Origin of the sequence: Marinicrinis lubricantis, from assembly GCF_042658665.1 — a bacterium.
Lineage (GTDB): Bacteria > Bacillota > Bacilli > Paenibacillales > KCTC-33676 > Marinicrinis > Marinicrinis lubricantis.
This window is the reverse complement of the sequence record NZ_JBHSQV010000177.1, coordinates 1-57,671: the sequence shown is the minus strand read 5'-3', so window position 1 is coordinate 57,671 and position 57,671 is coordinate 1. Positions and strand designations below refer to the sequence as shown.

43 protein-coding genes and 1 pseudogene (1 of these 44 running past the window's edge) are annotated in these 57,671 nt (G+C 47.0%); 12 read left to right on the top strand and 32 right to left on the bottom strand.

The window, feature by feature from the left end; translation table 11 throughout:
• A protein-coding gene (locus tag ACFPXP_RS17435; protein WP_379895643.1) for a hypothetical protein crosses the window boundary here: on the top strand, nt 1-1,877 show its 3' portion. 370 nt of this gene lie to the left of the window's left edge; only the last 1,877 of its 2,247 coding nucleotides appear in the window; its start codon lies beyond the left edge, outside the window; it ends in the stop codon at nt 1,875-1,877.
• A 58-nt stretch (nt 1,878-1,935) separates the two neighbouring features.
• Here the strand turns inward: ACFPXP_RS17435 and ACFPXP_RS17430 are convergent, their stop codons facing one another.
• Entirely contained in the window at nt 1,936-2,115 is a 180-nt protein-coding gene (locus ACFPXP_RS17430; protein WP_379895641.1) for a hypothetical protein, read from the bottom strand.
• Between the two features lie 205 nt (nt 2,116-2,320).
• On the opposite strand from ACFPXP_RS17430, the gene ACFPXP_RS17425 reads away from it, so the two are divergent.
• A complete protein-coding gene (locus ACFPXP_RS17425; RefSeq protein ID WP_379895639.1) occupies nt 2,321-3,232 on the top strand; it encodes a LysR family transcriptional regulator in 912 nt (303 codons plus the stop codon).
• A gap of 132 nt (nt 3,233-3,364) precedes the next feature.
• Here ACFPXP_RS17425 and ACFPXP_RS17420 read toward each other — a convergent pair whose 3' ends face one another.
• The 7 genes from ACFPXP_RS17420 to ACFPXP_RS17390 all read right to left on the bottom strand — a co-directional run bounded on the left by ACFPXP_RS17420 (nt 3,365) and on the right by ACFPXP_RS17390 (nt 10,443).
• Nucleotides 3,365-4,051 (bottom strand): methyl-accepting chemotaxis protein, encoded by a 687-nt coding sequence (locus tag ACFPXP_RS17420; RefSeq protein ID WP_379895638.1) that lies wholly within the window; start codon nt 4,049-4,051, stop codon nt 3,365-3,367.
• Complete coding sequence (locus tag ACFPXP_RS17415; RefSeq protein ID WP_379895636.1) at nt 4,048-4,677, bottom strand: HAMP domain-containing protein; 630 nt, start codon at nt 4,675-4,677, stop codon at nt 4,048-4,050. The genes ACFPXP_RS17420 and ACFPXP_RS17415 overlap by 4 nt, the downstream gene beginning before the upstream one ends.
• Nucleotides 4,622-4,954, bottom strand: a complete 333-nt coding sequence (locus ACFPXP_RS17410) for an MCP four helix bundle domain-containing protein (protein WP_379895635.1) — start codon at nt 4,952-4,954, stop codon at nt 4,622-4,624. Before ACFPXP_RS17410 ends, ACFPXP_RS17415 begins: the two co-directional genes overlap by 56 nt.
• 219 nt (nt 4,955-5,173) lie before the next feature.
• Nucleotides 5,174-6,802: a diguanylate cyclase gene (locus tag ACFPXP_RS17405; RefSeq protein WP_379895634.1), complete on the bottom strand. Its 1,629-nt coding sequence runs from the start codon at nt 6,800-6,802 to the stop codon at nt 5,174-5,176.
• Nucleotides 6,803-7,006: 204 nt separating this feature from the next.
• Nucleotides 7,007-8,995 (bottom strand): carbohydrate-binding domain-containing protein, encoded by a 1,989-nt coding sequence (locus ACFPXP_RS17400; RefSeq protein ID WP_379895632.1) that lies wholly within the window; start codon nt 8,993-8,995, stop codon nt 7,007-7,009.
• Between the two features lie 28 nt (nt 8,996-9,023).
• Nucleotides 9,024-9,707 (bottom strand): DUF4956 domain-containing protein, encoded by a 684-nt coding sequence (locus tag ACFPXP_RS17395; protein ID WP_379895631.1) that lies wholly within the window; start codon nt 9,705-9,707, stop codon nt 9,024-9,026.
• Nucleotides 9,700-10,443, bottom strand: a complete 744-nt coding sequence (locus ACFPXP_RS17390) for a polyphosphate polymerase domain-containing protein (RefSeq protein WP_379895630.1) — start codon at nt 10,441-10,443, stop codon at nt 9,700-9,702. The genes ACFPXP_RS17395 and ACFPXP_RS17390 overlap by 8 nt, the downstream gene beginning before the upstream one ends.
• A gap of 214 nt (nt 10,444-10,657) precedes the next feature.
• Between ACFPXP_RS17390 and ACFPXP_RS17385 the strand changes: the two genes are divergently transcribed.
• Nucleotides 10,658-11,338, top strand: coding sequence for a response regulator transcription factor (locus tag ACFPXP_RS17385; RefSeq protein WP_379895629.1), 681 nt, complete (start codon nt 10,658-10,660; stop codon nt 11,336-11,338).
• On the top strand, nt 11,338-12,636 hold the full coding sequence (locus ACFPXP_RS17380) for a sensor histidine kinase (protein ID WP_379895628.1): 1,299 nt from the start codon (nt 11,338-11,340) through the stop codon (nt 12,634-12,636). The genes ACFPXP_RS17385 and ACFPXP_RS17380 overlap by 1 nt, the downstream gene beginning before the upstream one ends.
• 243 nt (nt 12,637-12,879) lie before the next feature.
• On the opposite strand, the gene ACFPXP_RS17375 is transcribed toward ACFPXP_RS17380, so the two are convergent.
• The 5 genes from ACFPXP_RS17375 to ACFPXP_RS17355 form a co-directional block, all read right to left on the bottom strand.
• Complete coding sequence (locus ACFPXP_RS17375; RefSeq protein ID WP_379895627.1) at nt 12,880-13,248, bottom strand: YidH family protein; 369 nt, start codon at nt 13,246-13,248, stop codon at nt 12,880-12,882.
• Nucleotides 13,249-13,432: 184 nt separating this feature from the next.
• Nucleotides 13,433-14,131, bottom strand: coding sequence for a metallophosphoesterase family protein (locus tag ACFPXP_RS17370; RefSeq protein ID WP_379895625.1), 699 nt, complete (start codon nt 14,129-14,131; stop codon nt 13,433-13,435).
• The gene (locus ACFPXP_RS17365; protein ID WP_379895623.1) at nt 14,115-15,275 is read right to left on the bottom strand and encodes an ABC transporter ATP-binding protein; all 1,161 of its coding nucleotides are present in this window, start codon (nt 15,273-15,275) and stop codon (nt 14,115-14,117) included. The genes ACFPXP_RS17370 and ACFPXP_RS17365 overlap by 17 nt, the downstream gene beginning before the upstream one ends.
• Nucleotides 15,272-16,960 (bottom strand): ABC transporter permease, encoded by a 1,689-nt coding sequence (locus ACFPXP_RS17360; RefSeq protein ID WP_379895621.1) that lies wholly within the window; start codon nt 16,958-16,960, stop codon nt 15,272-15,274. Before ACFPXP_RS17360 ends, ACFPXP_RS17365 begins: the two co-directional genes overlap by 4 nt.
• Nucleotides 16,961-16,964: 4 nt before the next feature.
• Entirely contained in the window at nt 16,965-18,083 is a 1,119-nt protein-coding gene (locus tag ACFPXP_RS17355; RefSeq protein ID WP_379895619.1) for an extracellular solute-binding protein, read from the bottom strand.
• Between the two features lie 160 nt (nt 18,084-18,243).
• Here ACFPXP_RS17355 and ACFPXP_RS17350 point away from each other — a divergent pair, with 160 nt between their 5' ends.
• The gene (locus tag ACFPXP_RS17350) at nt 18,244-19,140 is read left to right on the top strand and encodes a LysR family transcriptional regulator (protein ID WP_379895618.1); all 897 of its coding nucleotides are present in this window, start codon (nt 18,244-18,246) and stop codon (nt 19,138-19,140) included.
• A 110-nt stretch (nt 19,141-19,250) separates the two neighbouring features.
• On the opposite strand, the gene ACFPXP_RS17345 is transcribed toward ACFPXP_RS17350, so the two are convergent.
• The 8 genes from ACFPXP_RS17345 to ACFPXP_RS17310 form a co-directional block, all read right to left on the bottom strand.
• Nucleotides 19,251-20,018, bottom strand: a complete 768-nt coding sequence (locus tag ACFPXP_RS17345) for a sporulation protein (protein WP_379895617.1) — start codon at nt 20,016-20,018, stop codon at nt 19,251-19,253.
• 148 nt (nt 20,019-20,166) lie between these two features.
• Nucleotides 20,167-21,060: a sugar phosphate isomerase/epimerase family protein gene (locus tag ACFPXP_RS17340; protein WP_379895616.1), complete on the bottom strand. Its 894-nt coding sequence runs from the start codon at nt 21,058-21,060 to the stop codon at nt 20,167-20,169.
• 29 nt (nt 21,061-21,089) lie between these two features.
• Nucleotides 21,090-21,962 (bottom strand): sugar phosphate isomerase/epimerase family protein, encoded by an 873-nt coding sequence (locus tag ACFPXP_RS17335; RefSeq protein WP_379895615.1) that lies wholly within the window; start codon nt 21,960-21,962, stop codon nt 21,090-21,092.
• Complete coding sequence (locus tag ACFPXP_RS17330; RefSeq protein ID WP_379895614.1) at nt 21,959-23,026, bottom strand: LacI family DNA-binding transcriptional regulator; 1,068 nt, start codon at nt 23,024-23,026, stop codon at nt 21,959-21,961. Before ACFPXP_RS17330 ends, ACFPXP_RS17335 begins: the two co-directional genes overlap by 4 nt.
• 25 nt (nt 23,027-23,051) lie before the next feature.
• The gene (locus ACFPXP_RS17325; protein ID WP_379895613.1) at nt 23,052-24,626 is read right to left on the bottom strand and encodes a hypothetical protein; all 1,575 of its coding nucleotides are present in this window, start codon (nt 24,624-24,626) and stop codon (nt 23,052-23,054) included.
• A gap of 48 nt (nt 24,627-24,674) precedes the next feature.
• On the bottom strand, nt 24,675-25,553 hold the full coding sequence (locus ACFPXP_RS17320; RefSeq protein ID WP_379895612.1) for a carbohydrate ABC transporter permease: 879 nt from the start codon (nt 25,551-25,553) through the stop codon (nt 24,675-24,677).
• A gap of 24 nt (nt 25,554-25,577) precedes the next feature.
• Nucleotides 25,578-26,513: an ABC transporter permease gene (locus tag ACFPXP_RS17315; RefSeq protein ID WP_379895611.1), complete on the bottom strand. Its 936-nt coding sequence runs from the start codon at nt 26,511-26,513 to the stop codon at nt 25,578-25,580.
• 130 nt (nt 26,514-26,643) lie between these two features.
• Nucleotides 26,644-27,864, bottom strand: coding sequence for an MFS transporter (locus ACFPXP_RS17310; RefSeq protein ID WP_379895610.1), 1,221 nt, complete (start codon nt 27,862-27,864; stop codon nt 26,644-26,646).
• 314 nt (nt 27,865-28,178) lie between these two features.
• On the opposite strand from ACFPXP_RS17310, the gene ACFPXP_RS17305 reads away from it, so the two are divergent.
• Together ACFPXP_RS17305 and ACFPXP_RS17300 are read left to right on the top strand one after the other, a co-directional pair.
• Nucleotides 28,179-30,728, top strand: coding sequence for a hypothetical protein (locus ACFPXP_RS17305; RefSeq protein WP_379895609.1), 2,550 nt, complete (start codon nt 28,179-28,181; stop codon nt 30,726-30,728).
• 170 nt (nt 30,729-30,898) lie between these two features.
• Nucleotides 30,899-31,783, top strand: a complete 885-nt coding sequence (locus ACFPXP_RS17300; protein WP_379895608.1) for an AraC family transcriptional regulator — start codon at nt 30,899-30,901, stop codon at nt 31,781-31,783.
• Between the two features lie 121 nt (nt 31,784-31,904).
• Here ACFPXP_RS17300 and ACFPXP_RS17295 read toward each other — a convergent pair whose 3' ends face one another.
• The 3 genes from ACFPXP_RS17295 to ACFPXP_RS17285 form a co-directional block, all read right to left on the bottom strand.
• Nucleotides 31,905-32,120 carry a DUF378 domain-containing protein gene (locus ACFPXP_RS17295; RefSeq protein WP_379895607.1) on the bottom strand — a complete coding sequence of 72 codons (216 nt, stop codon included), beginning with the start codon at nt 32,118-32,120 and terminating at the stop codon, nt 31,905-31,907.
• Between the two features lie 165 nt (nt 32,121-32,285).
• On the bottom strand, nt 32,286-33,074 hold the full coding sequence (locus ACFPXP_RS17290) for an SDR family oxidoreductase (RefSeq protein ID WP_379895606.1): 789 nt from the start codon (nt 33,072-33,074) through the stop codon (nt 32,286-32,288).
• A 54-nt stretch (nt 33,075-33,128) separates the two neighbouring features.
• Nucleotides 33,129-34,214: a GGDEF domain-containing protein gene (locus ACFPXP_RS17285; protein WP_379895605.1), complete on the bottom strand. Its 1,086-nt coding sequence runs from the start codon at nt 34,212-34,214 to the stop codon at nt 33,129-33,131.
• Nucleotides 34,215-34,507: 293 nt separating this feature from the next.
• On the opposite strand from ACFPXP_RS17285, the gene ACFPXP_RS17280 reads away from it, so the two are divergent.
• Nucleotides 34,508-37,858, top strand: a complete 3,351-nt coding sequence (locus ACFPXP_RS17280; protein WP_379895604.1) for an Ig-like domain-containing protein — start codon at nt 34,508-34,510, stop codon at nt 37,856-37,858.
• A gap of 253 nt (nt 37,859-38,111) precedes the next feature.
• Nucleotides 38,112-38,519: a hypothetical protein gene (locus tag ACFPXP_RS17275; protein ID WP_379895603.1), complete on the top strand. Its 408-nt coding sequence runs from the start codon at nt 38,112-38,114 to the stop codon at nt 38,517-38,519.
• A gap of 92 nt (nt 38,520-38,611) precedes the next feature.
• Here ACFPXP_RS17275 and ACFPXP_RS17270 read toward each other — a convergent pair whose 3' ends face one another.
• Nucleotides 38,612-39,067: a GNAT family N-acetyltransferase gene (locus ACFPXP_RS17270; protein ID WP_379895602.1), complete on the bottom strand. Its 456-nt coding sequence runs from the start codon at nt 39,065-39,067 to the stop codon at nt 38,612-38,614.
• Nucleotides 39,068-39,266: 199 nt separating this feature from the next.
• The gene (locus tag ACFPXP_RS17265; RefSeq protein ID WP_379895601.1) at nt 39,267-40,100 is read right to left on the bottom strand and encodes a hypothetical protein; all 834 of its coding nucleotides are present in this window, start codon (nt 40,098-40,100) and stop codon (nt 39,267-39,269) included.
• A gap of 293 nt (nt 40,101-40,393) precedes the next feature.
• Here ACFPXP_RS17265 and ACFPXP_RS17260 point away from each other — a divergent pair, with 293 nt between their 5' ends.
• Entirely contained in the window at nt 40,394-43,039 is a 2,646-nt protein-coding gene (locus tag ACFPXP_RS17260; RefSeq protein WP_379895600.1) for a LysM peptidoglycan-binding domain-containing protein, read from the top strand.
• A 237-nt stretch (nt 43,040-43,276) separates the two neighbouring features.
• Nucleotides 43,277-44,893 (top strand): alkaline phosphatase, encoded by a 1,617-nt coding sequence (locus ACFPXP_RS17255; protein ID WP_379895656.1) that lies wholly within the window; start codon nt 43,277-43,279, stop codon nt 44,891-44,893.
• Nucleotides 44,894-44,979: 86 nt separating this feature from the next.
• On the opposite strand, the pseudogene ACFPXP_RS17250 reads toward ACFPXP_RS17255, so the two are convergent.
• Both ACFPXP_RS17250 and ACFPXP_RS17245 read right to left on the bottom strand, forming a co-directional pair.
• Nucleotides 44,980-45,156, bottom strand: a pseudogene (locus ACFPXP_RS17250) (glycosyltransferase); the annotation flags it as partial.
• A 240-nt stretch (nt 45,157-45,396) separates the two neighbouring features.
• Complete coding sequence (locus tag ACFPXP_RS17245; protein ID WP_379895655.1) at nt 45,397-45,633, bottom strand: HNH endonuclease; 237 nt, start codon at nt 45,631-45,633, stop codon at nt 45,397-45,399.
• 830 nt (nt 45,634-46,463) lie between these two features.
• Here ACFPXP_RS17245 and ACFPXP_RS17240 point away from each other — a divergent pair.
• Nucleotides 46,464-53,780, top strand: a complete 7,317-nt coding sequence (locus tag ACFPXP_RS17240) for a DUF2341 domain-containing protein (protein WP_379895599.1) — start codon at nt 46,464-46,466, stop codon at nt 53,778-53,780.
• A 185-nt stretch (nt 53,781-53,965) separates the two neighbouring features.
• On the opposite strand, the gene ACFPXP_RS17235 is transcribed toward ACFPXP_RS17240, so the two are convergent.
• From ACFPXP_RS17235 to ACFPXP_RS17220, 4 genes are all read right to left on the bottom strand, one after another.
• A complete protein-coding gene (locus ACFPXP_RS17235) occupies nt 53,966-54,940 on the bottom strand; it encodes a 2-hydroxyacid dehydrogenase (protein WP_379895598.1) in 975 nt (324 codons plus the stop codon).
• A 366-nt stretch (nt 54,941-55,306) separates the two neighbouring features.
• Entirely contained in the window at nt 55,307-55,543 is a 237-nt protein-coding gene (locus ACFPXP_RS17230; RefSeq protein WP_379895597.1) for a cold-shock protein, read from the bottom strand.
• Between the two features lie 656 nt (nt 55,544-56,199).
• Complete coding sequence (locus tag ACFPXP_RS17225) at nt 56,200-56,877, bottom strand: restriction endonuclease (RefSeq protein ID WP_379895596.1); 678 nt, start codon at nt 56,875-56,877, stop codon at nt 56,200-56,202.
• Nucleotides 56,878-56,887: 10 nt separating this feature from the next.
• Nucleotides 56,888-57,538: a 3'-5' exonuclease gene (locus tag ACFPXP_RS17220; protein ID WP_379895654.1), complete on the bottom strand. Its 651-nt coding sequence runs from the start codon at nt 57,536-57,538 to the stop codon at nt 56,888-56,890.
• Nucleotides 57,539-57,671: the final 133 nt, after the last annotated feature.

Below are 57,671 nucleotides of genomic sequence, written 5' to 3'. Positions count from 1 at the left end.
GGGCAGGCGCCATCCAGGATGCTGTGCATCAATCGAATGCCATTCAATTCACATTATCGGATTCCATCCAAGCCGGAGCGAGTGTCGATATGGAGCTGTCTCAGTTTTTGAAAAACCCTGATTATCATCATGAAACAGCCGGTCCAAGACCATTCGCGCTTCATACCAGCAAGGATACCGTCCCATATACTGCAAGTTTTGACTTTTTCAGCCGCAGAGTCACCGACTATTATCCGGATGCAGACAGCTACACTGTTTCAGCGGTGTCCGGTTACCAGTTCAAATTCACGGTCATGCAGCCGATCGAAACAAACACACCGATCACGATCACGTTCCCTGATGGGATTCAGCTGCCGGATGCTATTGACCCCCAGCACGTACAAATTAACTCCATGCCTGCAGCATCTGTCCAGCGCAGTGACAATCAACTGAACGTGATGTCTCCTGTGCGCTTAAACAGCTTCCAATCCGTCATCATTGCAATCTCACCGGAAGCGCAAATCACAAATCCGGCGGAAACGGGTTATTACGAGTTTCGGATACAGCCGGCAACCGATTCGTTAGCGGCGGTACGCACCATAGGCTTCATTCCTGTAGAAGGATCATCCTTGAACAGCAATGATGGGTTCATTTCATTAGAGCAGGATGGTTCTCTGCGCTTCAGATCCTATGTCCATACCATCTTGAAGGGGGGAGATACGGTTACGGTAGCCAGTCCTGAAGGCATGATGATAACCGAAGGCGATATCGTCCCCGAGGACATTGTCATCGAATCATCTGGAATGGACGAGTTGCTGCCGCCTTTTACACCATCCAGCGTCGAACGGTTGTCCGATAATCAGCTGCGTTTCACGCTGCCGGAAGGATTCCATCTCGATCCGGATTATGGTTTTGCCTTTCGCATTCCTAATCCTTTTGGACAGTCCTTTGGGATCTACGCGTTCGAAGTGTCTACTTCGGTAGAGACGATTCCTGCTCCGTTCACATTCGAATATGGGCCGGAACGGATTGAACATTTCACCGTCGTTCCAGAGAGCAGGCTGCCTGGAGAGGGACCGACCGCCTATACGTTCGAATTGACCGCACATCATTCTTTGAGAACCGATTACGGTCAATACATCAGCTTGCAATTGCCTGATGAGATGGCACTGCCTGAATCGATCGAGCACGGTACGGTAACTGTGAATGGTATCGCAGCAGAGATCTATATAAGCCATGATGAACACGCCATCCAAGTGTATGTTCCCGTAGATATTCCACTTCTCGGTCAGGTCACGATACAGGTGAATGAAAATGCCGGTCTCTATAATCCTGCTTCAGAAGGAACTTACAGTTTTGCGGTATGGATGGATTACCTGCAGTCAGAAAATATGGCAACAACCACGCAGGTCCAGTATGGAACGAATCTTCCGGAGCCTGTGGAGGAATGGGTAGAGCTTTACTTTGAGCTGGAACACCTGGAACTGAATCTGGCACAGAAGCACATGCTCGTGCTTTACGGAGAACAATCAGACGGGAGTGTGCATCGGATTGGATTGGAAGAAGTCACATTTACGACTTCCACACCACACGTCGCGAATATGAGCGGGGACGGTACGATCACTGCAGGGAAACCTGGAACAACAATCGTTACGGCAGCATACGGTAACCTACAGGCGGAACTGCAAATTTACGTCAGCCCTTACCTGAACATAGAAACGCTGCTGTTGATCGATATGCAGCAGGACGGATTGCATATTGAGGATGTCATTCGTTATTTGCGCACCGAAGACGACTTCGACCTGAACGGGGATGGACTGTTCGGAGAAGACGATGTGAAGCTGCTTCTCTTTACATTAGATCCTGTCTACTTTCCCCCATACAATCATACACTCTAGTAGGCAGACAGCCCTTCTGTTTCCAGAAGGGCTGTCTAGCTTCTTATGCATCGGATGATTAATATGCGTATAGTCTTAAGAGTTCTTCCGTCGTCGGTCCTTCCTCTGCTCCATCCTCGTGCCGCTTTACTGCATCCATACAATTTCGACAGTCCTCCTCGGTTTCACATTTGCAGCCTCTTGGGCATGTATAACAAAATTTCATCATAAACACTGTCAGCTGATCTTCCGTTCTCATTTTTCATTCCTCCTTATCTTTGATAAACCAATTCTAGCATCACGATGCGAATTTATATGTGAATATTTTCACAAAATTTTTCTGCAAATTGTACCCTTTTCGTACTCCTCTGGTTTAGTCAATAAACTGCTCTTTATACTCTACTATTGATGAACCGCATCCAAAACCGTAAAATGAGGATCAAATAGAGGGAGGCTTGGATGATATGACTCTGCAGCAATTAAAATATGTGATTGAAGTTGCAAACCGCGGATCGATGAATGAAGCAGCGAAACGGCTGTTTATTTCTCAGCCCAGTCTTTCCAATGCCATTCGCGATGTAGAAGAAAAATATCGGATTACGATCTTTGAACGTACTAATAAAGGCATCTCTCTGACCGTGGAAGGCGTAGAATTCCTCAGCTATGCGAGACAAGTCGTCGAACAGGCAGAGCTGCTGGAGAACCGGTATTTGAACGCGAAGCCCTCACCGCAGCATTTTTCCGTATCGACACAGCATTACGCTTTTGCCGTGAATGCCTTCGTCAAGCTGGTACAGGAGCATGGACAAGATGAATATGAACTCGCACTGCGGGAAACGAAAACATATGAAATTATCGAAGATGTAAAATCGCAGCGCAGTGAAATCGGTATTTTATATGTGAATGAATTCAACAGCAAAGTCATCAACAAACTGCTGAAGGATGCAGGCCTGCAATTCCACAGTCTATTTACGGCTAGGCCCCATATCTTTATCAGCATTCATAATCCACTGGCGAAACAGTCTGTGGTGACGATCGATCAGCTGAACGAATACCCTTATCTTTCCTTTGAGCAGGGAGAGTATAATTCATTTCATTTTTCAGAAGAAATCCTTAGCACGCTCTCCCATTCGAAAAGCATTCGAGTGAACGACCGGGCGACGCTGTTTAATTTACTGATTGGCTTGAACGGGTACACCATTTCGACCGGCGTATTAACCTCTGATTTGAACGGGAATGAAATTATTCCGGTTCCACTCGATTGTGATGAAACGATTGAAGTCGGCTGGATAAGCCGTAAGAATGCATCGCTCACGCTGCTCGCCTCTGCTTATATAGATGCGCTGCATCAATCCATCGCTGGATATTCGTCTTAAATTCATGTTTTTATAGCAGATCGTTCGTGGTACTTTTCTTTTACAGAGCTAAAAGATACAGTAGACGTAAAACAACCCGATCAAGCCGACAGCTGATCGGGTTTACCTTATGAACGAAAAATAATCATACACTCAGTCGATTTTAAACTTCGAAACAGACGCGTTCAACTCTTCCGCCAGCTGAGCGAGGGATTGAGCAGTCGCCGCCGTCTCTTGACTGCTTGCGGCTGCTTCTTCTGTTGCGGAGGAAATGCTTTCGATAGAATTCAATACGCTTGAAGATTGAGCCGCCTGCTCCTCGCTTGCTGCAGCAATTTCACTCACCTTTTGCGCGGAATCGCTCACCATCGCCACGATTTGCTTGAAGGATTCCCCCGTTTTTTGAGTGGAAATCACTCCTTCAGCTACAGTTTTCACGCTTTGCTGTGTATTGTTCTGCATCGTATGGATAATGTTCGTGATCTGCTTCGTCGCTTCACTGCTTCGCTCCGCCAGCTTCCGAACTTCATCCGCGACAACCGCAAAACCGCGGCCTTGGTCCCCGGCACGGGCCGCTTCGATGGCTGCATTCAGGGCAAGTAAATTCGTCTGCTCCGCAATGTCATCAATGACTTCAATAATCTCGCCAATTTTGCCCGAATCTTGTTCTAACTTCGACATTTGTTCATTCACTTGATTCATGCCTTCGATGGAGGAATGGACGACTTGACCGCCATCCTTTGCAATACTCATCGTTTGATTCGATAACGCAGCAGCCTGCTCTGCACTTTCCGCCACGGATTGAATCGCTTCAGACAGCTCCTTAAATAACTCATTCATCGTTTGTGCCGCAGTCGCTTGGTTGCGCTGCCGCTTGCGATTTCTTCCGTTGTGGCGGATATTTGCTGAGCTGCGGAAGAAACCGAGTTGGCCGCATGTATAATATTGCCGATCGCTCCCTGAAACCCATTCATCATCCCGTTAAACGACGTCGCAAGCTGGCCAATCTCATCGTTCGTCTGATCATCGGCCTTCACACTGAGGTCCCCGTTCTCTGCCTTGCTCATCAGCTCCTGCATTTTCTTCACAGGCTGGGAAATCGCCTTAGCAATCGCGATGCCCAATAGGAATAATAGAACTGCCGCAATCACCAGGATAGCGATTACAATGAAGACAGCTTCCTGAGCCTCCTGCTCGTTGGTTTTATTTATTTTTTCTGCGCTTTGGATCACATAGCTTGAAAACTCATCTATTGTGCTCAGTAAAACCTTTTGCTTGTCCACTACATGGCTTAAAAAATATTGATAAGCTTCTTCATTACGATTTTCTAACGTAAGATGAATGACTGCCGCTTCTTCTGCCGCCAATTTTCCCGTGTCTTCTTTGAGACGCTGGAGAAGCGCATTCCCCTTATCGTCGAATTGGACGAGATCCAGCTCCTTCGCTTCCCCCGCTGTTTTCTTCAATACGAGAATTGATGCTGTCTTCTAATTCACGGTTTCGCACCGGGTCCTTTATAATCATGAGCTCGAACATATCTCCGCGGATGCCCCTTGTATTGCTGTCAATGACACTGAGGGATTCTAGAGGATAGAAACCATTTTCATACATATCTTTGGCGCTGCTTGCCATATTACTCGTATATGTATATCCGACTGCACCAACCAAAAAGAGCATCACGATCGACAGCATGACTAGGGATAGTATTTTATTAAACAGCTTCATATTACGAAAAAAGTTCATCGAATTCCCTCCGTATGTACCATGTTTATTCCAACTGCTCGCTTTTTTCATCATACAACACAAAGCGACATAATTCTACAAAAATATCTTTATTTTAGTTCTTAAGTAACAATCTCTTTCTCATGGTAAGCCTTGCGCACAAACGAAAAAAATGCAAATAAAAAAAAGACCCTCGAAAAAAGGATCCCTAGTATATCGTCTGAAACCCCATACCTGGTCTCACCGAATGTCACTTGCGATGACGATTTTGTTTTTGCCTGTCCGTTTCGCTCTATAGAGTGCCCCGTCCGCTTCATTAAAAACTTTTTCCTTGGAATCCCCCCGCCTCACGGTATAGGCCCCCATACTGACGGTTACGTTCGCTCCTCTCATTTCCTCAATCGGCGTATGCTCAATGGATGCCCGGATTTGCTCAAGAATTCGAGCGTTCATCTCATCATTTTTCGATGTCAGCAGGATAACGAATTCTTCGCCGCCATATCGCGCGGCAAAATCGTTCGAGTCCATGTGCTCCATAATCCGTTCTGACACGACCGTTAGAGCGATATCTCCGGCCGCATGACCGAACGTATCATTCACTTTTTTGAAATTGTCGATATCGACGATGACGAGCTGCAGATTAAATTCGATCAGCTGCGTCTGCTCAATCAGCTTGTCCATATACTCATGGTACGACTTATGGTTATAAAGTCCTGTCAGCGCATCCATTTTCGATTGCTTGTCCATAAGAATATTTCTAACCATCAATTCCTGTTCTGATTTCATTGATTTCTCTAAATCGCGAAGCTTCTCAGTGAATGAATCTAGCATCATATTAATATTTTGATTCAGCAGACCGATCTCATCGGGAGAGTTCACCTGCAATCGTTCCGATAGGTCGCCAGCGGTCACTTTCTTCATCAGAGATGATATATTCAAAATCGGACGAAGAATGACGCGGGAGAACAGCAGCGAAAGGGCTGCAGCGACCAGCATAAGCCCGATTAAGAGCAAGAGACCGGTGTGCTCTATCATTTTGATCGGTGCCAAAATCTCTTCCTGCTCTGTCGAAACCACAACCCGCCATCCGGTTGTTTCCACCTCCGCGAATGAAGCAATCCGCTCGATGCCTTTTGTGTCCTTATAAGCAGTACTGCCCGCGGATGTCTCCAACACGGATTCCAGTCTATAACTAGAATCTTCTTTCATTTCAAATTCGAAAATGTTCTTGCCGACCCATTCCTTATTAGGATGTGCCAGCACCATGCCTTCCGAGGATACCAAATAGGCCGTACCTGCTTGCTTGGAAGACATCATCGTAATATCCCTTGTCAGCGCGTTCACATCCATGACGGATGAAACGGTTCCATAGTACTCCGCTCCTTCGTCCAGAACGGGAACCGAAATAATGACCATCTTTTTGAAGTGAATCGGATCTTCGATCACATCGGATATGGTGACTTTCTCCTTATTAATCTCTGGAGAATGATTCATCACAGAAAAATCGACAATGGCCCCGTCGCTGGCGTAAGCCATGCCTTCCTCAGTCGCATAAGAATACGATATATTTTGCGTATCCGTATAATGAAGCATTTTCAGGAACGGCATAATTCGCTCGATGTTCCCGCTCTTGAATACGGATTCATTCTGCTTAATAACTTCTTGGATGGCGCTGATTCTCATCTCCAGCCATTCATTTAGATGCATCGCGGTTGAAATCGTAATCATCGTCTGCTGGTCCTTCACGGCATGCTCCATCGCCTGATCGTATTTATGCGTAACCAAAGCGCTGAATAATCCCAATGGAATCACGGAGACCAATAGAAGAACCATCGCAAGCTTTACTTTCAGACTGAGGCGTTTAAACAAGATGGTCCATCTCCTCCCATTATTCCATCTATAAAGACATTCTTACCGACATATTACGACATTTTCGGACAATAATAAGCGTCATGATCTGGAATCTCATCAGCGTATCGTATTTTAACCTTCCATCATTGTAGATCAAGACGATGAATATATCGACAAAAACCTCATATGAAAGAAGCTGGCGCACGCACGCCAGCTTATGTTCTACCGCATCCTCATCGGCCGTTCACCTTCCGGACTCTCCCCTTCAGGTCCAGCTCCGCCTCTGCCGAACCCTCCCGGCATTCCCGGTCCGCCGCTCATGCCATCCGTTACACCGGACTCATTCAGCCAAGTGACCTTTTCCGTCACTTCAAACTGAACAACCTCTGTGCCGCCCTGAACTTCTCCGTTCAAGTACAGTCCGTTCGTTTCACTTCCTGTAGACGTGCCGCCCGTAAATAAAGTGTATGTTTCCCCTGAACTCAAGTCCGGCGAGCTGATGACTACCGCGCCAAATTCCTTAGCCGGTGCGAAAGACACGATCACATTCCCTTGACTGTCCTCGAGATGAACGAATGTTCCGGCCTCCTGCATCTGCGAGAAGCTCATGGCTACGCTATGTTGAGCAGAATCATCTGTCGGAGCCTGCAGCATGCCAGAGCTTCCGGCTGCAATCAGAACCCCGCCGCTCATTTCAAATGTTCCATCATAATCCAAAGCGCCGTTGCCGTTTGATGTCGGGCCATTCACCACGACCATGCCGCCCGTGATATACATAGAACCGTTCGCATCTAATCCGTCTCCTGCCGCATTCACGACAACGTCCCCGCCTTGGATCGTCAGCTTGCTGTTCGAAGACGATGAGAACCCATTTTGACCTGGGCGCCCGTTTACGGATGATCCGTCATTGCCGCCGGCTACATTGATGCCGTCATCACTGGCCGTTACGTCCATCGTACCGCCTGTTATCGTCACGTCGGAGCTTTCGATGCCTTCATAACTTTTGGAAATATGAATTACTCCGCCGTTTATGACAATCGACGTATCCGCATGAATGCCGTCGTCTCCAGATGTGATCTGCAGTTCACCATCCGTCAACACGATATTACTGTTGCTGTGCACCGCATCGTCTGCGGAGTCGATTTGGAAAAAGCCGCTGTTGATCATGATGGTTTCTGCCGCTTTCACCCCTTTTGCACTGGTAGAATCCGTTTCCTCCGTGGTGCTTTCCATTTCAGCTGTACCGCCCCATGGTCCTCGATCATTCTCAACTGTCTTCACTTCACCATTCACACTGCCGCCGCCTGTCGTAATATCGAATTCTCCACCATCGATCTGCACTGCTGAAGCAGCTTGAAGTCCGTCACTGCCGGAAGTAATCGTGAATGAGCCTCCCTGAATAGCAATGAAGCCCTTATCTGTATCCGTATCGTTCGTTGATTTCACACCGTCTCCTCCTGCTTCAATCGTGATCATGCCATCCTGAACAGCCACCATATCCCGCCCTTGAATGCCGTCATCAACCGCTTGAACTTCAATCGTACCCGATACGATCTTTAAATCGTCCTTGCTTCCTACTCCGTTATTAAAGTGACCGACTACCGACAGCTGACCGCTGCCGTTAATCGTCAAGTCGTCTTTACTGAAGATCGCGGCATTCGGTTCTTTCTCCGCTTCATCGTCATATACGTACGTTTGTCCATCGCTTACTGTATTATTAGTACCTTCCTCCAGCGTAACCACCGTCTTTCCCGCCGCCTTCACGTAGATTGGAGCACTGTCGCTGCTGTTCAGGCTGACCCCGTTCAGAACGAGATGGACGATTCCATCATCTTGTACATCGACCACCACTTGCCCGTCTTCCAGCGTTCCGCTGAGCACATAGGTCCCAGCCTCTGAAATCGTAACCGTCCCTTCCTGCTCCGCAGCCCCCTCTCCTTGAACACTTGCGCCGCTGCCGCTAAACTCAATCATCGTTGAGCTTTCTTCACTCCACTCCACAGCTGTATCATCCTCGTCATACGTAACGAGCTCGGATAGATCGGAGCTGACGACTTGTTCAACCTCTGCCGTGTTATTCTGGTTGGTGACCTCTGACGGTGTACTTGCATTCGTATTCGTTGTCGTTGCCGACGAATCGCTGCATGCCGTTAATACCGCTCCGCAGAGCAGTAAAGTCCATATGGATGTCATATATTTCGTCTTCTTCATGATTCATCTACTCCCTTCTCTCCCATCGCTAAAATTCATATTTCGTCGGACTCATCGTCAACGAAATATCCAAATTCCCGTTTCTGCATCGAATCGCATCCAGAAATTCCTTCTGATTCAGGGCCTGATCCATCGTGACGGCATATACCAGCTCGAACAAACTGCCAAGCTCTGTTGTTCTCACCTTTTTCAGCTCATAGTCAACGCCATACTGCTTAAAGACTTCATCGAATGCTTCTTCATAGCCTAGACTTTCAGGAATGGTGACCTTCAGCACCTTCTGATCAGACTTGCTGGCGCCGTAGTTGGTTTTGCCGAGAATCCACATCAGCAAACAGAGACACACGGTAAACAAAACACCATACCCGAACATGCCGACACCGCAGGCCAAGCCGGCCGCCATGGTGAACAACACATATGCAATATCCTTCGGATCGCCGGGCGCGCTTCGAAAACGAATAATCGAGAACGCTCCTGCCAAGCTGAACGCTCTGGCAATGTTGCTGCCGATCAATAGAATGATAATGGCTACAATCGCGGGCAGCAGCACCATCGTCAAGGTAAAGCTTTGGCTGTATCCAGCAGGATTCGTCTTCATATACGTGTAGCTAATCATTCCGCCTAGCATAAAAGAAACTACTATCGTTAATATGGCATGCATCCAAGTCATCTCTGGATCTGTAGTCGTTAAATTAAAAATCGTATCAAGCATAAAGCATACTCTCCTTTGACATCATGCGGTTTGCCCGCAGCTTCTTGTATTCATTGCCGTATTTTGAAAAGCTCGTTCGATACATTTGGTGCTCCGAAAGCAGCTTTGCAAGCCATACCGGCACGGTTTTCTCGGCCTTTACTTCCATCAGCCACTGCCCCGGCTCCAGCAGCAGTTCCCCGTGATCGCCGTTCTCCAGCCTCACATCATAACGCCTGGATCGGATATTCGAATCAAACGTAATCCGCAAATCGCGATTATTTTTGCAGAACAGCGCTCTTCTCTCATAAGCCAAGTACACCATCGGATGCAACTCGTACCTTCTAAGGAAATACTCGATTTCCTGAATGACTTGCTTGTTCATATCATCCTTCATCTCCGGGGGGATACCCGTGCGTACGAATTCATAAGCTTCGCTCAGCTTTAGCGATGTTCTTCGCTTGTTGACAAGGCCGAACACCTTCTTCTTCAATTCCAGGTACACCCGGGTATCCAGATTTGGAATACCGTATGCTCTTATCCTGAGCTTTTCCTTATATTTCGGTTTGGAAATACTATTGCGAATGAGCGTGTGGTGTACTGTATCGAAATAAATGTTGCTGATCGAATAAAACGCATGCTTCTTGTTGTGGCTGTCTGGCTCCATATATTCAAGCAGCCGGCTGTATAAACGTTCATAGGATGCCGTGTCCATCAAATATTTGTTTTCGTGTCTATTAAAAACCTCGATCGCCATCTTGCGTCTTTCACTCCTTCCCATGATCCCTTGTTTTGCTTATGAGATGATCTTAAAGCCAGAACCTTTAATGAATCTTAAATGGTTTACAAAATCTTAATTTTTGTTTTTTAGACGCTGTGAAGCATGCTATATTATTAAGGTTCATTAAAGGTTGGGACACTATCATGAACTTATCAAAAACCAGTTTCATATAAAGGAAGGCGAACACTGTATGAGAATTTTAATTGTGGAGGACGAGCTTCATTTGGCTGAAGCGCTGACACAAATATTAAAGAAGCATCACTATTCTGTAGATGCCGTTCATGACGGGCAGTCGGGCTTGGATAATGCACTCAGCGGCATATACGATTTGCTTCTTCTCGATATCATGCTGCCGGAGATGGACGGCATGACCCTGCTGAGAACAATCCGAAAGGAGGGTCTCTCCACACCGGTCATTCTGCTGACCGCCAAGGGAGAAATCGAGGACAAGGTTGCCGGACTGGACGACGGGGCAGACGATTACATCGCCAAACCGTTTTCAACCGAGGAACTGCTCGCCAGAATACGAGCGGCCTTGCGCCGCAAAGGAGAAGTCATGCCGGACGAGGCGCTCGCGTTCGGGGACATCGAACTGAACCCGACAAGCTTGAAGCTGTCCAGTAAAGGCAAGGAAATGAAGCTCATCCTAAAGGAAAGTGAGCTGCTGGAGCTCTTGATTTTAAGAAAGCAGGCCGTCACATCGAAGGAGCAAATCATTGAGAAGCTATGGGGCTTCGATTCCGAAGTGGAGCACAACAATGTAGAAGTCTATATCTCCTTTTTAAGAAAAAAACTGGCGTTTCTCCATTCTTCCGTACGGATCAATACGATTAGAGGCGTGGGGTATGTATTAGAAGAAGGTGAAGCATAATGTTCAAACAGCTTAGAAATCGATTTCTGATCGTCAATCTTGTCACCATCACGGTGATGATGCTGATCGCCTTCGCGTCGATCTATATGATTACGTATCAAGATGTGTATCGTGATATTGAGATGGAGCTGCATAAAATATCCGAGCCGTTTGAAAATCCGGATGGAGCCCCGGGGCGAGGAAGGCTCTTTGGAGATGAACCGCTACAGTTCGAGCAGCGCGGGCAGTTTGGGCAGGGTATGCCGACGGGCGACCCCGGCAAGCTTCCGGACCGCTCTGTTTCCTTCTCTGTTCAGACCGATGCCGAATGGAACGTCACCCAGATCACATCCCGCTTCGATATGGACAGTGAATTTTTTGAAGCGGCCGTTAAAGAGGCTCTATTGCAAGGTAAAGAAAGCGGAAGCTTCGGTCTGGACGGCAACGATTGGGCGTTTACGATTCTTCCCGCATCCGATGGATATCAATTTGTTTTCTTGGATGTCACCGCGCAGCAGGCGATTTTAACGAATTTGATATATACCTTTCTTTTCGTCGCAGCGGTCATGCTGGTGGTGATCTTTTTCATCAGCCGATATTTCGCTAACCGATCAATCGCTCCTGTGAAGGAGGCCTTCGACAAACAGAAACAGTTTATTGCCGATGCCTCCCATGAGCTGAAGACGCCGCTGGCGATTATTCATACGAACGTCGATGTTCTCTTATCTAACCGAGAAGATTCCATTCAGAATCAGGTGAAATGGCTTCATTATATACAGTCCGAAGCGGACCGCATGTCCAAGCTGACGTCCGACCTGCTGTATTTGACAGAGATGGAGGATGCCAGGACGCGAATGATTTTCCGAGACTTCAATATGAGTGAAACGGCCGAAAATGTCATTCTCACGATGGAGGCCGTCATCTTCGAGAAAAATCTCACATTGCAGTATGAGATCGATCCTGGCTTACACACCCATGGCAGCAGTGAACAAATTCAGCAGGTCATTATGATCCTGTTAGACAATGCGATTAAATATACGAACGATAACGGTTCGATCGATATTTTCTTAAAGAAACAGCATCATGACATTGTGCTGTCTGTAGCGAATACGGGAGAAGGTATTGCACCTGAGCATCTGGAACGCATTTTCGACCGGTTTTTTCGGACGGACAAATCCAGGGCGCGCAAGCAGGGAGGATACGGCCTTGGACTTGCGATTGCCAAGTCGATTATCGAACAGCATAAGGGAACCATTCAGGCCAAAAGCACGGTAGGCGAGCAGACGGTCATGATCGTGACGCTGCCTTGCAGTTCGTAAAGCGAACAGGATGAGAAAAACTGCTATCGGAGTCATTCGAGGAAGAGCGACCGCGTCTTAGCGGAAGTTTTTATCCAGGTAGGAATGTTTTACCCTTTATTACTTTAATGAAGTTTTCCTATGTGGTAAAAAGAGACCCGTCAAAGATACGCAGGTCATGGTCATGCGCACATCTGATAGACGGGTCTTCTTTCATTTAAGTCATGAATGTCGTTCATAATCCGGTCAAGGAGCCTCACCTTTTCAAAAGAGTAAGAGCACAATGACCAATGCCAATAAAAACATATCGACGAGACCTAAGCTCGCAAACGTCACCCACACCGATAATTTCGGCGACCTGAACGTTTCGCTGTTAATCCCTTTCTGCTTCTTCAAATAATCTCTTGTCGCACAAGCCATGATTAAGGCTCCTAATGCCACAGCCCCAATCCCTACAAAAGCAGCAATCACATGACCAATATGCTGATAAGGCGATGCCCGAAACATGACGCCTGCCGCAACAAAACCTAAACCTACAATCGCAATGCCGGTTCTAATCCAGGCAAGATAGGTCCGTTCATTGGCAAGATGCTGTTGAATATATTTGGAATCGACTGTTCTCGTTTCTTCCAACCTCGTTTCAGCCTTTCCCTGATAATTTGCTCTTTTCAATACAGCGGACTGAAAAGGGATATACATGTACCTTTTCCAATATAACTTCATTTATGTATAGCCTTATCTAAGCACATCCCTAGGCCATGCGAAAATGGAATTTTCCTGATTTCACTCGATTGTAAACAAAAAGAAAAGGCGACCCTTATGTCGCCTTGGAATCGTTTCGAACACCATTCTCTTTTATTCTAAAATCTCTGTACCGATCATGTGATGCCGTAGAACAGGAATACGTGATTCCGGCATGCACATCAAACAGCGTCAGTCTGCATTCATGCTTGGCTCCCGTGTCGATGCCGATTTTACGTTCTCCGAACCATAACTCGCCTCGCGGTGCGCCCAGCTTGAACGTAGGGGTATGCCCAAAAATAACGGTCTGCTCGCAGCATGGGTCTGGAACGTTCCAAAATTCCTCCCTAATTTCGGTCATGTCCGTAAGCGTTTGGCGATGAAGGGGTACGTCTGGACGCATTCCCGCATGAACGAAGAGATAATCGTCTTCGACAATATACGGCGGCAAGTCTTTCAGCCACTGTATTATGGAATCCTCGATACCATGCGCCCCCTTCATCCCCGTTCCGGAATGATGGAATTGATCCAAACCTTTTATAAGCGAGGTCTCTTGATTGCCCGGTACCGCCCGCGCCCCCTCTGCAACCAGCTTCTGCACGGTCCATAAAGTCGATAACGTGCTGGGGTTGGAATCAATATAATCACCCAGCAGAATAAGACGATCTGCGTTAGGACAATACCGCGCTTTTTCGAGCAGCAGGAGCAGCCCGTCCGTATGACCATGGATGTCTGAGATCACCAGAAGTCGTGATGCTTTATTCGGATGAGACATGGACGGGCTCCTTTTCCACGGCGTAAAGATAGGCAGATGACTTCGGCAGCAGCGCACAGATGGCACTTCCTGGCTCTAGAGGCTGATCGCTGAGCAAATACAGGCTTGTTCCGTCCTCCAAACCGGCAATACTTCGCCAACGATTCCCTTCGAAAGTGCTGTATTTCACCTGAAGATTCAGCCTGTTATGGTGTTCATCCTCTTGGGGCAGCGGCAGTAATGGATCCGATTCCGAGCCGGATGTTTGCTTCGTAATGATGAGATCCTCTGGACGAAATAGAATCTCCGCTTCGCTCCCCTCTGCAATATTTGCACCGCTGCTTGTGTTAAACGCTGCTTCCAAGATGGCGGAACCGACCTTAAGTCCAAACCCTTCCGACGTTCGTACTGCACTGCCCTTCAAATGATTGATGGCTCCAAGCAAGCTGGCTGCCCAGCGGCTGGCCGGTTTCGAGTAGCATTCCTGAGGCGTTCCAATTTGATCGATCCTGCCGTTTCTTAAAATCAACAGCCGATCGGCCATCGCGAACGCTTCGTCCGGATCATGCGTCACATGAAACACGCTCATCCCCAGCTGACGGAACAAATACGCCATCTCTGTCCGCATCTCTAAGCGAAGACGCATATCCAAGTTGGAGAGAGGTTCGTCGAGCAGCATGAGGCGCGGTCTTGTCGCAAGCGCCCGAGCAATCGCGACCCGCTGCTGCTGCCCTCCCGACAGCTGAGGCGGCAGTCTCTTCTCCAATCCCTCTAGATGCAGCATCTGAACCAGTTCGCGGACTCGTTCCTGGATAATGTTTCGGGCGGTGCGCTTCTGCCTCAAACCGTAGGCGATATTTTCATAAACCGTCATATGCGGCCAAAGCGCATAATCCTGAAACACCATGTTCACGCCCCGCTTTTCCGGAAGAACCATTTTTTGGGGCGAAGCAATGGTCTCTCCGCTGAGGACAATCTCTCCCCCATCGGGCTGGGTTAATCCTGCTACGAGCTGCAGCAGCGTCGATTTTCCACAGCCGGACGGTCCGAGCACACTGATGATTTCCCCCTCCTGCAAGTCAAAAGAAACACCGGAGAGCGCTTGAAAAGAACCGTACCTTTTCATCAGATCTCTGATCTCTAATAAAGGCCTGGAATGACTCATACGCTTAAGTTTCTCCCCTTTCGTCTAAACACCAGCTCCAAAATCAAGATGATCCCGATTACGATGCCGCCTCCCATGACAGTCGCAGCCGACGCATAGCCGAAATTCAAATCTTCAAAAGCTTTGTTGATCGATACGGGAAGCGTCATATAGTTTGGAGGAAACAAGATCGAATTGACCGCTAAATCAAAAACACTCGAACCAAAGGCGGCCAGAGCTGCGGACAACAGCGCACCACGTACGAGCGGCGCCAGGATCAGTCTCATCCGTCCAAACAGCGATCCCCCCTGAAGCTGCGCAGCATCGAGCAGGCTTCTCGGCACCTTGGCCATGGCGCCTACCATAATCCGCGTAATGACAGGGATGGCTCCCGCAATAGCTGCCAGTACAAGTATCGCAGGCTTTCCATACAGAAGCAGACCGAGCGGTTCCAACCATTTCTGATTCCATACGAAAATATATCCGATTCCCAGTACGACACCGGGAACCGCCAGCGTAACCAGAGAGAACACTTCAATCCAACGCTTGAAGCGGAAGGAAGAGAACGTAAGCACGTACGAGACCAGCATACCTACTATTAATCCGATCACTGCGGCAGAACCGGAAATTAGCAGAGAGCGGCGCAAACCAACCAGCAATTCCTGTCTTCCATCAAACAGAGAACTGTAATGGGCCAAGGTCAGATTATCCAAGCTGAGTCCCGCAGATTGGGTTTCGAATAGGGACATAAGCACATTACCGCCGATCGGAATGCCGATCACAACAAGCAGGAACGCTATATTCAGCAGCATCAGCACCAGACCGAATCTCCCTGCCGATTTCGGCACGGACGGCACAGCGCGAGCCGATAGGAAATCATAGCGGGATCGCCTCATCGCATAGAACTGCAGAAGCATTGCAAAGGCAATAAGCAGGACAAGATAAAACGACAACACCCCAGCCATATCAAAACGAATCGGCGACGTGTAAATCGCAGTATAAATCGAATAAGGCAGCGTCGGAAAGCGGTATACTGCAGATATGGATGCCGGCAGACCGAAATCGCCAATCGTATCCATAAATACAAGCGCTGCCCCTGCCAAGAAGGCTGGCAGCAGCAGCGGCGCTTGTACCGTGCGCCATACGCGAAAGGCAGATGCCCCGCACAGCTTCGCGGCATCCGACAGCATGTCCACCTTCCATTCCATCGCCGCATGAACGCTTAAATAGGCAAGCGGAAACTTGCTCAGCGCCATGATAACAATGAGCCCGGCTGGCTGGAACACGGCGGCCGGAACCCATTCCCATCCTAATAGCTGGGCTGCAAAGCCGGATTGCGACGAGAACATCACCCAACCTTGCGATAAGATAAAGGATGGACAGATAAGCAGCACCCACACCGCTGCATCCAGCAGCTTCGCCGTAGGGAACTGCCAAGTCGAACGAATCATGGCGAGCATCCCGCCCAGAAGCGTACCGAGTGCCGTAGTACCGACTGCAAGGACAACGGAATTTTCTAATGATTTCTGCCATAACGGCCGATGGAATACATCTAGAAGCAAGCTCAAATTGCCAAGCTGCCATTCGCCAAAGAATACCCCGGGCAGGAGCACTTGAATCATGACCGCTGCCAGGGGAAACAGGACGAGGATGGCAAGAATGAAACTGACGGACCACCCTAATCGGTTTTCAACATTTCGAAACATTGCGTTACTGTACCGCCTGATCCGCGAACCACTGTTTAATTTCTGCTTCATGCCCGGAAGCCCATACTGCATCGGCGGCGATCAGCTTCGCGTTCGGATCTCGATCCGCCTTCGGTGTTACGCCCTCGACGGATGGCTCGAAATAAGCTTCTTCCCCTTGATCAATGAGTGCTTGCTGTGTGCTTGGATCAAGCAAAAATTCAATGAACGCTTTCGCAGCATTCGGATTTTTCGTATCTTTTTGAATGCCTGCAACCCTTACCGATGCCGGTGCGCCCTCCTCCGGCCAAATAATCTCGATCGGGTCTCCGTTATTCACCATTTGGTAAGCGTTCGATTCCTGCAAAGCGGCAACCTGGATTTCACCGGAGGATAAAGCGGTGACAACGTTCGGATTTTTCGGATAAACGCGCAGACCGTTGCTGAACAAAGCGTTGAAATAATCTTTCGCTTCATCCATTCCCATTTCATTGAAGAACCTTGCAACATAAGGGAATGCCGGTGCCGCCACAGCCGGATCAGCCATTCCGATGGCATCCTTATATGCTGCATCCGCAAATTGTTCCCACGTCTTCGGCGCTTGGTCTGCCGTCAGCTCATTCTTGTTGTAGACAATCACGCCGGCGGCATGTGCACCCGTAGGATAGTAAGATTGCTTCTCCGGCACATACTGCTGATAAGTATCCGTTAATAAGCTTGCATTTTCCGGTGTCCAGCCTTCCAGCAGCTGTCCATCCGTGGCCAGTCCGTACACCGACGGCATCGCATCAATCCATACGACATCCCAATGCGGATTGCCCTTCTCAGCCTGGATTCTGGACATGACCTCCGCGCCGTTGCCCGGAACCAAATTGACTTTATACCCTGTGGCTTCTTCGAACATCGGGCCAATCATTTCATCAAAGTCGTTCAAATAAACGGTTAACGTTCCTTCGTCTTCTGCCGCTTCAGAACCGCTGTTATTCGCTTCCGTATGCTCTTGATTTGCACCAGCAGCGGTAGAAGCTGCACCATTCTGATTCGTATTGTTGGTCTGGTTGTTCCCTCCGCAGGCCGCGACCATCACCATAACTAATGTCAACAACAGTAAAACACCTTTTTGACGCAACTTGAAAAGCTTCATTTCCTTTCCCCCTTCAACGCTTGTTCATTCATTTCTTCTTTATCGTAATGGCAAAGCATCAAGCGAGTGTTAAAGGGATGTAAAGAAATTATTTATTTTATATATAATTATTGAACTATATATTGATTTTATCTATAATTTGATCCATGGAGGGATTCAGATGAACCTGCAACAGCTTAACATTATCGTCGAGCTTGGCAATGGCAGGACACTGCAGGAAATTGCCGCCAAGCTGAACATTTCGCAGCCGACGGTCAGCTTCCATCTGCGAAAGCTGGAAGAAGCGCTCGGCGTGGAGCTCGTGCATAAACATTCCCGATATTTACGAATGACGGAAGCCGCGGGGGAGCTGCTGCCTTATGCGAGACGCATTATTGCCTTGCTGGAAGAGGCAAAGCTTCGAATGGATGAACGGCGGAAGCTGGCTCAAATGAAACTGCGGCTCGGCGCGAGCTATACGCCGGCTACCTTCTTTTTGCCGCCATACTTGCAGGAATTTCAAGGCTTGCATCCGTCTATGCAGTTTATGATCACCGTGAATCAAGCCAATAAAATATTGGGCATGCTGCGGCAATATGAGATTGATGCGGCCATCGTTTCGCTTCCAGACATCGAAGAGCAGGGCCTCGTCATTCGCCGTCTTATGGCGGATGAATTGAAGCTTGTGTTCTCACCTGCACATCCGCTGGCCGAACGAAATTCGATCGAAATAGATGATTTGCGCGGCCAGACGTTCCTCCTTCACGAGATCGGCTCGACATCACGCAATTTAACCGACGAGTGGGCCAGTGAAGTTGGACTGCAGCTTGAACAGATCATGGAGCTGGGAGCGATTGAGACCATCAAGGAAGTAGTGAAATTCGGCATCGGTATCGGCGTACTGCCAGAGCGCAGCGTTATGCGAGAGGCTGCTTCTGGTGAACTTATGATGCGAAGCTTGCCCGGGTACCGTAACAGGCGGTTCATCAGTCTCGCTTACCGCGATGAAGACCTTGCCGCACCGCAGGTTCGCTCCTTCGTTCATTTCGCCTTAAGCCGTATGATGAATGGGTCGTAAAGCGCGGAGATCCTTTCAAATGAAAACCGTCAGAGACTGTCTGAAATGACCCTTCATGGTTAGGTTGCGTCTAACTAATGAGGTCAGATCATGTCCTGACGGTTTTTTAATTAACTATATCGTGCAATTTGACTTTGAAGGATTTGCGTGCATTGCGGAATATCGTTCTCTGTTAAATGGAATGTAACGATGGTCTCATCCATATCCAGCGCTTCGGACAAGAAGCCGCTGAAGCCTCTAGCCCTGCGATCCACTTCCAAGACGACCTTAGCCCCCTGCGCATCTGGCAGGAACACCACCTCTAATTCATCCAGCCGCTGTCTGAAGGATCCGCTCGTAGGCAAGAATTCAAATTCCTGAATGAACGGCAAGCGGTTACGATATCGGCCTTTCGCTTCTTCGCAATCGGCATTTCGCAGCCTGAAGCCCAGCTCGCTGATCGATTGAAGTAACGCTTTCACCACAGGTGCAGGTTCTACATCAATATAATCAAGGTCGGATGGATCCACTGCGCTTTTAATATCCAATCCTGTCTGTACCCATACCCTTGTTCGCCCTACCGTAATTGGAGTGTCATAAGGAAGCTGAAATGAAAACGGAATTTCCTTCACTTCATTAGCCTGGATCACGAACGATTGAGTCAGCTGGTATCTGCCGATTTCAGCAGAAGCCGTTATCTTATTATCATTCATTTCACGAATATAAGTGGTATATAATTTCAAATAAATGCCGTCGATATTTTGCTCTACGTTTCCACCCCGAATATGTACAACGCCTTCCACATTCTCTCCAGGCACCAATTTGTCCCGATGTATGCGCGTATCCACTGTTGCGTTGCCGATTCCTACACTCGCTAATAACTTGTTTACGAAAGACATTATATCCCTCTCTTTCATGTATTAGGATTATTTTGATTATAGCACAAATGCTGGGTCCCGTCTCGAAAAAGAAACTCTCCTGCTCACTGTTATGAGATAGGAAAGTCTCCTGATTCAGCACTCGATCTTCTATTTTCCATCCTGCCATTCACTTCGCCAGCGACAGCAAATATTGGCCTACCTCATAGGAATACTGCAGCGCCTCCGGCTTCAGCGGCGGAGGCAGCCGATCCGCCATTCCGTGAATCTCATAGGTGAAATCGCCCTCGTAGCCGATCTGAACGAGCGTGCGCATCACATCCTCCCACCGAACAGTACCCATGAACGGCAGATTATGCGTATCTGATACGCCGAAGTTGTCGTTCACATGCGTCGCCTTGAGTCGCCTGCCGATATAGGTGAGAGCCTTGCTTTGATCGTACTTCATAATATTCGCATGCCCAAAATCCCAACATATCCCCACCGACTCATCTTGAAAGGCATCCACCAGGTCGACTAAATCCTCATAAGTCGCTGCGTAGCGCCTTTGAATGATCGATCCGTAGAAATCGCTCATGTTCTCGATCGCAATACCAATTCCCAGTTTTTTAGCCAGCTCCACATATGGAGCGAAATATGCTAGGTTTTTACGCTTCGATGCTTCTCTCTCGCAGTTTTCGTCTACCGCGGTAAAAGGGTGGGCGACAGCCCACTTCACGCCTAACGCCGCGCTTGCGTGCAGAGATCTCTCACACATGCTCTCGAACCAGGCATGAAGCTCAGGATCTGTTAAATACGAATCAATCTCGTTGATCGGATGATAGTAAGGAATATGAGATTGAGAGAATTCGATGCCCAGCTTTGCGGCTTCATTGCCGATCTTGTCCAGCTCTTGTTCCCAATCATCGCGAGCGAGGAAAAATTCTTCGAACTTGATAAAACGGAAATTAAAATCGAGCACGCGGTAACCCGCTTCTGCAAGTCTCTTCATGCCTTCGATCGGATCGGTCAATGGACCCGTGCGATTCACCGCGCAAAGATTCGTAGATGTCGATAGTCTCAATCGTGATTCTCCTCTCGTTCGGAAGTATGCTAGGCCAATGACAAACAGTACTGTCCAATTTCAAAGCCGGCTTTGGCGACTTGATCCTTTACCTGATCCGGCAGTTTATCAAATTCTTTATGCGTTTCGTACGTAAAATCGCCCTCGTAACCAATCTCTGTGAGCACAGGCACCAGCGCATGCCAATCCACTGATCCGTGAAAAGGGAACATATGCTCATCCTCTTTGCCGTAATTGTCGTTGACATGCGTCGCCTTCAGGCGCTGGCCTAATGTGCGCAGCGCGATGCGTTGGTCGTCATATAAGAAGTTGCCATGCCCAAAATCCCAGCAAGCTCCCACCCATGGATCGTTGAAGGCATCAATAAGCGCTGCCAGCTCTCCCGCGTGACTGGCAAAACGTCTTTTACTCGTGGGACGTTCAATCATGTTCTCGAAAGCGATCCCGACGCTATGTTTAATGGCAAGCTCCACTACCCAGGAATGAAGCTCGATATTTTCCCGAATGCTGTCCTCTGTATCGAAAGCTCTTGGTCTTGCTTCCACCGGATGAACGACGGCCCACTTCACGCCCAGCATCGAGCTTGCAATAATGGATCGCTCCATCATGATCCGGTACACCTCCTGCTTCTCCTCCGGATGCTGCTTGATATGCCCTGGCAAAAATACAGGGTGCGACTGGGTAAATTCCACTCCCAAACGATCCGCTTCGTTTCTCAGCTCGTAGATCGACTGCTGCCAATCCTCGCGAACAAAATCTGTCTTGCCGAACAAAGCATGGCAGAAGCAAGCGTCCAGCACTCGAAATCCCGCATCATAGCATCGGTGAAGCGACTCCTTAAAAGGGATATAGCTGCCATCCAACCGATTGCCGAAAAAACTGGTTGATGTTGATAATCTCATCGTTCACTCTCATCCTTTCCTGTCATGGTCCCGCGCCTGGTGACTGAGTTTCGCAGCACGAGCGATGGCTCCAATATGAGGTTCACCGGTTTGAATGCCGGCTTGTTGATCCGCTTCATGAGCAGCTTGCAGGCCTCTTCGCCCATTCGTTGTTTATTAATGTCAAGCGTGGTGAGCGATGGGATCGCATGCTCAGAGATGATCGACTGCTCATACCCCATTACCGAAATATCATCCGGTATGCGCACCTTCTGTTCATATAAATACCTCATCGCACCCACAGCAATCCCGTCGCTGGCAGCCAGCACGGCATCTGGGCGAGCGCCGCTCTCCCAGATGTCCTGCATGGCGAGATATCCGGCCATCCCGGTGTAGTCGGCATGCCGCATGGACTTCGCATCTACGGCAATTCCCTGCTCCATCATCGCCTGCACGAAGCCTTCCTGCTTCTTCCGAGCAATCGGCATCCCTGCAGGGCCGTTGATGAACACAATGCGGCGGTGTCCCGTCTCCAGCAAGTGCTTCGTGCCCAAGTAGATGGCTTGCGATACATGAGGCGCGATCGAATCCAATCCGCGTACGGAACGGCCGACGAGCACCGCCGGCAGCCCCCGCTCCCGGATTCGCCGGATGAATGCTGCGTTAAACAAACCGCCGATGAGAATGACGCCGTCGACACGATTGTTCTTAATCAGGGCCGGCATCTCTTCTTCACCGTTTAAGGCCGAGAAGCGTTCGTTCAGCAACCCGTATTCGCTGTTGTTCAGATAAGCGGAAATACCGCTGTACGTATCATAAAACAACGTATCGGTCACTGCCTCAAAGCCGTTGGGTTTCTCGAACGGACCATCGGCTAAATAGACGACCCCGATCAAATTTTTGCGTTTCGTCTGCAGCTCGCGTGCCGCCAAATTAGGGACGTATCCTAATCGTTGAATCGCCTCAAGCACTTTTTTTCGTGTCTCTTCCTTTACAGCGCTGCTTTGGTTAATGACGAGGGATACCGTACTTTTGGATACGTTGCAGGCTTTCGCCACATCAAGAATCGTAACCGTAAGGCTCACCTTCTTTTTCTAGAATCTATGGTTTCTACAGATTCTCGTAGATCTCGTTCACTTCATTCGTGATCTCTTCTCCGCCCGCTGCATGCCAGCGCTTCACATAGCTGTCCCATTCCTTTTCTGCATCCCAAATACCGGTTACGACATTCAGGAAGAACTCCTTCTCAACCTTTTCAACGTCTGCGCCGTACTTCGATGCACTTTCAATAATCGTTCCAGATGGAATCAGCTGCTCTTTCGTCTTGTAGTTTTCCTGCACCTTCCGCTGCGGCTCTGCTTCACTTCCGAAGGAAAGCTCCATCTGCTCTTCGTTTCGGTTGTTCACGATAAAGAATTTCAGACCGGCCTCCGCCTGCTTTTCTTGAGACGAATATTCTTCGGTCAGCACCGCCATGCCATTCTCATTGACGGTGTAGTGAACCCCTTCTTCTCCGCGCCAGATCAAATTGTGCACGTCCATATCAACAAGCTGAGTATCCATAATTTCAAGAATTTTCTTCAGCTGCTCATCCGTTGTATCTTTACCAATGCCCGTATATCTCCACACACTCGACTGGTTCTCAAACACCGCTTCTTCCCCGTTAGGACCCATGAGCGGAGGCAAATAATCGGTCGTCGCCTGCGGATTTTTCGTAAATGTCATCGCATACCAGTCACTTGGACGGTATTTCGGCATCAGTGCGGTCCACCCTGCAGTTCTCATGCCGACAATTCCATCCGAAAACAGCGCACCGTCATCCTTTACATTGACATCAGGATAGATGTAGCCTTTTTCATATAAATTAGCAAGGTACATCGTTAACTCCTTAAAGTTTTCACTGACCTGGGCCTTTATAAGCCTTCCATCTTCGCCCTCAAGCCACATATCATCCTTCACCGTACCGCCTGGAAGCGAGATGCCGAATGCCGCCGCAATCGTATAGATATTGTGGTAACCCGTTGTCATGGAAAATGCGTACGTATTGTTCTGACCATCTCCATCCGGATCTTCTTCCGTAAATTGACGCGCCACTTCCTCCAATTCTTCAAGTGACGTCGGCATATCCAAGCCCAGCTCCTCCAGCCAATCGGTTCTCACTGCAGTCAGAGGGAATAACTCCCTTGTTCCTTGAGGAATCGCCAGCAGTTCTCCATCCTTATAGATAGACATGCGCTCAAGCAAAGGATAATTCTCCAGCGTAGCAGCCCATAGATTCGGCGCCACTTCTTGAATCATTCCCACAGGTACCGTTCTAGCAAGCCCTTGCTCGATCACATTAGCAATCCCGTTTGCACTGACGAGAAAATGATTCGGGATATCGCCGGAGGCATACAGCATGCTCATCTCCTGTTCATTCGTAGAGGTCGCTTCGACAACCTCAAGCTCCACGTTAAAGCGTTCATTCAGCTTCTGGACAACATATGAATCTTCCTCAGGATAAAGTCCCGCGGTTCCGTTTCCTAACCATGAGATTTTTACGGGCTCGCTGGAAGCTTGACCAGAGCCTGCGTTAGCTGCCCCTTCCTCCTGCTGACCATTGCCATTATTTCCGCAAGCGGTCACGACGAGCATCATGAATACTAAACAGCTGATGATCCATAAACGAATTCCTTTTACAGTCATGTCGATCTTCTCCTTTATGAATGAATTATTTATATGAAGCCATTTGGCCTAGCCTTTAAGAGAGCCCATCAGCGTCCCTTTGACAAAATATTTCTGCAAGAAAGGATACGTCAGTATGATCGGCCCGATCGCTACGAGAACGGTAGCGGCCTCCATCGACTTCGTAATAATGCCTTCATCGCCCTGCAGGCTGTCCGTAATCCCCATATTGTCCTTCTCGATAAACACTCTTCTTAATATCAACTGCAGCACGATGTGATCGTTGGATCGAGTATAGATCATCGCATCAAACCACGAGTTCCAATGATCCACACCGACCCATAATGCCGACGTTGCGAGAATGGGCATCGACAATGGAATGACGATACGAAACAGGATGGTAAAAAAGCCCGCTCCATCGACCATCGCAGATTCCTCCAGCGATTCTGGCAGTGCCATTAGAAAATTGCGCATAACAAGAATGTGAAAGGTGCTGAACAGCGAGGGCACAATGAGAGCCCAAATCGTATCGTACAGCCCGAGAGACTGCACCAGCAGGAAGCTTGGAATTAATCCCCCGCTGAAAAACATCGGTATCAAGTAAAACATCGTCAGCGTATTTCTAGCAGGCAAAAACTTCTTGGCGAGCGGATAGGCGGTACAGAAATACAAAACAACAGATAAACCTGTGCCGACGACCGTCCGAAAAATCGTATTCAGATACGCCTGCCAAAGCAGCGATGAATCAAGGGTGATGCGATAAGCTTCCAATGTAAATCCTCTCGGAAACAGCTTTAATCCGACTTTCGATGCTTCCTCCGCAGGACTGATCGAAGTAATGAACAGCTCCCAAAACGGATACACCATAAGCAGTGCAGCCAGCGCCAACCCGCTGTAGATGAGAACGTTCCATAGGATAGATCCTATAGGTATGGTTCGATTCGTCACGAGCTTTTCTTCCTCCTCTGCAAGTTACCAGATGCCTTGTCCGCTGACGCGTTTGGAGATGCGGTGAGCGACCAGGACAAGCATCAGCCCAACGACATTTTTAAACAGGCTGATTGCTGTAGCATAGCTGAAGTCAAAATCCACTAGACCGACCCTGTAAGCATACGTGTCGAATATATCCGCAACGCTGTATACCGTAGGATTATAGAGGTTCAAAATTTGACCAAATCCGGCCTCCATGATATTGCCAATCTGCAGTATCAGCATGATGACGATGACGGGGAGAATGCAGGGCAGCGTAATGCTGACAGCCTGCCGAAACCGGCTGGCCCCATCCATCCTCGCCGCTTCATACATCTCTTGATCCACTCCGGCAATCGCGGCCAAGTAAATGATGCTTTCCCAACCGACGCTTTTCCAAATGTCCGACACGACCAAGATCGACCTGAACATGTCAGGCATCATCATAAAATTGTAGGGTCCCAGTCCGAACCAGCCGAGTACCGCATTGACCGCTCCCGTCGTCGGGGACAAAATCGTATGTACCAATCCGGCAATGACGACCCATGAAATAAAATGCGGCAGGTACGTTAAGGTTTGAACGGTTTTCTTAAACCAGCCTGTGCGAATTTCATTGAGCAGCAGTGCGAACAAGATCGGAGCCGGAAACGCAAAGATGAGCTTGTACAGGCTGATCATCAGTGTATTTTCTAAAAGATCAAAAAACTGATTATTCGTAAACAGTCTTTCGAAATGCTCTAACCCAACCCAAGAGCTCCCCCATATCCCGTCTAAAAATCGATAATCTTTAAAGGCAATAACGACCCCGTACATCGTGTAATATTGAAAAACCACATACCAAATGATCGAAGGGATCATGAGAATCAGGAGTCCTCTATACTTGATGCACGATTTCATAAACCGCCGTAGTCTTGTTGGTGTGACCGGTGAATCATTCATGACGGCTTTGCTCCAGCTCCTTTCCTTGACTTGGGTACAGTTTTTGGAACGTTCCAATTTCATCTATGGTTCATGATAGGGCTCGTTTGTTAAGCCCGTGTCATTGCATACTTAAGAAATTGTTAAGCTCCTATTGTATAGATTGGATCTCCTCTTCAGGCTTTGGATTCGAGACAGCCAATGGACGAACCATCCAGAAATAGATCGCTGCACTAAGCAGAACCGTCATCCCGGCAATGGAAAACATCGTTCGATATCCGGCTCCTGCGGCAATCCACCCTAACACGAAGGAGCCTGCGCCAAATCCAATATCAAACAGCAGCAGAAACGTCGATGTCGCGATTCCTCTGCGCTTACGTGAAATACCCTCGACAGCAATCGTTTGAAAGACGGGGAAAAGCACTCCATGGCCCAAGCCTAGGACAGCCGCTGACAGCAGTAGCACCATACTGCTGCGCTCCACACTCAGCGCAAGCATCCCTATGGCAAAGAAGCATACGCCCGGATATACGATGCAGCCAGCCCCCCATCGGTCATATACTCTGCCCACCAGCAGCCTTGAAAGCATCATGATGAGTGCGAAGACGATAAAGAACCATCCCGCCATGCCTGCTTGATTTAGTTCCTCTGTATAAGAGGAAATGAAGGAGGTTAAGGAGCTGTATGAAAAAGAAAGCATGAAGCCGGCGAGCGAAATCGGGAGCACTTTCGGCTCAACCAGCTCGCGCCAGGCAGGTTTCCCCCGTTTGTGCGTCTTAAAGCTTGTGATGACACCTTTGCTTGAAGGGACAAGCAGGAGGCACAGAAGAGCAAGTCCGGAGACAATCGCGCTTACGACGAACAATACCGTTCCCTTCTCAAACTTATCCCATAGATAAATACCGCAGGCTGGACCGAGCACCATCGACACGCTCATGAATAGGCTGAAGTAACTGATCCCCTCTCCCTTCCTCTCATCGGGGATGATCCGCATAGCCAGCGTGCTCGTGGAAGTTGATGCTACCGCGAAGCTTCCGCCATGCAGCATTCGGACGACTAATAGAAATCCGATGCCGGCTGCACCGAAGTATAACGATGAGCCCAAGAGAAAGACGGCAATCGACCAAACAGAGAGCATGTTCAAGCTGTACCTGTCCATCCAGCGTCCCGAAAGCAGCCGTAATGCGACGACACCGATCGACCATAAGGTAATCGCCAGTCCCATCTGCTGCTCGCTGCCGTGCAGGGCATCCTTGACATACAGCGGAATCGCCGTAGACAACATGTACACATTCAAGTAAATAAAAAAACTGCACATACTTACAGCCATAAAGCTTTTCGTCCATAGCTTGCTTCCAAGCACTCTGTTCATCTCTCTCGTCGTGATTTATGCGGTCAGGCAGGATGCTGTGCAAATCCACCTTCCTTTTAGATGAAATGATCATTCTGATCATCCTCATGATGATTGGAACGTTCCAATTTTCCATGTGTATTATGCTAAACCGGTTTTGTTAACGCTGTGTCACCGCATTGATAAGATTTGGTGAAGAGAGCGTTCCATTTTTGTAAGAAGTAAAAATTTGACCGTTCTCAAATCCGTTTTGGTCACTTGTGGGATGTGAAAGCATGGGATAATATCGTTGTCTTCGGACAACAAAATACGCTTGGGAATGGAGGAGCTTTGTTATGAGGTTAAGAAGCAAGCGAGCCCGCCGACCTCTCAGATTGCTGCTGACGATTCTATTGACTGCGCCGATGATTGCCTTAAGCAGCGGAAATACTGCATCCGCGGCAGACTTGGTCCTGCCCAATTTCGGCTTCGAGCAGGGGCTTAGCGGATGGACTCCATCGGTAGACAAGGATAATGGAAACGACCAGGACGAAAAAGGAAGCGGCTTTCAGATCACGAACCAACAGTCCAGCGAAGGACAGCAAAGCGTCAAAATGATCGATGCCAAAAAGTCGCGAAGCTTCAGTCTAGAGAGCGGGAAGCTTGAGGCCGAGGCGGGAGCAGGCTATGTTGCTTTCGCCGATGTTTTGATCGAGAGCGGAACAGCAGAGCTCGGGATCCGATTTTATGATGACGAAGGACAACTGCTGGAGGAACAATACACTACCGCAGCACCTGCCGAAGGCTGGGGGACCGTTCAAGTGAGCACGACCGCACCTGATGGAACCGCCTATGCATCTGTCCTTCTCCATTCCAGTTCAAAAAACGAAGGAACGGCCTACTGGGACCGAGTGCGATTCACCAAGGACTTCACTAATCTTGGCGTTCAAGTCGGCACTTCCGCCCCGCTCGGATCTACATTCGGGATTGGTGAGCATCAGGACAAAATTTATTCCGTGATCACAGGCAATGCGAATGATCTGCCGATTATGCAGGTGATCGATGCAGATAGCGAAACCGTCACGACCGCGATCACGCTGCCGGAAGCAGCCGTCAATCCTACTGGCGTATGGGCCGCGGCGACCGCTAACGATGGAACGGTGTACTTCGGCTCCTATCAGAACGGCAGGATGTACAAATATGTGGCGGGACAACCCTCGATAACCGACCTTGGGGCACCGCTGCCGAATGAAGAGTTTGTATGGGATCTTGCGGCGGGGAAAGACGGTAAAGTATATGGGGGTACATATCCAAGCGTCGGATTTTTCGAATACGATCCATTGAACGGCTTCAAACAAATCGGCTGCAAACCGATTTACGAACCGCCAGGTGAGGACTATAAATATCATCGAGCGCTGGTCTACGATGCTGTACATGATGTCTCTTACTTAGCGGTGGGTTCGAATGCATCCATCGTTCGGTACGATCACGAAACCGGACATATGATGGATATTTTGCCGTCCCAGTATAAGGTAACGCCGCTGGCCGGCGCTGTCGAATATGAAGGTGACCGCGTTTTTGTATCGCTTGGGGGCTTCGTAGTTGTCCTGCATGTTCAGGAACATCCGGATGGAACCGTTACCGTCACCGAGGATGCGGCCATCGCCAGGACGGATCCCCGGGTCTCGCCGGAACGAGACGGAGGCGTATACCTGATCCAGCAAGATCAATTGGTTCATTATGATATTGCTGCTAAAGCCGTTACGGGAACCGGACATTCGGTACCCGGCCGCATCCAGCGCTTCGGGTGGATCACGCTGGAGGATCAACAAAATTACCCCGGTGAAACCCTCGTAGCCATTTCCAATACGAACAATGAAACGTACATTGTAAAATATAATCCGCAAAACGGAGCCTTCCGCATGGCTCGTGTCGAAGGCACGCCTCGTATACCTGGCGCGATCAACAGCATTGGCACGGGCCCCGACGGCAACATCTACACAAGTGCTTTTCAATATGGCGGATTAGGCGTCTATATTCCCTACAATGGAGATGCCGATGACGGACAGCCGGAATACGTATATGCCCCGATCACTCAAATTGATCATATAGCATCATACAACGGGAAGCTGTACTTGGGCGTATACCCAGGAGGATATCTGTATGAATACGATCCAGAACTGCCTTGGCAGCCGGGAACCAATCCGAAGCTTCTTATTCATACCGCGCCTTATGATCAGGATCGTCCCAAAGCGATCGCTTATGGAGCCCATAAAGTGTTCATGGGTACCACCGGTGAAACCGGCCAGCGGGAAGGCGCTTTATCCGTCTACGATTACGAGACAGGCACCGCGACGGTTCATAAAAACATCATAGAGGATCAAAGCATCATTGCGCTTGCGTATCATGACGGTCTTCTGTACGGCGGCTCATCCATTCGAGGCGGATATTCAAGCACGCCAACGCAAACCGAAGCGAAGCTGTTCGTGTATGATCCGCGAACGGGGACGAAAACAGATGAATACAGTTTGCCGGCGATAGAAGGAGGAAGACAGCTGACCGCGATCACAGAGCTGGTCGCAATCGATGGTAAGCTGTGGGGAATGGCCGAAGGATATTTGTTCATTTTTAACCCTGAAAACCAATCCTTCGAATATTTCGAGGAAAAGTTCCAGGATGTACGCCATCCCGGCGGAACTTACAGAGATGCCGACCTGGTTACCGTTGATAAAGATCCCGATACCGTTTACGGAACCATCGGCAACAAATACTTATTTCAAATCAACAAAGCAGACAAATCCGTCACCATCCTGAAATCCGATGGTGCAGATATGATTACAGCCGACGATGACGGCAATTTGTACTACAAGCACAATGATACCGAGCTTTGGCGGTACGCTTTTTAACGATTTAGAGCGGGCGAGCTTTCTCCTCAACGGAGAGAGCTCGTTTTTTTGAATGTTATCCAAGTTGAAGATTACTGAAGCATGAAAGAGACAGGAACTATTCGTTAGAGCGAATATTTCTACTTTCCGATGCAATAAAATAGGGAATAAAGATATGGGCAGGTGAGCATATGACATTCACCCCGATATTCGAAGATGCACTGACACATCGGTTGTACGGAAAAAGCCGAATTCCGATTTTCATCTTGGAAAAACACATGACACGAAATTACCCGCTCCATCATCATAATTTTGCAGAGCTCAGTCTCGTTGTTGATGGTACAGGCACGGAGATATTAAACGGCCGCCCTCACCGTTTCAAGCGAGGCACAGTGTCGTTTCTGCTGCCTCATCACATGCATGAGATACAGCTTGAGCAGTCCCCCGTACATAAATTCAACTGTATGTTCGACCTCCAGCTTCTTTTTACGAATCCGCTTGATCGTTCACTTGCACACAGCCTTCTCAAAACCGGCATCAATTTGCCGCATCATTACGATTTAAACGAAGAACAAACCCGCTACATGGAACAAATATTTCAATCGATGAGCCTTGAATTCGATCATGAACGTTTTGCCAAGGATACGATACTGCTTTCAAGGCTGATCGAAGCGCTGGTATATGTCGTCCGAACCGTCCATCCGGTCCAGACGGATTATTCACCTGCCGTTAAATTCCGAGACCCTGTGCAGGAGCTTCTTTATTATGTGCATCTCCATTTTCAAGATGAAATCACACTTTCCCATTTATCCGACCGATTCAACCGGAATCCCGCTTATATCAGCCGTATGTTCAAGCAGCACGTCGGTCAAGGCTTTACGGAATACCTACATGCTCTGCGAATTGAAAGAGCTGCCGGACTATTGGCGACCTCTACGATGAGTATCGTCAATATTGCTTTTGAAGTTGGCTTCGACCATTCCCAAACCTTCTCAAGAGTGTTTAAGAAATTGAAAGGCGTGTCTCCCAAGCTTTACCGCGCCGAAATTCACAAATCTGCTGAAAGAAGAGCTTAACGGAAGTCTCCTGTACATCAGAAAAGAAGCAGTCCAGCACCTCAAGCAGGAGGTACATGATAACTGCTTCTTCCGATCCGAACCTGAATAAGTCGGACTTCCTTTTGTTCAATTATCTCTTTTATGAAGCTGCACGCTCTTCTTGGCTGACATCGTTGTAAAACTTAAATGCATAGATCGCGCTAATACCTACCAACACATAAACAATACGAGATAATAAAGCGTCCTGATCTCCGAAAATGGCTGCGACTAGATCAAAATCAAACAGCCCCACCAACAGCCAGTTTAGCCCGCCTACAATCAATAGCGTAAGGGTAATTATATTTAACGTTCTCATTTCAAAGGCAACTCCTTTTGATTAGAATGTCATTTATCTTAAACATTTCCTAATCATTTTTGAATTATGCATAAGGAAACAAATGAAGACAAGGTACCGAGATCCATTACGTATCCCAGCACCTTGTCTTCGATCGTCCCAATTGAAATTACTCGATTCATACGATTACAACGCTTTGACCAATCCGCCGTCGACAAGAATCGATTGGCCTGTCATATAGGTGTTCGCGAGGGAGCCGTAAAATGCGACAATTCGTCCAAACTCCTCAGGAGTGCCTGTCCGCCCAAGCGCAATTTGGCGGTTCGCTTCCGCTAGGATGTCTTCCACGGTACGCTGCTGTTCGTCAGCCCTTAGCCGATCCAACTGCATAATTCGTTCCGTAGCGATCCGGCCTGGAGCGACGGTATTTATCAGAATCCCGTCCTCCGCCAATTCCTGCGACAAGCTTTTCGTCAAGCCTTGGATCCCTGCGCGAAATACATTCGACAAGATCAAGCCGGGAATTGGCTGCTTGATCGAAGAAGAGGCAATATTGACGATTCGTCCTTCCTTCGCGGACTTCAAGTATGGCAGCGCCTCGCGAATCATTCGAACTGTGCTTAATAGTGTAAGCTCAAACCCCCGCTCCCAATCCTCATCTTTAAAATCAGAGAAGCTGCCTCCTGGAGGACCGCCCGCATTCGTCACCAAGACGTCCAATCCGCCTTGTGCATCCGCAGCTGCTCGAATCGCTTCTTGAATTTGCTTCGGATCGAGCACATCCATCTGTACGATCCCGACTTCCTGTCCTGCAGCTTCTCTAATTTCATCACGAGCTTTCTCAAGCTGCTCCGTATTGCGGCTGGCAATCGTGACCTTCGCTCCTTCTTTGGCAAAAGCCAGTGCGCTTGCCTTACCAAGCCCTTTGCTTGCGGCCGCTACAAATACTGACTTTCCGGCAAGACCCAAGTCCATGACAACCACTTCCTTTATCAATCTTTCATTCGTATAACATCAAACGTATCGGAGTTATATCACCGTTTTATTCTTTCCACTGCGCTTGGCATTGTAGAGCAGCGAGTCCGCATCCGTAAACAGCTGGGCACTGGACTGACCCTGTTGATGCATCGAAAGTCCGATGCTTACCGTGACCTTGCGTCCATCCAGCTCCTCATGCTCAAGCTGCTCGATTTTTTCTCTAGCCTGTTCCAGCAGCATGTAAGCTTCCGTCGCCGCCACTCCTGGAAAAATAACGGCAAACTCTTCACCGCCATAACGGGCCGCAATTTCATTTTGTACGAAGGTTTCGGACAATACGCCCGCCACTTTCGTTAGGATCGCGTCTCCGGCCGTATGTCCGAAGGTATCGTTAATGCTTTTGAAATTATCAATATCCAAAATGGCCAGCTGCAGCGGCATCGAATTTCGATTGCTTTGCTCAGTCAGCATATCCAAATATTCGTGAAACGTCTTATGATTGTATAAATTCGTCAGTGCGTCCACCTTCAGCATTCGATCCATCAGCACTTGCTTGACCAGCAGTTCCTGCTCCTTTTTTACCATTCGGGTGTGATCCGCCAAAATTTCTTTTCCTCTATCTATGACGCTTCGTAAAATGAACAGCATGCCGATCATAATAAAGACAAAAGCCGAGATTTCAAAGGAAGACATGCTTTCTCGGACTTCGGAGTACATCATGTAAATAGCTGTGAATGCTGCCATATTGACAACAAAGGCAATGTAAAGCTGTTTGAAACTGAAATAAAAAAGCGAAACAAGCATCGATAACAAGAAAATATACTGAATATGTATCGTTTTATTCGCAATCATTAACGCAGAAGCGATGAGCGTACCGCTCAAAATTGTAATCCATGGCCACTCTATTTTGTAATAGTGAACAATTTCGATGACGATAATTACGATCAGTTGAACCACGGTAGGGATCGCCACTGAGGTTACTAGAAATTGCGGTATGTCATCCGCATTCGTCTGAAGTTTGATGATCCATGCAATCAACATGGCGACGATGGAGATCATCAAGACGGTCCAATAAATATTCAGGACTTTTCTGTGCAAATGATGGCGGCTTTCTCCCCGCTCGACTCGGACAAACATCCCATTTTCCCCTCGGTGTTGTTCATTTACTTCATATCTTCATTGTATAGGTTTTAGGACCATCCGTCCATGCTTCCTGCACTAGTAACCGAGTTTAATCGTTCACTAGCTTATGAAAATCAAAAAGGCGGGACTCCCACCTTTGTCAATCTTCAGTATGGATACTGTTCCATTTCTGCAATTTTCACCTTATTGTTACATTTACAGCTAAATTTTTCTAGTTACAATGCCGATGACACATATGATAGGATATCTATTCCATTTAATTATCAGTCATTCAAAGGAGAGAGTTTATGACAGCCCTAAAAAAAGTTAGCAGATCCATCATAATCTGTACACTTGCTATCATGGTTGGGATCGGCTGCCTCTATCAACCCGTTCTGGCGGCAACTGAACTCGCAAAGCTAGCTTTAACCAAGAACGAGATTACACTAGCAGTCGGCGATACCTTCGAACAAAATGCGCTTGCTGTATATAGTGACGGAAGTACGGAAAATGTATCGATCCAATCATCTTGGAGCAGCGAAAATTCAGCGATCGCTTCCGTATATAACGGTACAATTACTGCTAAATCCGAAGGCACGGTAACGATGTTAGCCGTCTACAAAGGATTGAGCCAATCCTTTCAAGTTCATGTAACGAAGAAAGTCAAAGCTCTGACCAAGAATACGAATACTCTCGATTTGCAAATTGGCGAAAGCCAGCAGATAGAATTGACGGCGACATATTCGGATAATACAACCGAAAAAATATCCAATGCAGCAGACTGGCAATCCTCAAATGAAAAAGTTGCCACCGTTTTGAACGGCAAGGTAACAGCTCTGAAATCGGGTACAACTACGATTACCGCTTCCTACGGCCAGAAAACCGTCTCGGTCGAAGTGTCGGTAGATGTGGTCAAACGAATCGACGCGAATGTCTCCAGCCTTTCCCTGCTGAAAGAGGACAGCCAACCGATTGAGCTCATCGCAACCTACCCGGACGGCAGCAAACGGGATGTGACTTTAACCGCAGAATGGAGCTCCAGCAATGACGATGTAGCCGATGTGCTGAATGGTACGATCCATGGCTACAGCTCCGGCGAAGCGACCATCACAGCAGCCTATGGAACGAAGACAACAACCATTACCGTTGAGGTAGATCAAACTCGAAAGCTCGTCGTCAGCGAGCAGAATGTATATTTGAAGCTGAATGAGGCGAAAGCACTCACGTTAAAAGCCGTCTACCCTGACGGCAGTGAGGCGGATGTGACAACCCAGGCGACTTGGAGTTCCAGCAATGAGAATGTAGCCTATGTCCATCAAGGAAAGGTTACCGGGGAATCGTCCGGTTCCGCTATCATTACCGCCTCTTACAGCAACAAAAGTGTACAAATTGCGGTAGACGTGTCTATCGTAAAATATTTAGATGTCTCAGCAGATGAAATTTCAATGAGTGTCGGCAGCACCGAAGCATTGAAGATCTTCGCCACTTATGCCGATGGATCGACAGAAGAGGTAACACAACAGGTAAAATGGAATTCCGATCAACCGGAAATTGCGGATATTCATCAAGGTGCCATTCGGGCGTATGCGGTCGGACAAGCAAAGCTGAGCGCATCTTATGGCGGCAGGACGGTTTCGGTCCTTGTAAATGTCGATCTGCCTTCCAAGCTGAACACTTCTACGTCTGAAGTTTACCTGATGATCGATGAAGAATACTTGGCGGATGCGGTCGCCGTATTCTCGGATGGTTCTGAAAAACTTGTTAGCGATGAAGCGGAATGGACGACGGATCAGCCCGATATTGTGAGTGTTAAAAAGGGAACCATCACGGGGCTGAAAAACGGTTCGGCAACCGTAAAAGCGACCTACGGCGACAAGACGGTAAGCATCAAGGTAGGCGTAGAAAGCGTAAGAAGAATCGAGCCTTCTGTATCCAGTGTATCGCTTCTTCTAAATGAAAAAGAAACGATTGTGTTGATGGCGACCTTTGCAGATGGCCGGCAAAAGGATATCACAACGGACGCCGAGTGGTCCTCCAGTGACAAAAATGTAGCCGAAGTATCCAACGGAGTCATAACTGCTCTCGCTTCCGGTACGTCCACGATTACTGCATCATATGGAGAACAATCAACCACCATTACAGTAGATGTGGACAAAACCGTCAAGTTGGAAGTAAGCGAACAAAAAGTTTTTCTTCATCCCAATGATACGCACGCATTAAAGCTCAAGGCGCTTTACCCGAGCGGTACGACGACGGATGTCACGAATCTAGCCAAATGGAGCACCGACAATGAAGATATAGCCTATGTAAAAAACGGCAACATTTTCGGTGTATCCAATGGCACGGTGACAGTCACAGCCGAATATTCCAACAAAACGGTGAAAGTTGAGGTAGATGTCGCTGTTCCGCGTTATTTAGATATGAGTGAAAGCAAGCTTACACTGAAATCAGGAGAATTCCGTTCTATTAAATTGACAGCAACATATGCCGATGGATCGAAAGAAGATGTAACGAACAAGGCGAAATGGAGTTCTGACGATGAAGAAATCGTCTATGCTGATAGTGGAAAAATCACCGCTTACTCTACGGGAGAAGCCCTCGTTAAAGCAAGCTATAACGAGAAGACAGTGTCCTTAAAAGTATCGGTCGATGTTCCAGTCCTGATTCGCACGGATGAAACCAATGTCGATATTCAAATCGGGGAATATTACAAATTACCGATTTACGCAGTCTTAGAGGACGGCAACGATGCAGAAGTCACCGAGGATGTAGAGTGGAGCACGGGCGACGCGGGGATCGCCAAAGTTGTAAACGGCAAAATATACGGTGTCGGAGTCGGCAGCACCAAGGTGAAAGCCAAGTATTTCAATGAAACAATTGAAATTGTGGTCAACGTTGGTTTAATGAATGAGCTTACGGCCAATGCTCGCCTCATTACTTTGGCCACGGGCGAAACCTACCAAGTCCAATTAACCGGAACGAACGCATCCGGAACGACGTCCGATATAACGAAGCTGGCCAAATGGAGCTCTAACAATAAGAAAGCAGCCGATGTCAGCAGCAGCGGGCTCATCACTGCGCTTGGAAAAGGGACCGCAACCATTACGGCGGAGTATGGAGGAAAAACGATCACCATTTCCGTAGAGGTTGACAAAATTGACCGGCTGGAAGCATCCGTCACGAATTTAAATATGAAATCGAATGACAAAGCCAAAATTACCGTTAAAGCGTATTTCAGTGACGGAACGTCTAAGGATGTCACCACCGAAGCGGAGTGGGCCACAAGCAAATATAAAGTAGCCGTTGTAGACAATGGAGTCGTTACTGCTGTCGGTTCGGGAGATGCTAAAATCACAGTCAAATACGCTGGAAAGTCGTTAAAAATCCCAGTCGAAGTTGATAAATTGAAGTATCTCGTAACGAGCGAAGTCCATATTACACTTAAAGTCGGCCAACAAAAGCAAGTCCGTGCGACGGCCACTTATACCGATTTGAAAGAAGCCAATGTTACAGTTCTATCGTACTGGGAATCATCTAATATTTTCGTTGCCACTGCCAAGGACGGGGTCATTACAGCAACTGGAAAAGGGCGAGCTACGATTACCGTAGAGTTCGGAGATAAGAAGACGAAAATTAACGTCACGGTCGTGGAAAAATAACAGCAGCAGGTAAGCTGCATACGAGGCGGGAATATACAGTTCACCCAGCTGTGTATTCCCGCTTTTTCATTACCTATGGATGTACAAAGCGCCCTTACAAATGTCTCTTTAGAAACACACAATCTAATTCGAATGGGACGGCAAAAAAACATAGGTATGAAATTAGTTTTGTGAGGTACCGGGTAAAGAGTACACCCCTTGATGAAGATATCTGCATACATTGGAGCATAGCTTCAGATGGGAGGAGATAGGGATGAACGATATCAGCATCCAAGGTTGTCCCGCCCCGCAAAACATCAGTTTCGTAGAGCGCCTGCAGCCGTTGATCGGTCGTACCGTAACCGTATTTGGTCCAGGGATTCCGAAATTGACGAGAACGACAGGCAAGCTTTGTAACGTGACTCCTGCTTCCTTTCAAGTAGGTTCTTTGAAAGTCGTGTTTAAAACATCCTTCTTTATTGTTGTGAATGAGCCCGTTCGAAAGGTGCTTCCATATGATGTGACTGCGACTGCGGAAGATATTGGGACGCTGCGAGGTAAATTAATTCGTGTCGGAAGAAATTTTGTCGAGTTCGTACAAGTTCCCGGAAGAGACGTGCCTACGATCTTTCCATTGAATTTGTTCACGGGAGTTAACTGCGAGCAAGAACATGAGGAATAAATCGCTCGGGAAGATTGCATGCTGGGGCCATCTCGATGGCTATTTTTTTCGTTTTCCATGTATGACGGTTCCTAAACTGCACTCTGCCTTATTCAAATGAATTCGATTTTCTCAGCTTTTCGTTTCCACACCATTTCATACTCTCTTTCATTCGTACCCTCATCCATCTGTTCCTGTGCAATGACAAATCCTTGCTTTAGATAGAAGCGATAAGCCGCTTCATTTTTAACATATACTCGGAGAGTTATCGTTTCTCGGTCTTTTTTTACATATTCCATGAATTGACGACCATAACCCTTACATTGATGCGCTTCGTCAATAAATAGGGCCGCCAAATGCTTCTCAACCATCGAAATAAATCCGATGATCTGACCCTGATCCCATCCTACATAGGTTTCCGATTGAGGCAAATACATTTCTTGCATTACCATCTTATTAGAAGTCCAATATGCCGAATCGATAAAGTCATGTGCCTTCAAGGATACGTTCAACCATATGTCCGCTAACAGTCCATAGTCGTCTGAATGACTGCGCTTGATCTGCAACATCAGAATTATCCACCTTTTTCTTACTATTTTCTTACTATCATATCACTATCTTCGTCAAACTCCGATCATTAATTTACTCCATTATATATCAAGTGCTGCTTCTTTGGACGCCTCATCACTTTATTCATGTCAACATTCCACGTTAGATTTTTTTCTTCTGTAACTTTCACTATGTTACAAAAAGCAGCATAACTAATCGTTAATCCACCAGCCTCGATAAATATCGATGCGCATAGCTAGTCCACCCCAGCAGCAGGGAAGCTAGCACGAGGTAGATCATCGTGTAGATCCAAAACGGGATATTCACCATCAGCCACCCCATACAGTACAGCGGTATATCCAGCGCAAAAACCAACACCGGTGCGAGTAATCTCCATCTGACTTTTTTGAAACAAGTGATGAATGTGGAGAAAACCCCCGCTTTCAATACCCCCATCATCGCGCTTGTAAAGATATCATCTCGGTACATATCTTCAAAATAGCCGATTTGGTAATAGCGTAAACCTAAAACAGACATGACGTACATCACCGTACCAACAACGCCCCATGCCTGCATCCACAAGCTCATATAGCGAAAAAATCCTAAGTCCCTTTGAAGCCCGGACAACCAAAACCGAGCCAAGAAAAAAAAGAAAGAGAGTGCCATCCATGTGTACATTTTTTTCCACCAATGAGGCTCATATATTTCCAGTTCAGTAAATATCCATTCCATTCCTGCTAAACAGGCTGCGATGACGATCATCCAAGCCCAACGAAGTCTGTACATGGCGACTAACGTTCCAAGCGACGGAATAATCAATAAATTTGATACGATGGCTCCTGCAATATTGTCATAATAAGGAATGTGTAGAACTTCCGGATAATACTCGTAGCTGTTCCATAAGACCATGACTAAAAACTCAGCGACATACACCATCCCAGAGTAGGATAGAAATAATATAACCAATCCAAACTGTCTTTTATAGAGCATCATGATCGCAAGAAGAGTTAGACTGATTAGGACAAGAATCAAATAAGGAAGATAATTCGGCATCAGAAATGAACCTTTCCCTTTTTGGTTACTATTTCCACCGATTCCGCTTCTCATTCTTTTGTATTATTGAAATATCCAAGAAAAACATAGCCCTCATGGAACCTGTAATAAAACAAATCCAGATCATTCGATCGGGTGGCATCCCCTCCTCCTGTTACCCACACATTTTTTAGTAAATGGGCATTGTCGAATGATTTATAAATGGATGCATATATATTAGAGATAAGATCTGGACACTTCATCAATATTCGAAACTATTACAATGTAAAATAAGGAGGAGTGTATTCAATTTTATGAAAACGTTTACTTATTCGTGCGTTATTTTCGCATCCATCGCGATCTGTTTTCTTATGTACGGCTCAAGTACGATGGCCCAAGACGCTAGCAAGCAAATAACTGCCAGAAACGGGGAGATGCTTACATTGAACAGCAAAGCATTTTATGTAGATCCTTCCCTCCCTTCGGATGACCCCGCCCAATACAAGTTCAGAACGCTGCATGCCGCGATTGCCGCTGCTGTGGATGGCACCGAAGAAGAACCGATGGTCATTTACATAGAGCCCGACGTATATCAGATGAATGGCACATTAACCGATCGGGGTTTGTATATTGACAAAGACTGGGTCAGCTTGATCGGCTTGTCTTCCGATGCTAGGGACGTCGTATTGGCAGACAATCGAGGCCATATGATCGGTGCGCAGAGTCCATCCGGTTCTTCTCCGGCTGAGACCCTCTTCGTAACGGGAACCGGCTTTCGGGCGGAAAATCTGACGATTGGCAACTACTGCAACGTTGATCTGATCTATCCTATGGATCCGTCCAAAAACCAATCGAAGCGCTCATCCACAATTACACAAGCCTATGCCATCGGGGCGGGAAATAGCGAAAAGACGCTCGATAAATTTGTTTTTAAAAATGTCCGTTTCATCAGCATGCTGGACACCCTTGCTCTTGGCAGTGTTGAAAGAGTGTATATCGAGGACAGTTACATACAGGGCACAGATGACTTTATGGGCGGCGGAGACATCCATGTGATCAACAATTCCACACTCCATCTGTACTCCGGCAAGCCCATCTACGCGGCTGGCCGAAATGGGATGGCTTTTATCGACAGCAAGTGGGAAGTTGACTTTGCAGATAAAGGAGATTTAACGCTGGCCAAAAACTCCTCTACGCTGTACTTGATCAATAACTCCTTTGAGGACTTGAATGGAACGCTGAACTCGATTAGGTGGGCGCCATACCCTGCAGGCCATGTGAAGTCGTATGCTTCCAATATTACTCTAGACGGAAAGCCTTATACGATTCTTCCTGAGGAAAGCGGGATCGATTTAAACGTGGAGCAGCTTAAAGCCTATTCCGTTTACAGCCTGTTGAAAGGCTCGGATGGCTGGGATCCGGCAGGCGATAAGGAGCAATATACAGCATATAGTGACTTGCCCGTTAATATCACTATCACAGAGGACGCCTCCATTCGTTCTGGAGAACAGACTGCGGAATGGACAGCTGCCGTCTTTCCTGAGACGGCCAGCCAACATATCACCTGGTCCTTGAGCAGCGACAAGGCCGCTATCGTCGAAAACCGTGGGAATTCCGTTATGATCGAAGGGAAGAACGACGGAGAATTGCCCGAGGAGGTCATTGTCACAGCAACGGCGGAAAGCGGAATTTTCAATCAAAGCGTTGTAACCGTATACCCTTCCTACGTTGACCCTCCTGCCTTTACCGAAACACCTGTTCTAACCGACGTGAAGGACGGCAAGATTAGCGTGGAATATGCTCTGGACTTAAGTTATGAAGGCGGCACTCGTGAGGATGAATCACTCATCACCTGGTATCGGGTCGATGATCAGCAAGGCTCCAATCCAATCGAAGTGGCCGTTAGCCGATTGAATCATCCGCTAGCCTCGTATCAAGTGAAATCCGGGGATATCGGCCATTATATCATGGTGTCGATTGCCCCTAAGCACTTCAGAAGCCATGAGGGCAAGGCCGTTACAGCCATCAGTAAGAAGCGGATCTCTTCGGAGAATGTATGGGGTGAAGGAACGGCAAAATATAACTTCAGCACCGACTTTGAGAACTTCTCAACATCGCGGCAGACGGAACTCATGGACGGCATATGGACAGTAGACACCTACTATCCTCTCGATCAATATACCGATTGGAAAAAGGATGAGGAGAAATCTTGGGAATACACAGAAGGCATTAACGGCGCGGCAGACAGCCAAGGGCTTCTCACCGTCGGGCGCGGTGCGAGACTGCTGTACACACAGGAGGAAAAGTTCGGTGATATGGCGATTCACCTAGAAATCAATCCGGAGAAAACAGCGGCTCAAGGCTTCGGCAGCGCTAACGGCCAGTATCTGGAGATTTATATCAAATATGATACGCAAACTAAAACTGGCTATGCTCTTCGGATCGAAAGAACGCCAAAATACAGCTTTGCCACAGACTTTACATTATATGAGTACGTGAACGGTATTGGAAAGCCGATCAGCGAATCCGTCTCGACTACGGCTTTTAACCCAACCAGCACGATGGATGTATGGGTTGAAGACAACATGCTGCACGCGAAAGCGGCTTCCACATCAGAACAATCCACCGATCAGAAGAATGCTGAACTGCCGAATGAAGTGTCCCTTTCGGCTTCCATCGAGGGCAATCCCTTCGGGGGCATGGGCATTCAGCATACCGGTACGGTCAGCGACGGGAATCGGACACAGTTGAAATCTCTCTCCATCCGCTACGAATCTGTTCAAGAGGCTGTCCAAGAGGATTTCGTTTATGTCGTCAAACCAGGCGACAGTTTAAGCAAAATCGCCGCTCAGCTGCTGGGTGGCCCCCATGACTGGGTCAAAATCTACGAGTGGAACAAAGATCGAATTAATCACCCTAACGTCATTTACCCCGGGCAAAAATTAGTGATTAAGAAGTAGGCACCTGTTTATCATTTCGCTATATCCTTTGAAGGGCAGCAGTTGAAATCCGCTGCCCTTGTTTTTCCCCAACAAAGGGCAGTATTTACATGAACTTCATATTATTTTTACATAAAATAGATTTGCCTTTAACAGTTCCCTTACAATTGAAAACTAATATTAAAGATGCCTCATTAAACCGACTAGGAGGGATCTCTTTTGTTCAACAAAAAAATTCTTGGTATCTCGCTCGCTGGAATGATGATTGCGAGTTCAGTCGCAAGTGCGGCACCCGCGTCGCCTTCCCAAGCTGAACCAAACGCGAAAGTGAAGAACGTCATTTTCATGGTAATGGACGGTGTCAGTCCGAATGCAACGACATTAGCTCGTTGGTACAGTGGTCAACCGATGGCGTTAGATGAGATGCCTACAGGTTTGGTTAGAACGTATTCCGCAGAATCTGCCATTACAGATTCGGCTCCTGCCGGAACCGCATTTTCTACAGGAAATAAATCTAATTCCGGATACATAGGTGTGCTCCCTTCTGTTGTAGACATGCCAGGCGTTGCACCTATCGACGAAGAAGATATCATGCGTCCCGTTGCCAACGTCTTGGAAGGCGCTAAGTTAAAAGGAAAAGCAACCGGTATTATTGCAACTTCTGAAATTCAACACGCTACCCCCGCTTCCTTCTCTTCCCATCATGCAAACCGGAATAATTTCCCTGATATTGCAGAACAACAAGTTTATATGGGAATGGACGTTGTTCTTGGCGGCGGGAAACAATCCTTACTTCCAGGAGAAGCAAGAAATCAACGCACAGACGGCGAAAACTTGATTGATGTGCTTGAAACGAAAGGCTACGACTTCGTGGAATCCCGGGAAGAGCTGCTGGAGTCTAATGCCGATAAAATCTGGGGATCCTTCTCAAATGGCGCTTTAGCATACGACTTGGATCGAGCCGTTACCAATCCTGAACAGCCTACACTTGCAGAAATGACGGAAAAGGCGATCGATGTCCTCTCCAAGGATAAAGACGGTTTCTTCTTGTTCGTAGAAGGCAGCAAGCCGGACTGGGCCGCTCATGCGAATGATACGATCGGCATCATCACCGATGTGCTTGCGTTCGATGCTGCAGTCAAAGAAGCGCTTGAGTTTGCGAAGGAAGATAAGCATACGCTCGTCATTGCACTTGCCGACCACGGAAATAGCGGAATCTCCATCGGCAATGTGAACACCAACAGCACCTACGATGAAACACCGATCAGCGCGTATATCGATCCGTTGAAGAAAGCTTCGATGACGATCGAGGGTGCTTTGAGCCAATTGAAGGAAGACCGTTCTAATCTTCTAGATGTCGCCGCGCTTTATGGATTGGATGATCTCAGCGAAAAAGAAATTAGTGCGATGAAGGATGCGGAAGATCTTAGTGCTCTGCAGAGTCTAATGGTTAAGGCGCTTGCGGACAGAGCCAATATCGGGTATACGACAGGCGGCCATACAGGCGAGGATATTACGTTATACGCCTATGGTCCACAAAAGCCGATTGGATTATATGAAAACACGGAGATTGCTCATGTAATGGCTGATGCCATTGGGATTGACCTGAATGAATTGACTGAGGAGCTGTTTGTAGAGGCTGAGGAAGGCTTCGGCTTCTATGCTGCGGAAGTTACACTGGATACGGCGAACGAAGCGAATCCCGTACTCGTTGTCGAGAAAGGTTCGAAGCGAGCAGAGCTTCCGATCGACAAAAATATTATGATTATGAATGGTAAGACGATTGAGTTAAATAACGTCATTGTCCTGAGCAACGAAAAGGTTTATGTACCTAACGAAGCGATTGAATACTTCAAAGGGAACGGCACGAAGTAAATGTGTGCGTAAAAAACAAACCGTCTGCGACCACGTACCACCGGTTGACAGACGGTATTTTTATTAGATGCTTCATTACACCCGTGTTAAAATTTTTCAGGGAACTGCTTGACAATGCCTTCTGTCAGAATGTCCGCTAAATGAATCATATGACTCTCATTTTTATCGGTTGCAGCAATGTCCGCTTTCCAGTCTCCCTTGAGACAATCAATAACAACCTCCGTAATCAACTTAAGGTGCGTATACAGCATATCTCGCAGTGTATTTTCACAACCGATCTGTTCCCTTTCATTTTCAGAATAAGAAGACTGTCTTATTATGGCTAATGCTGCCGTTTTATACTGGCCGAGGTCCATGATCGGATCACTTCTCACAATGCAGCGTTATAAAAAAACATGACCCTAACCTGAGCTCAGAGCCATGTTTCTTTATTCATAGGAAGGCGAGAAATGATCTATGCTTCTATTTTTTCGAAGAGATCATATGGTAAGGACTCTTGCTATTTAATTCTTTATCTTGGAGGTTGGAGCTGAACCATATGCAACCATAATACGGTAACTTAGTTTTATAAGGCTCGGTGCGGAATGCCATTTTTCTTTAAAGTATACAAAAGCCGAACGGTTGCCCCGTCTCGAGTTGCACTCACTGCATGAAGCCAGTAAGTTCTGCGGGAGATCTGATCCACCCTTGCTTGAGGGAATCATATGGTCTACCGTCGTTGCTGGATTCCCACACCACATACAAGTATGTTTATCTCTCTTCAATGCTGCTTTTCGATAGCCTCCAAATGCGAAAGGGTTATACAGTAATTGAATGGTCTGTTCGTCGATCCAAACGGCACGGGCTCGGTTCACTTCACGCCATGCTCGATGAGGCTGACATGGAGTTAGCGTTTTACCATTTATATTAAGAACGGTTATCATCAGGTATCACTCTCCTACTATGTTTGAAAGATATAACCACAGTGAATGAATATATGGTTATGTATGGCGTGGAATAAGGAGAGTGATCATCAAAACAGATCTCAACTCATCATAGCGCCATAGCCAGAGGAGGGCAACAACCAAAATGTGCTAATCGTTGTCGAATTCGACTGGATCTTCTTTCTAAACCTTTTTCCCGCTGTTATAAAATGGTCTGCAGCCACTCATCTTGGCTTGGTCTTGACTCTCATTAAACAAACACATATCGACACAAAGCAGGAAAATATCAGTTCATAATGAGTCGTGCTTATTCGCCGGCTTTTTTTTATTGATATATTTTACTTTATACCTTTAATTTATGAGAAAGTTTAAAAAAGCAATGTATTTTTATGCGATCCCAGTTATCCTTAAACCGCTAGAGTCCATTGGAATGCCGCGGTAATATGCGCCCTGGCAGGAACCGACATTTACAAACCTTTAACCTCACGATGAAGCTGTGTGTGTTAGTATTATGACTGAAAATTAAGCCAATTGGACCAAATTTACTCTGAAGAGGTGGGGGTTATTGAATTAACCAATAATTGAAAAAGTGATTTCGAGACACCGGGCAATTAGAAAACAATACTTTCTAGTGGAGGCACCGTCTAATGAGGAAGCGATGTACTAGGCATTTTACAATTGTATTTCTTGTAACTATATTGCTGCTTAACTCACTAATATCTGCTAATCCTGGAGTAATTAACGCGGCGGAAACGACGCAGGAAGTTGATCTAATTGGGGAAGGAACGGTTGAATCCCCTTTTCAGATTGCCGATGAAGCAGATTTTCATCGAATGTCTGAATTGATAAACTCCGGAAATGAAAAATATACTGGAGAGAAATTTTACGTTGTCACGAATGATATTTTACTGAATGAACCCTTTACACCAATCGATCGGTTCGATGGCGTTTTTGATGGACAAGGACATACCATTAGCGATCTTCGAATTAGTGAAACCCTCACGTCAGCTCCATTCGATCTGGGTATGATTCGTGTAAACAACGGCACCATTCGCGATCTTGGTATTGTAGATTCGACGGTTACAGTAGTAGGTAAGCTTAGCACTTATTCCGGCGGGATATTTGCCGGGACCATCGCAAGTCAAAATAATGGCATCATCGAGAGAGTCTCCGTCATCAACGGAGCTGTCAACGCATCAGGCGCTGAATCAGCAGGTGGAATTACCGGACGGTCAAGCGGCGAGGACAGCGCCATTCGCGACAGTTATTTCCAGGGCAGCGTAACGGCTTGGCGCCAACCTAGCGGTATTGTCGGATACTATAATGACAAAGGAACCATAGAGAGAAATTTTGTCGACGCTCACATTGTTTCCAGTAATGCTTATGCGGGTCTTGTCGTTGCTTATCCGAACGATATTACAATCCAAAATAACGTCGTTTATAACGGAAGCATTACCGGAGGACGTGAGAATTGGGCTCATCGCGTGATTGGGACGGCGGCTAGATTATCCAGCGGCAATGTTGGCAACAACTACGTGAACCGCGATATTCCGCCAATGAATAATAATACGGGAATCGATGTCAACGGAATAGATACAACGCCGGAGGAGTTAAAGACACAGGCTTTTTATGAAGGGATTGGATGGGACTTTGAGAATGTATGGACGTTTAGCGATAAATATGAGCGGCCCATGCTTTCATTCGCCAAAATGTCTCAGCGGCCTGACCGCATTACCGTAACGTTTCATGGCGATACCCAAACCCGCAAAGGCTTTACTTGGTATACCTCTGTAGAAGTCGATAATTCTGTGCTCATCGTCAGTGAAACTGGAGAATTTACTGATTCGATCGAATTTGGTGCGACGGATACCGTGCTCTCAGACGGCGTCATGCATAAAGCGGTAGCCACAGGACTAAAGCCTGGAACAGTCTACTATTACAAGGTAGGAGACAAAACTTCAAATTCCTTCAGCAATGTAGGTACCTTTACAACTTCAGGGAACAGTGATCAGTTTACATTCATCCATATTACGGATACTCAAGCTAAAAATGAGGCAGAAGCTCTGTTAGCAACGAATACATTTGAGGAAGCTCAAAGAGTTGTACCGGAAGCAGCATTTTACCTCCACAAAGGAGACGTTGTACAAAATGGGGACGTTGAATCGGAGTGGAAATTGATGCTGAACCTTCCTAAATCAGTGCTGATGAATACAACCATCGCGCCCGCAGCGGGAAATCATGAATATGAGCCTAACGCTTTTAACCATCATTTTAATCTTGAAGCGGTAAACGGACAGGATCCATCTACGGGAGTCTATTATTCCTTCGATTACGGGAATACACACTTTGCGGTACTGAATACGAATGAAGACCCGTATCAGGGCATTTCCGACAGCCAGCTGGAATGGCTGGAATCGGATATCAAGCAAGCTCGTCAAAACGGTGCCAAATGGGTTATTCTCAGCTTGCATAAGGGAGTTTATACGACCGCAAACCATGTAAACGACGCGGATGTGATGTCGTTGCGTAAGATTCTTGTACCCTTAATCGACGAACTGGATATTGACCTTGTTTTACAGGGGCATGACCATATTTTAGCGAAATCAAAGTCTCTTGTGTACGATCCGGAAGGAACGGCAAGTGCAGCCATTGCCGATACGGACACCTATGTGGAAATTTCAAATGGAAAAAGAATTGAATATGCCATGAATCCGAATGGGACCTATTATTTCATTGCCGGTACTGCGGGGGCGAAGCATTATAATCAGACTTCCCAATTAAATGAATTCGATCTGAACAGCTACTTGGGGCTATTTGATTATTCGGTTCCAAGCACGGATTTACAGCATTTTGCGAAAGTAAACGTCAGCGACAGCAAATTAACCGTGATGACCTATGAAATCAAAAATGGCGGCGTGGCGATTTCCTCCGAGGGCTTTGGTATCGATCGTGAAGTCATGCAGATGATACAAGCTGTAGATATACTTCCAGCCCCGGAGAATGCAGTCCAGGCAGACCAAGCTAAAGTAGAAGAGGTTTACGCAGCTTATCGTATGCTGAATGATGCTCAGCAAGAGGCTGTTTCCAATAAGGACAAGCTTTTCGCGGTGATGAAAAAGCTATACCATTTCGGGCAAAGCGACAGTTATCTTTTACCTTGGGCAGATACAGAGGCTCATTACAGGCAATCGATTTCGGTTCACAACTTTACTTCTGAGACCTATACGAACGCCCCTGTTCTGCTAAAGCTGAAAGACATTCCTGCTGGAACTTCGTCCGATACGTTAAATCTATTTGGCGAAGACGGTGTTCGTTTAGATTATGAGGTAGAAAGCTGGGATCCTTCCGGTGTATCTGCTGTATGGGTAAGGATGCCTGAGTTGCCAAAGAACAGTACAACGACGTTGTGGGCATATTATGGCGGCAGCAAATATGAAGCAGAAGCATCGATGGTATGGAATGACAGCTTTGAATTGGTTGAACACTTTAATCAGGCCCTGTCAGATGGCGAAACCATCTCCGACTCCACAGGCAAGCAAGTCGGCAGCGTAACCCATTCCATCGGTTTAAGTGTTAATGAGGACGGAAGACGGATGGGCGAGTTTGACAACGCGAAGATCACCTACGACTCCATCGGAAGCGATTTTGATAAAATCACCATTAGCGCCGTCTATAAGGCTGACGAAAAGAATGCTGAAAAAATGAATGGCACCATCGCGGCTTTAGTTGCAAGGGATGTCCATGAAAACCCGAACGACAATGTGAATGCTTACGTTCTTGGCGTTGATGGAACGAATGGCATGAATGTACACGGCGGCTATACCGGAACATGGAGAGAAAGCGCTGCGCAGGGCACATGGAAATCGTCTGATCAGGCTATTCCTACAGATGGAAAATCCCATTTATTAACCCTCACTTATGACGGCATGACAGTCTCTCTATATCTTGACGGAGCCAACATCTACAATGGATTCGCTGAAAAAAGAACCATCGTTGATCTTCTGAATCTGCCGACGACCATCGGTGCATTCTCTAATGAAGAGATGGCCGGTGCTTTCAACGGCTTGATCGACGAAGTATGGATTACCAGTGAGACCACGGATGCAGAATGGGAAAGCTTTAGGTACAGCAACCTGCTCGGCAATAACGTAGGATACAGCCAGATCGTATCGAAAAAAGATGAGAAAATCTCGCTGTCTTTGGGAAGTCCTATGACAGGGGAAACCAGTAAAAATGGCAAGACCGTTATTTCTGGAAGTGTAAACAAGCCAGCCACTATCACGATGAAATTAAATGACATGACTAGAGAGATCGGAACGGTACAAGCAGGAAGCTTTACATTGAAAGCGCCTGTGGATGTGGATCATGGTGAAGTATTGGAGATTATTGCTGCGAGCTTGGGCGACAGCTCTGATACAGCACAAAGCGTTGTTTCACTGCTTGAAATTACGGACAGCGAAGCTCCAAACAAGCCAACCGTTTGGGACACCTCGAACCATGGCGTTGTGACTGGCAGCGAGGTAGATCTGCATGCATCCATCGATACCGATGTAAGTGAACAGATCAATGTAGATTTTTACGCATATGAAACGATCGCCCTTCATCCCGATAATGTCAAGGTTTACGAAGGTGACACGGCCGGATTGCCTTCCAGTACGCTACCATTTGTAGCGAATCTGAATACAGTAACTGAAGCGACGTACCAAATCACTCATAGCGCCATGCTTGTGGAAGGCGACCTTTTTGCAGAGCCCTACGAACATGCCGGCACCGTAACGGAAGCGACATATCAAATCGCACACAGTATGATCCCTGTTCGCCGTTCTTCTACTGCGCTTTACAATACAACGAGCTCCGTAACCGATAACGTATATCAAATTTATGAGGTTGAACTGACGGAGGAGCAGCTGCAGCAGTCGACATTCCATATTACATGGAAGGGTCGTTCTGAACGCGAAGTGACTTCTTATGTTTATGACAATAACCTGTCTCAATGGATCATGACAGGAAATGCTTACGCCCCCGAAAATCATCAGTTTACGATTCACATGTCTATTGAGAATACGCATCAAGTGGTTAACAATGGAAAGCTGTATCTTCTGTTCTGGAGAGGGATGACCGAGCCTATCGATAATCGTTCCACCTACAAGCCGGCACTAGGTCAGTACGACTTCAGCATTATGGCTATCCCGGATACACAGCTTTACGCTCAAAGCTATCCGGACCGAACCATGGCTCAATTCCAGTGGATCGCGGATCATTTTAACTCTACTAAAAATATCATGGCTCTATCATTGGGCGACTTGGTGAACAGGCCTTACCTCAGAGAGAGATACCAGTTCGAACTCATGTCGAAGGCATACGGGCTCTTAGAAAATAAAAATATTCCTTATGCTATCACGTGGGGAAATCACGATTACGATTACGGTACAAATCACGATATCTTGTACAAACAATATTACTCTGCGGATCGAATTAGAAATGCCGGCGGCTCATACTTCGGTTCTCAGATCGATAATGATGCGGCATATTATCTCATCGAGAAAAATGGCGCAAAAATCATGCTTCTTACATTCCCTTACTGGGCAAAGGAAGCGGAATTTAAATGGGCCGAAAATGCCATTGCATTACACAGCGATTACTCTGTCATTATTGCAACCCACAAATACATTAGCAGGTACGGGAAAATCCAAGACGCTCAAGCAGAAGAAATACGCAGAAGATTAGTCGTTCCATTCCATAATGTAAAAATGCTGCTCAACGGTCATGATACCGGTACGAATGTGCATTATGAAAATATTAACGGCAGACCCGTATACAGTATTGTGACCGATTATCAAAGTCTTCCTCCTGGAGGCGGCGGATTTATCAGAAATATTCACTTCGACTTAGAGAATGATCTAGTGTATTTCAACACGTATTCTCCTATTTCGGGGGAAACTTGGTCTGGACTTACAAGGGAGCCTGTGACGAACCCTCCGGGATTCTACAAGACACATATGGACGAGTTTGTCATTCCTGTTGATTTTGGCGGCACACAAACACGCACTCTAACTACGGACAGCTTATCCATATCTAGTGAAGATCCAATTCAAATTGGACAATCCCAGACGATCACAGGTTCCGGAGAGGTCATGGCCCAGTTGGATCATCTCCAAGAATCGGAATCTTATGAGTGGTGGGTAAGAGCAACCGACATGGCTGGAAACGTCACAGATAGTGTCTACTCGTCATTATATGTCACCACCTCACAGGCCAAAGCAGAACTTATTGCAATGGTTCATCAGGCGGAGTCACTTACGAATAAAGGGCTGTATACTGCTGAATCTTTAGAGGCACTTGAAACGGCATTGAGGCGTGCTAAAGCTGTACTGGCAGCTTCAGCATCGACGGAGGCAGATTATGCTTCGGCTGCGGATACGCTCAGAATTGCATATGGTAATTTGAAGTACAAACCTGCCGATTATACGGCTGTTGAGAGTGCCATCGCAAAGGCTAAGGCTCTTAATCCAAACGATTATGTAGATTTCTCCGGCGTTACAGCTGCAATGAACGCGGTCGAATACGGCAAGGACATCAGAGAACAGGACTTGGTCGATGGTTATGCACAAGCCATCCAGGCGGCGATCTCCGCACTTGTGAAGAAGCCAGTCCGTCCACAGCCCGATTATTCTGGCGGGTATATCTCGGGATACACACCGGAAGAGGAAAGTACAGGTATCGATGTACTTGTCGACGGCGTCACGGAAAGTATGGGTAAGGCAACGACAGAGACCGTGAATGGCCAAAGGGTCACTACGGTAACTTTGGATCCTGAGAAGCTTGAAGACATCCTTGCTGATAAAGGTCAGGGTGCTGTCATTACGATTATGGTGAACACGGAGTCGGATGCTGCGATCGTTGAATTGAACGGCCAAATGGTGAAAAGCCTGGAGAATAAGCAGGCGGTAATCGAAGTTCGAACAGAACGCGGAACATATACTTTGCCAGCCGATCAAATCAACATGGATTCTCCGTCCAGCCAGTTCGGGAATGCGGTACATCTAAAGGACATCAAAGTGGAAATTGAAATCGCTGTGCTGACGGTAGACGAGCTGAAGGCCGTGGAAAACATTGCTGAGCAAGAGGCATTCACTCTTGTTGCGCCTCCTCTCCATTTTACCGTTCGTGCAGGATACGGAAATAAAGTAGTCGAGGTATCTGAATTTAGCGACTACGTGGAACGAACGATTACGCTGCCGGACGGAGTCGAATCAACCCAAGTGACTACAGGAGTTGTCATCGATCCGGATGGACAGGTTCGGCATGTGCCGACTCACATCGCAGTGATCGATGGTATGACGTATGCGAAAATCCATAGCTTGACCAACAGCACGTATGCTCTTGTCTCGCATTCTGCCCAATTCGAAGATATCATAGGGCATTGGGCGAATGAGGCTGCTCACGATCTAGGTTCTCGAATGATCATAGAAGGCACGGGTATGGGCGAATTCAGCCCGAATCGGGATGTGACCCGCGCTGAATTTGCAGCCATCATTGTGCGCGCATTGGGGCTTAAGCTGGAAGACGGAACAACCACCTTCTCGGATGTGAATGCAGATGATTGGTACTATGGCGCAGTTCAAACCGCATATGCTTACGATCTGATTGAAGGATTTGGGGACGGCAGCTTCCGTCCAATGGACCGAATCACACGGGAGCAGGCCATGGTCATGACGGCGAAAGCCATGAATCTGACTGGCCTCAAAGAAAAACTGCAGTCCCGAGAAGCCGCTGCACTGTTGGCTTCATTCACAGATGCAAGCGATGTTTCCCTATGGGCGGTGGAAGGGGCCGCCGACAGTTTGCAAGCGGGGATCGTAACCGGAAGATCCGCCGAAACTCTAGCTCCGAAAGCCTTTATTACAAGAGCAGAGATCGCGGTGATGGTTCGAAAGCTATTGCAACAATCGGAGCTGATTTAACCTTATATAAAGGATAATTCTAGATTATATCATTTTCTTTGATAAGCTCCCCTTATGGTAGACAGGTGAAGACCTGCTGTCGTGAGGGGAGTATTTTTATGCAGAGAGAAGAATATGCAGTATCAGAGCGGCTTGTAAATTATTCTACATCCTGAAGCCATACCTATCCTTCCCCCATGATTTGTTTATTTCGAAAATTCTTTGTTCAGCAGATTGGGCGGAAGCTCACCACGAAGTCCGCTTATCAGGTTTTCGGCCGCAAGCATCGCCATCCCCATCCGCGTTTCATAAGTCGCGGAACCAATATGAGGCACGGTCACGGCATTTTCAAGTGACAACAACGGGTGATCCTCCGGTACAGGCTCCTGCAAATATACATCGAGGCCTGCCGCCAAAATCTCCTTGTTCTTTAGCGCGTGCACCAACGCGTCCTCATCCACCGTAGCGCCTCGCGAGCCGTTGATGAAAATCGCTGATTTTTTCATCAGCTTAAACTCCCGCTCCCCGATCAATTTTACGGTTTCCGGAGTCAGTGGCGTCATCAAGCATACAAAATCCGATTGCTGCAAAAGCTCATCCATCGAGCAGTAACGCGCTGAATACTTTTGTTCATATTCGGGCTTTCTGGAGCGATTATGATACAAGATGTTCATGCCAAAGCCAAAATACGCTCTTTGGGCAATACTTGCACCAATCCCGCCCATTCCGATAATCCCTAACGTCTTATGATGGACATCCACGCCAAACTCCTTCTCGCCGATCTGGGACTTCCACTTTCCATCTTTCACATAACGGTCAAGCTCCGTAATTCTTCTTGCGGCAGCCAGCATAATCCCCATGATCGTATCGGCGACCGTGTCGTTTAACACATTCGGCGTATTGGTGGCCATAATGCCACGCGCACTCAGTTCAGGAAGATCCAGATTGTCGTATCCAACAGATATATTGCTGACAACTTTCAAATGGGGAGCCTGTTCCAGTAAAGCCTTATCCACCTTTAAGCCTGACCCCATTAAGCCATGTGCATGGTGAAGCTGTTTCACAAACGTAGGATACGTTTCGGCATCCAACTTTTCATAATAAGTCAGCTCGCAATGCTCACGTAATAAATGGAGTACGGACAAATCGACCTTTTTGTAAACAATAACCTTTGGTTTCATATAAAAAGCCCCACTTTTCAATGTATTGGCTTGATTTTTTTTAATAAGCTTTTAGGCGAATGAACAAATAATGATTGCTTCTTCATCTAGTGAAAGCACTCTGACCATCAGCAAAATTGCTAAAACCTTCCTGTGGCAATCGCCCAACGATTTGAATATGCAGACCACTACATATTTACAATTAACAGTATAGCAAATATCCACAACCTGGAGTGGTTGTGGATTTGCATTGTGGAGACGAGGGGGGCCGAACCCCTGTCCGAAAATTTCGCCATATCAGCTTCTATGGGTGTAGTCATGGATTTAATGTCTTGTGTCTCCAAGCCTCACCTCATTATCTTACATGCAAAACTAAAGCAGCTGCTGTCATTTTTTCTCGATCTGTATACCCTTTTTGAGAAATTTCTGATCCTCTCTCGTATTAATAAGCACAGGCAGCTCGCTCATACTTCTTTTCATCGGAGACTGACATTGATGGCAGGTCGGCACCATCGCAAAAGCAAAATTGTCCCTTATCCATCCATTACAGCCTTCCTGTGTACAGGACCATATTGCGGTGACCTCTCGGGGGATATCCTCTAATCTTTTCCGCGAATAGTACATAACTGCATCCTCCCTCTTGGTATCTTTTGATCAATCATGGGGATCATCTATCCTTCATAACGTCTCCCGCATTTTTCCTATCTCATCTTTTTATATTTCAACAAAAGGTGTTCCTGAATGCTTCATGTAATAAGAACATTTAACCACGCATACTTTCATTTGATTACAGTTCCAGCTTGCATCGGAACACCTCCTACGGAATTTATATGAGTTCTTATTTGCAAAAATAAAAATTCACATATCGCACAGGGTTATTTCCATAAAAAAAACCATCTGCGATATGTGAATTAAGGCAGGTCAATATTCCATTCACTTCATCATACCCCATCCGCATCCCAATAGCAAGGTTTTCTACTCTGTAGACTGCAGAATTCGCTGTCCCTATATTTTGAGTATTATGGGACATGGATAAAATCCAGAAATGAGTTCTGCCCTAGTGAAAGAACCCCGTTCTGGGACTTTAATATATGGAGATGAGTGTCTATTTCATTTATCTAACTATCCGATATAGCGACATTTGGGAAACTTACTGTATCCAAGAAATTCTTCTCCCTGCTTACTCTTGCTCTTTTAAATAGATGCACCGCACTTACTACATTTCTTTGAAGTGATTGTCACCGATCCCTTACTTCTTATTATTTCTGACTCTGCCTTTGTCAGTTGTGACGGTTCTTCTTACTCGGTTGCCACTCTCCCCATTTTTTAAGCTTCTGCTCAAGCAAGGCACCATGCCAGTAATCAACCTTAAATTGCTCTGCTTCTTTCTTCGCTGGAACTGTTAAATCTGACGTTGTAATAAGTAAAGATAATATGCAATCATGATTCCTTTTAGCAGCTACTAACTCGCGTACCGTTTGAACCGATACCGTATTATGAGCTGAATAACATTTTGCCTGAACGGCGGTCTTCTCTCCACGTCTATCAATAATAACCAAGTCTACTCCACCGTCGTTGCCACCAACTCCAACTTCCTTAACCTCGTAGCCTTGATCACGAAAATATAATGCCAAGAGACGTTCAAATTCGGAACCAGACAAATCATTTAAGTTACTGGAAAGAATAGCTTCGTCCGACCTGCAATCCATTGAAGTTCGTCTGGGTGCATTTTTTGATTTTCTTACATTTGCTTTCCTTTGCTTCTTCTTTGTTCGTCTTTTCCTTGTCCAGATTGCTCCAATAACATCAGCCACGATGACCGAACCAATTAGAATCCCAAAGAAAAAACCCCAATGCAATCCTGGTATATTAAAGTAAATCGCCAGTCCACCGATGATCAATATGCCTCTTAAAACATATGCAAGCTGCCTACCTTCCGCATAATATGTTCTAGCCATCTTGTCCTCCCTAACTTCCACGCAATTGTGTTTTTCTTGTTTGATGCATCTGCTTTTGTTTATTTACTTGATCTAAGTATTTAGTAAACTTTGATTCACCACTGTAGGTAAGGAATAGCCATTCCAATGCCCTTGTCATCCCGATATAGAATAAAGATACTTCTCTTTCCTCATTCTCCTCACGATGGAAGGGAAGGTTCTCTATATTGACAATGAACACCACCCGAAAATCCAATCCTTTCGCACTATCAATCGTTGAGACTTTTACGCTATTTTCCGTTTTGTCATACTCTCGTTTAGATGTTGTATTTTCGGTAATCCAATAAAAAGGGATTTTAGCTATAGCTAATTGTTTCATGATGATATCGATATACGATGTATGATAGTTCTTCTTAACCCTGTATAGAATGGCTACATCAGAATAAGACAGTTTCTTCTCTGTAACTAGTTCCTTAATGTGCTGACTAATGAATTCCATTTCTTCCTTAAAGCTGTTGCATCGCTTAATTATCGGCTCAGGACCTTTTCTTTTAGTCGCTTGAGGTGGAATAATTTCGACGCCTTCTACAGATCCTTCTTTGACCTTGTCCTTCAGTTCGGAATTGCTACGGTAAAAGTTCCATGCAAATTGAGCTATTTGAGCCGTGTTTCGATAGTTTATATTTAATATCTCAACTTTCGCAGAGCCAAAATCGGGTTAATGGCAAGTGCAGCATGAGTTTGTGATCGATTAGATCGAATGCTTGACGACATAGAAAAACACCGCTTCGTTTGGTAAGGTAAGAGTGTCGAAT

Coding starts and splice junctions, on each gene's coding strand:
- ACFPXP_RS17430 (WP_379895641.1), bottom strand. CDS start 2,115: ATGAGAACGGAAGATCAGCTGACAGTGTTTATGATGAAATTTTGTTAT.
- ACFPXP_RS17425 (WP_379895639.1), top strand. CDS start 2,321: ATGACTCTGCAGCAATTAAAATATGTGATTGAAGTTGCAAACCGCGGA.
- ACFPXP_RS17420 (WP_379895638.1), bottom strand. CDS start 4,051: ATGAATGAGTTATTTAAGGAGCTGTCTGAAGCGATTCAATCCGTGGCG.
- ACFPXP_RS17410 (WP_379895635.1), bottom strand. CDS start 4,954: ATGAACTTTTTTCGTAATATGAAGCTGTTTAATAAAATACTATCCCTA.
- ACFPXP_RS17400 (WP_379895632.1), bottom strand. CDS start 8,995: ATGAAGAAGACGAAATATATGACATCCATATGGACTTTACTGCTCTGC.
- ACFPXP_RS17395 (WP_379895631.1), bottom strand. CDS start 9,707: ATGCTTGATACGATTTTTAATTTAACGACTACAGATCCAGAGATGACT.
- ACFPXP_RS17390 (WP_379895630.1), bottom strand. CDS start 10,443: ATGGCGATCGAGGTTTTTAATAGACACGAAAACAAATATTTGATGGAC.
- ACFPXP_RS17385 (WP_379895629.1), top strand. CDS start 10,658: ATGAGAATTTTAATTGTGGAGGACGAGCTTCATTTGGCTGAAGCGCTG.
- ACFPXP_RS17380 (WP_379895628.1), top strand. CDS start 11,338: ATGTTCAAACAGCTTAGAAATCGATTTCTGATCGTCAATCTTGTCACC.
- ACFPXP_RS17370 (WP_379895625.1), bottom strand. CDS start 14,131: ATGTCTCATCCGAATAAAGCATCACGACTTCTGGTGATCTCAGACATC.
- ACFPXP_RS17365 (WP_379895623.1), bottom strand. CDS start 15,275: ATGAGTCATTCCAGGCCTTTATTAGAGATCAGAGATCTGATGAAAAGG.
- ACFPXP_RS17360 (WP_379895621.1), bottom strand. CDS start 16,960: ATGTTTCGAAATGTTGAAAACCGATTAGGGTGGTCCGTCAGTTTCATT.
- ACFPXP_RS17355 (WP_379895619.1), bottom strand. CDS start 18,083: ATGAAGCTTTTCAAGTTGCGTCAAAAAGGTGTTTTACTGTTGTTGACA.
- ACFPXP_RS17350 (WP_379895618.1), top strand. CDS start 18,244: ATGAACCTGCAACAGCTTAACATTATCGTCGAGCTTGGCAATGGCAGG.
- ACFPXP_RS17345 (WP_379895617.1), bottom strand. CDS start 20,018: ATGTCTTTCGTAAACAAGTTATTAGCGAGTGTAGGAATCGGCAACGCA.
- ACFPXP_RS17335 (WP_379895615.1), bottom strand. CDS start 21,962: ATGAGATTATCAACATCAACCAGTTTTTTCGGCAATCGGTTGGATGGC.
- ACFPXP_RS17325 (WP_379895613.1), bottom strand. CDS start 24,626: ATGACTGTAAAAGGAATTCGTTTATGGATCATCAGCTGTTTAGTATTC.
- ACFPXP_RS17315 (WP_379895611.1), bottom strand. CDS start 26,513: ATGAATGATTCACCGGTCACACCAACAAGACTACGGCGGTTTATGAAA.
- ACFPXP_RS17310 (WP_379895610.1), bottom strand. CDS start 27,864: ATGAACAGAGTGCTTGGAAGCAAGCTATGGACGAAAAGCTTTATGGCT.
- ACFPXP_RS17305 (WP_379895609.1), top strand. CDS start 28,179: ATGAGGTTAAGAAGCAAGCGAGCCCGCCGACCTCTCAGATTGCTGCTG.
- ACFPXP_RS17300 (WP_379895608.1), top strand. CDS start 30,899: ATGACATTCACCCCGATATTCGAAGATGCACTGACACATCGGTTGTAC.
- ACFPXP_RS17295 (WP_379895607.1), bottom strand. CDS start 32,120: ATGAGAACGTTAAATATAATTACCCTTACGCTATTGATTGTAGGCGGG.
- ACFPXP_RS17290 (WP_379895606.1), bottom strand. CDS start 33,074: ATGGACTTGGGTCTTGCCGGAAAGTCAGTATTTGTAGCGGCCGCAAGC.
- ACFPXP_RS17285 (WP_379895605.1), bottom strand. CDS start 34,214: ATGTTTGTCCGAGTCGAGCGGGGAGAAAGCCGCCATCATTTGCACAGA.
- ACFPXP_RS17280 (WP_379895604.1), top strand. CDS start 34,508: ATGACAGCCCTAAAAAAAGTTAGCAGATCCATCATAATCTGTACACTT.
- ACFPXP_RS17275 (WP_379895603.1), top strand. CDS start 38,112: ATGAACGATATCAGCATCCAAGGTTGTCCCGCCCCGCAAAACATCAGT.
- ACFPXP_RS17270 (WP_379895602.1), bottom strand. CDS start 39,067: ATGTTGCAGATCAAGCGCAGTCATTCAGACGACTATGGACTGTTAGCG.
- ACFPXP_RS17265 (WP_379895601.1), bottom strand. CDS start 40,100: ATGCCGAATTATCTTCCTTATTTGATTCTTGTCCTAATCAGTCTAACT.
- ACFPXP_RS17260 (WP_379895600.1), top strand. CDS start 40,394: ATGAAAACGTTTACTTATTCGTGCGTTATTTTCGCATCCATCGCGATC.
- ACFPXP_RS17255 (WP_379895656.1), top strand. CDS start 43,277: ATGATGATTGCGAGTTCAGTCGCAAGTGCGGCACCCGCGTCGCCTTCC.
- ACFPXP_RS17245 (WP_379895655.1), bottom strand. CDS start 45,633: ATGTGGTGTGGGAATCCAGCAACGACGGTAGACCATATGATTCCCTCA.
- ACFPXP_RS17240 (WP_379895599.1), top strand. CDS start 46,464: ATGAGGAAGCGATGTACTAGGCATTTTACAATTGTATTTCTTGTAACT.
- ACFPXP_RS17235 (WP_379895598.1), bottom strand. CDS start 54,940: ATGAAACCAAAGGTTATTGTTTACAAAAAGGTCGATTTGTCCGTACTC.
- ACFPXP_RS17230 (WP_379895597.1), bottom strand. CDS start 55,543: ATGTACTATTCGCGGAAAAGATTAGAGGATATCCCCCGAGAGGTCACC.
- ACFPXP_RS17225 (WP_379895596.1), bottom strand. CDS start 56,877: ATGGCTAGAACATATTATGCGGAAGGTAGGCAGCTTGCATATGTTTTA.